48 protein-coding genes (1 of these 48 only partly in view) are annotated in these 54,091 nt (G+C 69.6%); 28 read left to right on the top strand and 20 right to left on the bottom strand.

What is annotated here, in order from left to right:
- Positions 1-154: 154 nt before the first annotated feature.
- From ACPW96_RS10175 to ACPW96_RS10165, 3 genes are all read right to left on the bottom strand, one after another.
- Positions 155-976, bottom strand: a complete 822-nt coding sequence (locus tag ACPW96_RS10175; RefSeq protein ID WP_425882944.1) for an alpha/beta fold hydrolase — start codon at positions 974-976, stop codon at positions 155-157.
- A 107-nt stretch (positions 977-1,083) separates the two neighbouring features.
- Positions 1,084-1,458: a GNAT family N-acetyltransferase gene (locus tag ACPW96_RS10170; RefSeq protein WP_425819996.1), complete on the bottom strand. Its 375-nt coding sequence runs from the start codon at positions 1,456-1,458 to the stop codon at positions 1,084-1,086.
- 95 nt (positions 1,459-1,553) lie between these two features.
- Entirely contained in the window at positions 1,554-2,306 is a 753-nt protein-coding gene (locus tag ACPW96_RS10165; RefSeq protein ID WP_425819998.1) for an EI24 domain-containing protein, read from the bottom strand.
- A 237-nt stretch (positions 2,307-2,543) separates the two neighbouring features.
- Between ACPW96_RS10165 and ACPW96_RS10160 the strand changes: the two genes are divergently transcribed.
- Positions 2,544-5,138: an ATP-dependent Clp protease ATP-binding subunit gene (locus ACPW96_RS10160; RefSeq protein WP_425882943.1), complete on the top strand. Its 2,595-nt coding sequence runs from the start codon at positions 2,544-2,546 to the stop codon at positions 5,136-5,138.
- A 109-nt stretch (positions 5,139-5,247) separates the two neighbouring features.
- Here ACPW96_RS10160 and ACPW96_RS10155 read toward each other — a convergent pair whose 3' ends face one another.
- The 3 genes from ACPW96_RS10155 to ACPW96_RS10145 are packed head-to-tail and all read right to left on the bottom strand — an operon-like array spanning position 5,248 to position 6,841.
- The gene (locus ACPW96_RS10155; RefSeq protein ID WP_425820002.1) at positions 5,248-5,511 is read right to left on the bottom strand and encodes a DUF6510 family protein; all 264 of its coding nucleotides are present in this window, start codon (positions 5,509-5,511) and stop codon (positions 5,248-5,250) included.
- Positions 5,511-6,254 carry an FAD-binding oxidoreductase gene (locus ACPW96_RS10150; RefSeq protein WP_425882941.1) on the bottom strand — a complete coding sequence of 248 codons (744 nt, stop codon included), beginning with the start codon at positions 6,252-6,254 and terminating at the stop codon, positions 5,511-5,513. Before ACPW96_RS10150 ends, ACPW96_RS10155 begins: the two co-directional genes overlap by 1 nt.
- Complete coding sequence (locus ACPW96_RS10145; protein WP_425820006.1) at positions 6,251-6,841, bottom strand: molybdopterin-dependent oxidoreductase; 591 nt, start codon at positions 6,839-6,841, stop codon at positions 6,251-6,253. The genes ACPW96_RS10150 and ACPW96_RS10145 overlap by 4 nt, the downstream gene beginning before the upstream one ends.
- Before the next feature lie 138 nt (positions 6,842-6,979).
- On the opposite strand from ACPW96_RS10145, the gene ACPW96_RS10140 reads away from it, so the two are divergent.
- Complete coding sequence (locus ACPW96_RS10140) at positions 6,980-7,840, top strand: hypothetical protein (protein ID WP_425882940.1); 861 nt, start codon at positions 6,980-6,982, stop codon at positions 7,838-7,840.
- 17 nt (positions 7,841-7,857) lie between these two features.
- On the opposite strand, the gene ACPW96_RS10135 is transcribed toward ACPW96_RS10140, so the two are convergent.
- Positions 7,858-8,340 carry a heme-binding protein gene (locus ACPW96_RS10135; RefSeq protein WP_425882939.1) on the bottom strand — a complete coding sequence of 161 codons (483 nt, stop codon included), beginning with the start codon at positions 8,338-8,340 and terminating at the stop codon, positions 7,858-7,860.
- Positions 8,341-8,386: 46 nt separating this feature from the next.
- Between ACPW96_RS10135 and ACPW96_RS10130 the strand changes: the two genes are divergently transcribed.
- The 5 genes from ACPW96_RS10130 (at position 8,387) to ACPW96_RS10110 (ending at position 12,266) form a co-directional block, all read left to right on the top strand.
- Positions 8,387-8,824, top strand: a complete 438-nt coding sequence (locus tag ACPW96_RS10130) for a DoxX family protein (protein WP_425882937.1) — start codon at positions 8,387-8,389, stop codon at positions 8,822-8,824.
- A complete protein-coding gene (locus tag ACPW96_RS10125) occupies positions 8,814-9,419 on the top strand; it encodes an alpha/beta fold hydrolase (protein WP_425882936.1) in 606 nt (201 codons plus the stop codon). The genes ACPW96_RS10130 and ACPW96_RS10125 overlap by 11 nt, the downstream gene beginning before the upstream one ends.
- 92 nt (positions 9,420-9,511) lie before the next feature.
- Complete coding sequence (locus tag ACPW96_RS10120; protein WP_425882934.1) at positions 9,512-9,661, top strand: hypothetical protein; 150 nt, start codon at positions 9,512-9,514, stop codon at positions 9,659-9,661.
- A gap of 400 nt (positions 9,662-10,061) precedes the next feature.
- The gene (locus tag ACPW96_RS10115) at positions 10,062-10,748 is read left to right on the top strand and encodes an Ltp family lipoprotein (RefSeq protein WP_425882932.1); all 687 of its coding nucleotides are present in this window, start codon (positions 10,062-10,064) and stop codon (positions 10,746-10,748) included.
- Positions 10,749-10,904: 156 nt separating this feature from the next.
- Positions 10,905-12,266, top strand: a complete 1,362-nt coding sequence (locus ACPW96_RS10110) for a threonine/serine exporter family protein (RefSeq protein WP_425882930.1) — start codon at positions 10,905-10,907, stop codon at positions 12,264-12,266.
- Between the two features lie 221 nt (positions 12,267-12,487).
- On the opposite strand, the gene ACPW96_RS10105 is transcribed toward ACPW96_RS10110, so the two are convergent.
- Positions 12,488-13,078 carry a fasciclin domain-containing protein gene (locus ACPW96_RS10105; RefSeq protein WP_425882928.1) on the bottom strand — a complete coding sequence of 197 codons (591 nt, stop codon included), beginning with the start codon at positions 13,076-13,078 and terminating at the stop codon, positions 12,488-12,490.
- Positions 13,079-13,224: 146 nt separating this feature from the next.
- Between ACPW96_RS10105 and ACPW96_RS10100 the strand changes: the two genes are divergently transcribed.
- Positions 13,225-13,917, top strand: a complete 693-nt coding sequence (locus ACPW96_RS10100) for an NAD-dependent deacylase (RefSeq protein ID WP_425882926.1) — start codon at positions 13,225-13,227, stop codon at positions 13,915-13,917.
- A 15-nt stretch (positions 13,918-13,932) separates the two neighbouring features.
- On the opposite strand, the gene ACPW96_RS10095 is transcribed toward ACPW96_RS10100, so the two are convergent.
- The 5 genes from ACPW96_RS10095 to ACPW96_RS10075 form a co-directional block, all read right to left on the bottom strand.
- The gene (locus ACPW96_RS10095; protein ID WP_425882925.1) at positions 13,933-15,096 is read right to left on the bottom strand and encodes a class I SAM-dependent methyltransferase; all 1,164 of its coding nucleotides are present in this window, start codon (positions 15,094-15,096) and stop codon (positions 13,933-13,935) included.
- Between the two features lie 96 nt (positions 15,097-15,192).
- Positions 15,193-16,590: an MFS transporter gene (locus tag ACPW96_RS10090; RefSeq protein WP_425820026.1), complete on the bottom strand. Its 1,398-nt coding sequence runs from the start codon at positions 16,588-16,590 to the stop codon at positions 15,193-15,195.
- Between the two features lie 113 nt (positions 16,591-16,703).
- Positions 16,704-18,032 carry an NYN domain-containing protein gene (locus ACPW96_RS10085; RefSeq protein WP_425882923.1) on the bottom strand — a complete coding sequence of 443 codons (1,329 nt, stop codon included), beginning with the start codon at positions 18,030-18,032 and terminating at the stop codon, positions 16,704-16,706.
- A 51-nt stretch (positions 18,033-18,083) separates the two neighbouring features.
- Complete coding sequence (locus ACPW96_RS10080) at positions 18,084-19,067, bottom strand: Gfo/Idh/MocA family protein (protein ID WP_425882922.1); 984 nt, start codon at positions 19,065-19,067, stop codon at positions 18,084-18,086.
- Between the two features lie 18 nt (positions 19,068-19,085).
- Positions 19,086-19,598 (bottom strand): hypothetical protein, encoded by a 513-nt coding sequence (locus ACPW96_RS10075; RefSeq protein WP_425820030.1) that lies wholly within the window; start codon positions 19,596-19,598, stop codon positions 19,086-19,088.
- A 148-nt stretch (positions 19,599-19,746) separates the two neighbouring features.
- On the opposite strand from ACPW96_RS10075, the gene ACPW96_RS10070 reads away from it, so the two are divergent.
- The 7 genes from ACPW96_RS10070 (at position 19,747) to mmsB (ending at position 29,030) form a co-directional block, all read left to right on the top strand.
- On the top strand, positions 19,747-20,787 hold the full coding sequence (locus ACPW96_RS10070) for a LacI family DNA-binding transcriptional regulator (RefSeq protein ID WP_425882921.1): 1,041 nt from the start codon (positions 19,747-19,749) through the stop codon (positions 20,785-20,787).
- 236 nt (positions 20,788-21,023) lie between these two features.
- Entirely contained in the window at positions 21,024-21,731 is a 708-nt protein-coding gene (locus tag ACPW96_RS10065) for an L-ribulose-5-phosphate 4-epimerase (RefSeq protein WP_425820032.1), read from the top strand.
- On the top strand, positions 21,728-23,371 hold the full coding sequence (locus ACPW96_RS10060; protein ID WP_425882919.1) for a xylulokinase: 1,644 nt from the start codon (positions 21,728-21,730) through the stop codon (positions 23,369-23,371). Before ACPW96_RS10065 ends, ACPW96_RS10060 begins: the two co-directional genes overlap by 4 nt.
- A gap of 34 nt (positions 23,372-23,405) precedes the next feature.
- Positions 23,406-24,917: an L-arabinose isomerase gene (gene araA / locus ACPW96_RS10055; protein ID WP_425882918.1), complete on the top strand. Its 1,512-nt coding sequence runs from the start codon at positions 23,406-23,408 to the stop codon at positions 24,915-24,917.
- 66 nt (positions 24,918-24,983) lie between these two features.
- The gene (chvE, locus tag ACPW96_RS10050) at positions 24,984-26,114 is read left to right on the top strand and encodes a multiple monosaccharide ABC transporter substrate-binding protein (protein ID WP_425882917.1); all 1,131 of its coding nucleotides are present in this window, start codon (positions 24,984-24,986) and stop codon (positions 26,112-26,114) included.
- A gap of 136 nt (positions 26,115-26,250) precedes the next feature.
- Entirely contained in the window at positions 26,251-27,780 is a 1,530-nt protein-coding gene (mmsA, locus tag ACPW96_RS10045) for a multiple monosaccharide ABC transporter ATP-binding protein (RefSeq protein WP_425820040.1), read from the top strand.
- A 20-nt stretch (positions 27,781-27,800) separates the two neighbouring features.
- Complete coding sequence (gene mmsB, locus ACPW96_RS10040; protein WP_425882916.1) at positions 27,801-29,030, top strand: multiple monosaccharide ABC transporter permease; 1,230 nt, start codon at positions 27,801-27,803, stop codon at positions 29,028-29,030.
- 254 nt (positions 29,031-29,284) lie between these two features.
- On the opposite strand, the gene ACPW96_RS10035 is transcribed toward mmsB, so the two are convergent.
- The 3 genes from ACPW96_RS10035 to hrpA all read right to left on the bottom strand — a co-directional run bounded on the left by ACPW96_RS10035 (position 29,285) and on the right by hrpA (position 35,707).
- Positions 29,285-30,604 carry an O-acetylhomoserine aminocarboxypropyltransferase/cysteine synthase family protein gene (locus ACPW96_RS10035; RefSeq protein ID WP_425882915.1) on the bottom strand — a complete coding sequence of 440 codons (1,320 nt, stop codon included), beginning with the start codon at positions 30,602-30,604 and terminating at the stop codon, positions 29,285-29,287.
- A 123-nt stretch (positions 30,605-30,727) separates the two neighbouring features.
- The gene (locus ACPW96_RS10030) at positions 30,728-31,669 is read right to left on the bottom strand and encodes a quinone oxidoreductase family protein (RefSeq protein ID WP_425882914.1); all 942 of its coding nucleotides are present in this window, start codon (positions 31,667-31,669) and stop codon (positions 30,728-30,730) included.
- 126 nt (positions 31,670-31,795) lie between these two features.
- The gene (hrpA, locus tag ACPW96_RS10025) at positions 31,796-35,707 is read right to left on the bottom strand and encodes an ATP-dependent RNA helicase HrpA (RefSeq protein WP_425882913.1); all 3,912 of its coding nucleotides are present in this window, start codon (positions 35,705-35,707) and stop codon (positions 31,796-31,798) included.
- Between the two features lie 54 nt (positions 35,708-35,761).
- Here hrpA and ACPW96_RS10020 point away from each other — a divergent pair, with 54 nt between their 5' ends.
- The 4 genes from ACPW96_RS10020 (at position 35,762) to ACPW96_RS10005 (ending at position 39,892) form a co-directional block, all read left to right on the top strand.
- Positions 35,762-36,598 carry an aldo/keto reductase gene (locus ACPW96_RS10020; RefSeq protein WP_425882912.1) on the top strand — a complete coding sequence of 279 codons (837 nt, stop codon included), beginning with the start codon at positions 35,762-35,764 and terminating at the stop codon, positions 36,596-36,598.
- 314 nt (positions 36,599-36,912) lie between these two features.
- Positions 36,913-37,230: an ArsR/SmtB family transcription factor gene (locus tag ACPW96_RS10015; protein ID WP_425882911.1), complete on the top strand. Its 318-nt coding sequence runs from the start codon at positions 36,913-36,915 to the stop codon at positions 37,228-37,230.
- A gap of 128 nt (positions 37,231-37,358) precedes the next feature.
- Complete coding sequence (locus ACPW96_RS10010) at positions 37,359-39,227, top strand: thioredoxin domain-containing protein (protein ID WP_425882910.1); 1,869 nt, start codon at positions 37,359-37,361, stop codon at positions 39,225-39,227.
- Positions 39,228-39,277: 50 nt separating this feature from the next.
- The gene (locus ACPW96_RS10005; protein WP_425882909.1) at positions 39,278-39,892 is read left to right on the top strand and encodes a MarR family transcriptional regulator; all 615 of its coding nucleotides are present in this window, start codon (positions 39,278-39,280) and stop codon (positions 39,890-39,892) included.
- On the opposite strand, the gene ACPW96_RS10000 is transcribed toward ACPW96_RS10005, so the two are convergent.
- A complete protein-coding gene (locus ACPW96_RS10000; protein ID WP_425820058.1) occupies positions 39,889-40,224 on the bottom strand; it encodes a hypothetical protein in 336 nt (111 codons plus the stop codon). The genes ACPW96_RS10005 and ACPW96_RS10000 overlap by 4 nt on opposite strands.
- Before the next feature lie 114 nt (positions 40,225-40,338).
- Positions 40,339-41,913, bottom strand: coding sequence for a dolichyl-phosphate-mannose--protein mannosyltransferase (locus tag ACPW96_RS09995; RefSeq protein WP_425882908.1), 1,575 nt, complete (start codon positions 41,911-41,913; stop codon positions 40,339-40,341).
- Between the two features lie 23 nt (positions 41,914-41,936).
- Here ACPW96_RS09995 and rsmI point away from each other — a divergent pair, with 23 nt between their 5' ends.
- The 3 genes from rsmI (at position 41,937) to ACPW96_RS09980 (ending at position 45,413) form a co-directional block, all read left to right on the top strand.
- Entirely contained in the window at positions 41,937-42,779 is an 843-nt protein-coding gene (gene rsmI, locus ACPW96_RS09990) for a 16S rRNA (cytidine(1402)-2'-O)-methyltransferase (protein ID WP_425882907.1), read from the top strand.
- An 81-nt stretch (positions 42,780-42,860) separates the two neighbouring features.
- The gene (gene metG, locus ACPW96_RS09985; protein WP_425882906.1) at positions 42,861-44,438 is read left to right on the top strand and encodes a methionine--tRNA ligase; all 1,578 of its coding nucleotides are present in this window, start codon (positions 42,861-42,863) and stop codon (positions 44,436-44,438) included.
- Between the two features lie 90 nt (positions 44,439-44,528).
- Positions 44,529-45,413: a TatD family hydrolase gene (locus tag ACPW96_RS09980; RefSeq protein WP_425882905.1), complete on the top strand. Its 885-nt coding sequence runs from the start codon at positions 44,529-44,531 to the stop codon at positions 45,411-45,413.
- 4 nt (positions 45,414-45,417) lie between these two features.
- On the opposite strand, the gene ACPW96_RS09975 is transcribed toward ACPW96_RS09980, so the two are convergent.
- Positions 45,418-46,863 carry a sugar porter family MFS transporter gene (locus ACPW96_RS09975; RefSeq protein ID WP_425820064.1) on the bottom strand — a complete coding sequence of 482 codons (1,446 nt, stop codon included), beginning with the start codon at positions 46,861-46,863 and terminating at the stop codon, positions 45,418-45,420.
- 208 nt (positions 46,864-47,071) lie between these two features.
- Here ACPW96_RS09975 and rsmA point away from each other — a divergent pair, with 208 nt between their 5' ends.
- Both rsmA and ACPW96_RS09965 read left to right on the top strand, forming a co-directional pair.
- Positions 47,072-47,947, top strand: a complete 876-nt coding sequence (gene rsmA / locus ACPW96_RS09970; protein WP_425882904.1) for a 16S rRNA (adenine(1518)-N(6)/adenine(1519)-N(6))-dimethyltransferase RsmA — start codon at positions 47,072-47,074, stop codon at positions 47,945-47,947.
- A 68-nt stretch (positions 47,948-48,015) separates the two neighbouring features.
- Positions 48,016-48,960 (top strand): phosphodiesterase, encoded by a 945-nt coding sequence (locus ACPW96_RS09965; RefSeq protein ID WP_425882903.1) that lies wholly within the window; start codon positions 48,016-48,018, stop codon positions 48,958-48,960.
- Here ACPW96_RS09965 and ACPW96_RS09960 read toward each other — a convergent pair.
- Entirely contained in the window at positions 48,905-50,632 is a 1,728-nt protein-coding gene (locus ACPW96_RS09960) for a stealth conserved region 3 domain-containing protein (RefSeq protein WP_425882902.1), read from the bottom strand. The two genes, ACPW96_RS09965 and ACPW96_RS09960, sit on opposite strands and share 56 nt — an antisense overlap.
- 63 nt (positions 50,633-50,695) lie before the next feature.
- Between ACPW96_RS09960 and mgrA the strand changes: the two genes are divergently transcribed.
- The 4 genes from mgrA to ACPW96_RS09940 form a co-directional block, all read left to right on the top strand.
- Positions 50,696-51,763 carry an L-glyceraldehyde 3-phosphate reductase gene (mgrA, locus tag ACPW96_RS09955; protein WP_425882901.1) on the top strand — a complete coding sequence of 356 codons (1,068 nt, stop codon included), beginning with the start codon at positions 50,696-50,698 and terminating at the stop codon, positions 51,761-51,763.
- 13 nt (positions 51,764-51,776) lie between these two features.
- Complete coding sequence (locus ACPW96_RS09950; RefSeq protein WP_425882900.1) at positions 51,777-52,709, top strand: 4-(cytidine 5'-diphospho)-2-C-methyl-D-erythritol kinase; 933 nt, start codon at positions 51,777-51,779, stop codon at positions 52,707-52,709.
- Positions 52,710-53,278: 569 nt separating this feature from the next.
- Positions 53,279-53,581 carry a DUF427 domain-containing protein gene (locus ACPW96_RS09945; RefSeq protein WP_425820068.1) on the top strand — a complete coding sequence of 101 codons (303 nt, stop codon included), beginning with the start codon at positions 53,279-53,281 and terminating at the stop codon, positions 53,579-53,581.
- A 31-nt stretch (positions 53,582-53,612) separates the two neighbouring features.
- Positions 53,613-54,091: the 5' portion of an ABC transporter ATP-binding protein gene (locus ACPW96_RS09940; protein WP_425820069.1), read on the top strand. Its footprint extends 343 nt past the window's final position; only the first 479 of its 822 coding nucleotides appear in the window; it begins with the start codon at positions 53,613-53,615; the stop codon falls past the right edge of the window.

Below are 54,091 nucleotides of genomic sequence, written 5' to 3'. Positions count from 1 at the left end.
GAGATGTCGCCGCATTCCTCCGCGCCCGTGCCCGTACGACCACGCTCGTCGACGCGGCGACGGCGGTCGTGGCGCGGGGGGCCGCCCGCCCCGGCGCGCCCGACCCCCCCCCCCCACCCGCCGGGGGGGCCCCCCCCCGACCCGACATCGATCGCTACTGGGCGATGAACGCGAGGATGTCCTTGTCGAGCTCGGCCTGGTAGTCGCCGTAGATCCCGTGCGGAGCACCCGCGTACACCTTGAGCGTTCCGTGCTTCACGAGCTCCGCCGACTTCAACGAGGCAGCAGCGATCGGAACGATCTGGTCGTCGTCGCCGTGCGCGAGGAGGATCGGGACGTCGAGGGCTTTGAGGTCCTCGGTGAAGTCCGTCTCGGAGAACGCCTTCACGCAGTCGTACGCCGCGGCGAGGTTCACGAGCATCCCCTGGCGCCAGAAGTCGTCGCGCGCCCCCTGGGAGACGTTCGCCCCTTCGCGGTTCGCGCCGAAGAACGGCACCGAGAGGTCCTGGTAGAACTGCGACCGGTCCTTCAGGACGCCGTCTCGGATGCCGTCGAACGCCTCGATCGGGGTGCCTTCGGGGTTGGCGTCCGACTTGACCATGATCGGCGGCACCGCGCCGGCCGTGATGACCTTCGCAACGCGGCCCGCCCCGTGCTGCGCGGCGTAGCGGACCACCTCGCCGCCCCCGGTGGAGTGGCCGATCAGCACGAGGTCGTGCAGGTCCAGCGCCTCGACCAGTTCTGCGAGGTCACGCGCGTAGGTGTCCATGTCGTTGCCGGTGTAGGTCTTCGACGAGCGACCATGGCCGCGCCGATCGTGGGCGATGGCGCGATATCCGGCGTCGGCGAGGAGCTTCAGCTCCACCTGCCACGCATCGGAGGAAAGGGGCCAGCCGTGGCTCAGCAGTACGGGCTGGCCGCTTCCCTGCTCGGTGTAGTAGATCTCGGTTCCGTCGGCGGTCGTGATGAAAGGCATTCGCTACTCTCTGTCAGCGGTCTGGATGAGTGGTTCCTCCACGCTACTGGCGGGCGCGCCGGTGTGGGCCGACCGCGGGCAGCCGGTCCACTCTCTTCACGGCTATGTCAGACGCCGTACTTCGGGAGTTCCTGCAGGGTCCACGTGTTGCCGTCCGGGTCGTCGAAGCTGACGAAGCGGCCCCATGCCTGCTCGTCGACCCCCTGGGCCTCCACACCCAGCGAGCGCAGGTGCTCCAGGGCCTCGTCGGCGTCGGGCACGACGACCTGGATGGTGTTCTGTCGCCCCGGTTCGAGGTCGTTTCCCATGCCGTAGCCGAACGCGATGGAGCACGCGGAGCCGGGGGGCGTCATCTGCACGAAGCGGAGGCCCTCGAAGGGCACCTGATCGTGGTCGGCGTGGAAGCCGATCTTCTCGTAGAAGTCCTTCGCGCGGTCGACATCGGTCACCGGCACGAAGATGAGCTCGATCTTCCAGTCCATGAGAGTTCCTTCCCGATTGAGCACCCGGGGTGGGCTGCCGTGCAGTCCACGTTACGGACGGGCGCCGACATCCGCAGCCCTCGCAGAACGGGCCCTCAGGCGGCAGGGGGAGTGATGGCGGGACGGCGTTCGATCAGCTCCCTGGCGAGCCCGGTCGACCCCGCGACCGCCGCAGGCATCGTCGCGACGGCGCCCAGCGGGACGAGGAAGCACAGCTGCGTCGCAACGCCGAACCCCAGCACACGGGCGCGGTTGCCGCGGCGCAGCGCGGCGCGTGCCCCGCGGTCGAGTCCGCGCGCCGCCAGCGCCCGCGACGACAGCTCGTCGGCCAGCAGCCAGCCGGTGAAGGCGACGCCGAAGACCGTGCCGAGCACGCCGCCGACGACAGGCACGAGCCCCAGCAGGCCCGCCACGACGGCGATTCCGGCGCCGCGCGCGACCAGTGAGAGCCCGTCGCCGACGGAGCGCCAGAAGCCGTAGTCCGCGTCGGGGACCGTCTGGCCGAGATCCCGTTCCACTGCGCGCCAGATGCGCTCGTAGAAGGGCTCCCCGACGAGAAGGGTCAGAGCGGTGAACGTCACGGCCACCATCACGAGCGCGGCACCGAACATCGCGGTGCCGATCGCCGTCCGGATGACATCACGCCAGAGCCCGGGCCACCCGTTCGCGAACGGGGTGATCGACTCGGTCACTCCGGGGAGGGCGAAGCCCCACGAAACCAGCCCGGCCACCAGCACGATCGCCACGATCGCTGCCGGGATGAGCCCGAGCGCCATCAGCCCTGGTCGCCGTCGCCAGTAGGCGAACCCTCGCAGCAGCGCTGCCACACCGCCGATGAACTCCCGCACGGATCCAGACTAGATCGGAGGCGCAGAATCACCGGCGCTCTGCCGCGACGGCCGTGGGTGGAGCCCGTCCTCATCGCGGTGGCGGTGGCCGCGATCTTCGTCGTGCTGCTGACCGTCGGGCCGCCGGGCGGAGGCGAATATCGTCCGGCAACCCGATTCCCGTGTACCGGGAATACCGCTCCCTCTCTGGCGTTAAAACTTGAGCAAGCAGCACTCAAGTTTGATCCAGGAGGCTTTGTGCCCGACAACTTCACGCCCAACAACGGCGAAAACAACGACGGCTCGAGCGCGTTCGACGAGTTCCTCGCGCGCTATCTGCAGGGCGAGCAGGCGCGCGCGTCACGCTCGATCGACCTCAGCCGCTTCCTCAGCGCGCGCACGCAGGGCATCCTGCAGAATGCCGGGCGCTTCGCGCTGGAGCGCGGCCAGCGCGAGCTCGACGCGCTGCACGTTCTGCGCGTCATGGTCGAGGAAGAGCCGGCCAGGGATGCCGTGACCAGGGTCGGGGCGGACCCCGAGGCGATTGCTCGCGCCGCCGAGGACCGGCTGCCCGCTCGCACCGCGCCTGCATCCGTCGACGCCGCGATGATCGCTCCGTCCGTCCAGCGCGCGCTGTTCCACGCCTACCAGGTCGCTCGTGCCGCGGGCTCGACCTACGTCGACCCGGAGCACCTCTTCTTCGCGCTGGTGATAGGACAGGACGCCCCGGCGGGGCAGGTGCTCGCTCGGGCCGGAGTCACCGCAGAGTCGCTCACGCAGGGGATGCGCGAGTCCGTGATGCCGGATGCCGGCTCGGCCGGCGCGCCCGCCCCCGCGCAGCAGGGTGCCGCGGCATCCGACACTCCGATGCTCGACCAGTTCGGCACCGACCTCACCGCGCTCGCCCGTGAGGGCCGGCTCGACCCGGTGATCGGGCGCGCCGACGAGATCGAGCAGACGATCGAGATCCTCAGCCGTCGCACCAAGAACAACCCGGTGCTCGTCGGCGAGGCAGGCGTCGGCAAGACGGCGATCGTGGAGGGCCTCGCCCGCGCGATCGTCGACGGCTCGGTTCCCGAGCAGCTGCGCGACAAGCGCGTCGTCTCGCTCGACCTGCCGGGCATGCTGGCAGGCACGCGCTACCGCGGCGACTTCGAGGAGCGCCTGACGAAGACCATGGACGAGATCGCCGCCCACCGCGGTGAGCTGATCGTGTTCATCGACGAGGTGCACACGGTCGTGGGCGCCGGTGGCGCGGGTGATGGCGGCATGGACGCCGGCAACATCCTCAAGCCCCGCCTCGCTCGCGGCGAGCTGCACCTGGTCGGCGCGACGACGCTCAAGGAGTACCGCGTCGTGGAGAAGGACCCCGCCTTGGAGCGCCGCTTCCAGCCCGTCCGGGTGGGGGAGCCCTCGATCGAGGACGCCGTGCGCATCCTGCACGGCCTGCGCTCCGCGTACGAGGAGCACCACGGCGTCGGGTACACCGACGACGCTCTCCGCGCCGCGGTCGAGCTCTCCGATCGCTACCTCCCCGACCGCGTGCTGCCCGACAAGGCCATCGACCTGATCGACCAGGCCGGTGCGCGGCTGCGGCTGCGGCTCGGCGTGCGAGTGGATGTCGACGACCTCCTGCAGCAGCTCGCGGGCCTCGAGGCCGACAAGAACGCCGCGGTCTCCGCCGAGCACTACGAGGAGGCTTCGCGCATCCGCGATGACATCGCGGCGGTTCAGCGCAAGCTCGAGGAGGCCACGGCCACCCGGAGCGCCGTGGCCGACGCCTTGATCGACGAGGCGCAGATCGCCGCGGTCATCTCGCGTGCCACCGGCATCCCCGTGAACCGGCTCACCGAGGGTGAGCGGGAGCGTCTCGCGGTGCTCGAGCAGGAGCTGCACGACCGCGTCATCGGTCAGGACGACGCCGTGACGGCCGTCGCGAAGGCCGTGCGCCGCAACCGCACGGGCATGAGCGACGCCGACCGCCCGGTCGGCAGCTTCCTCTTCCTGGGGCCTACCGGTGTCGGCAAGACGGAGCTCGCCAAGGCGCTCGCAAGCTCGCTGTTCGCCGATGACCCTTCGACAGGCTCAGGGACCGCCGTGCTGCGCTTCGACATGAGCGAGTACGGCGAGCGGCACACCGTGTCGCGGCTCGTCGGTGCCCCTCCGGGATACGTCGGCTACGACGAGGCCGGGCAGCTCACCGAGCGCGTGCGCCGCAACCCGTACTCGATCGTGCTGTTCGACGAGATCGAGAAGGCGCACCCCGATGTGTTCAACCTGCTGCTGCAGGTGCTGGATGACGGACGCCTGACCGACGGCCAGGGTCGCACCGTAGACTTCCGCAACACGGTCGTCATCATGACCTCGAACATCGGCAGCGAATTCCTGGCGTCGCGCGCGGGCGCCATCGGCTTCCTCGCCGACGGCGGGGGGTCCACCGGCTTCGGCTCCGAGAAGGACCTGCGCGACCGGGTGATGGGCAAGCTGCGTGAGGCCATGCGGCCCGAGTTCCTGAACCGCATCGACGAGATCGTGTTGTTCCGCAAGCTCGACAAGCCGCAGGTGCGAGAGATCGTCCGGCTGCTGCTCGGCGCGACATCGGCCCGGCTCGCCGGCCGGGAGGTCGACCTCGAGGTCACCGAGGCGGCGGTGGACTGGCTCGCCGAGCACGGCTACGAGCCCGAGTACGGTGCCCGTCCGCTGCGTCGCCTCATCCAGCGCGAGGTCGATGACCGCATCGCCGAGGCGTTCGTCGACGGGTCGCTCGTCGACGGGGGAGCGGTGAGCGTGGATGCCGCCGGCGACGAGATCGTCGTGCGTGCCTCCCGGCCGCAGCTCGCGCAGGCGGCGTAGCCGGCATCACGCGAGGTTCCGGATCCGAGAATCGGTCCGGCGTCCGAAGATCTGCGCGTCGCGCGGAGTCTCGGACGCCGGACCGATTCTCGGTGCGCGGCGCGGGGGGTCAGCGCGGTGGCGGAAGCTCCAGCGCTGTGACCCCCGTCATCCCGAACCAGACGCGGCCGCCGTCGCCCTCGACGAAGACCGCGAGCACGCTGTCACAGGAGCTGCACCGGGCCACCATGCCCATCCCGGTCGTGTAGACATCGCAGCGGCCGATCGCACCGTTCGCACCGCAGCCGTTGCAGCGCGCGTCGGCGGCCGTGGCATCCCACCCGAGCACATCGGCGAGGCGGCCGGCCAGTACGTTGCCGTCGAGCTTGGTCATCACGAACCTCCGAACCGCTCGGTGCGCACGTCGGCCGGCGCATGCCCGGCCTCGATCAACCACGATGCCACCGCTTCGACGAACGCGGTAGGGCCGCACACGTAGACACGCGGGCGGGATGCCGCGGGCACCGTCGCGGCATCCAGGGTGCTTCGCGTGACCCGGCCCGCGGGTGCCGCCCAGCCGTCCGGCGTGCGGCGCGTGTACACGAAGTCGAGTTGCAGCGTCCCCTGCGCGAGCCCTGCAAGCTCGTCCCGGAAGAACACGTCGTCCGGCGTTCGCACCGAGTACAGCAGGCGGAACTCCGTCGCATCCCCGGCGGCGGCATGCGCCGCGGCCATGGCGTACAGCGGCACGACGCCCGATCCGCCGGCGATGAGCTGCACCGGTCGGAGAGCGTCCCCGTCGAGGGGCGGTCGCCACACGAAGAATGCCCCCAGCGGTCCGTGCAGCTCGAGCTGGTCGCCCGCACGCAGGTCATGCGCGAGGAACGGCGACACCTCGCCGTCGGGCAGTTCGTCGACCGCCAGCACGACGCGCGTGCCCTCACCCGCCGAGGCGATCGAGTACGAGCGCGTCGCCTGGTAGCCGTCCGGCGCGGTGAGGCGGACGTCGAGGTGCGAGCCGGCATCGTTGCCTGGCCACGTCGGCACGTCGAGCACGATGCGGCGCGCGCTCGCGGTCTCCGGCCGCGATTCGACGACCACTGCGGTGTGCCAGGATGCGGGGCGCTTGCCTCTCACCAATACCGCTCCTCCTGCCACGGATCGCCGTGCAGGTGGTAGCCGTTCTGCTCCCAGAATCCGGGGTCGTCGCTCGGCATCGTCACGAGCCCGCGGATCCACTTGGCGCTCTTCCAGAAGTAGAGGTGCGGCACGAGCAGCCGCGCGGGGCCGCCGTGCTCGGGGTCGAGCGGCTCGCCGTCCGCCTCGAACGCGATCCAGCTCTTCCCGTCGAGCAGATCGTCGAGCGGAACGTTGGTCGTGTAGCCGCCATAGGAATGCGCCATCACATAGTCGTGGCTGGTCTCCACGTCCTCGAAGATCTTGTCGAGCGGCACGCCCCGCCAAGGCATCTCCAGCTTCGACCAGTGCGTGACGCAGTGGATGTCGGTGGTGATGTCCTCGATGCCGAGGGCACGCAGTTCATCCCAGGTCCAGCGGTGCGCGCCGTTCTCGGTCTGCACCGTGAACTCCCAGTCCTCGGTCTCGACCTGCGGTGTCGGACCCGCCGAGAGCACCGGCCAGTCCGAGACGAGCGTCTGACCTGGCGGCAGTCGCGGATCGCGGTCGCCCCGCCGGCCGGAGAATCCTCGAGTGATGAATGACATGGCACCCCTTTCTCTGACGCTCACACTAGTGACCCGGCGCGCCGGGCGGCGCGCTCGCGGCAAGCCGGTCGCCGTCGGCATCCACTCATAAGGTGAAAGCAGGGCACAGAAGGCCCGACAGCGCCGGAAGGGCCGCGGATGCAGATAGCCAGCACGTCGACGCAGCGCACCTATCGCTACCTCAGACTGTCGATCGTGGGTGCGGTGGTGCTGCTGTTCGTCGCGCTCGCCATCACGATCGTCCACTTCGGCCCCATGCTCTCCGTCAGCGCTGCGATCTACACACCGGCACGCAACATCTTCGTCGGTTCCATCTTCGCCGTCGCACTCGCGCTCCTCGCCCTGTCCGGACGCAGCCTCTCGCAGGCTCTGCTGGATTACGCCGCCATCGCAGGCGCGCTGATCGCGACCGTTCCGGCTCCTCTCGAGCCGGGTCAGCTTCCGCCGTCGGAGGCCGACCTCGCGGGGGTGCAGGTGGGCCTTCTCTCCTTGCTCATCGTGGGCATGGCTGCGCTTGTCGCCATCGTCGCCGTGGCGGTGGTGCAGCACACCCTGACGCCGACCATCGGATTGGGCATCGCCGTCGCCGCGGTGATCATCGTGGCGGTCGCCGTCTGGTGGCTGGTGTCGCCGATCTCGTTCCTCGCCTGGGCGCACATCGTGGCGGCGTTCACCTTCTTCGTGCTGATCGCGGCGGTGTCGGGGCTCGCCGCATGGACGGTCGACGAGACGAGCAATGACGCCGCCGCGGCGACCCGGGCGATGTACCGCGTGCTGTATTCCGCGATCGCGATCGGCATCCTCGTCGCATTGGCGTTCCTGGTGGTCGTCATCGTGCTCGAGACGCAGGGGATCGATCTGGTCGAGGCGACCGGGCTGCCGCTGATCTTCATCGGCGAGGCGGCGGCTCTGCTTCTGTTCGCCGCGTTCTGGCTCATCCAGACCGTCGAGCTGTGGGACGAGCCGGATCCTCGGCTGCGGGTGGCGCCGGGGGAGTGAGGCCCGTCACCCGTCGGTCAGTGGCGATCGGCTGCTCGCTCGAGGAAGCGGCGCACCGTTTCGGCGGATGCCGCATGGTCCGCGACATCCGGTTCGCCGGACATCGTGATCGTTCCTACGAGCCGGCCGCCTTCGAAGATCGGGATGGCGCCACCGTGCGCCCGCAGCAGGTCGTGGTCGACATCCGTGCGGTCCTCGAACGGGGTGCCGTCGGACTCGTGGCGTCGGCGGACGAGCAGGGAAGGCTCACCGAAGCGCTCCGCGACCGCGGCCTTTCCCCCGAGCCAGGGGTCGTTGCCGGAGTCCGTCGTCCCGAGCTTCGCGACGAACACATCCGCGCCGTGCAGCACGACGCGGACCGCGAGGTTCGCGCCGAGCTCACGGATCACCTCGACACCGATGAGCCCGAGGTCGACGGCGTCTTCGCGACCGAACACGTCGACGTCGAATCGCGGCTCCGCCTCGAGATCGGCGATCGTGAACACGGGAAGCTGTGTCATGCGGGTTCTCCTCGAAGCTCGGGTCGAGCCTAGTAGCGTCGAACGCATGACACGGCGCCCACCGACGACGACAGTCCCTGCGGCGCGGCCGTGGGCGGTGGCGCGCGGGATCGCGCTGTGGGCGCTCGGCGGGTTGCTCGGCGTCGCGGGCGCAACTCACCTGACGTGGGGGCGGCGCGGGTATCGCATCGTGGTTCCGGACTGGGCGACCGCGCTCACGAGGCTGGACAAGGACGCGATCGTGGTCGGCTCCGGAGTTGTCGAGCTGATGCTGGCCGGCGCGCTGGTGGCGCTGCCGCGGGAGCGGACGCGGATCGGGTGGCTCGTCGCCGCGTTCTTCGTCGCGGTGTTCCCGGGCAACTTCCACCAGTGGCAGACGGGCCGCTCGGCGCCGCTGCTGCGCACCGACAGGGCGCGCTTCGTTCGCCTGCTGCTGCAGCCGGTGCTCGTCGCGTGGGCGATCTGGGGCACCCGTGGCCGCTGAATCGAACCTGACATGTCGATCGTTCGGTGCGCCGGGCGCGCCCCGACTCGTCGTGCTCATCGGGGTCGGCATCTCGATGGCCGTCGACCCTCTGCCTGCGGTGACGGCCGGCCGCGACATCCGCGTGCTCGCTGTAGGGGTCGACGGGGCGGCCATCGATGAGCCGGGCGCGCACGGCGGCGAGACACCGGCGGAGTCGACGGCGGCCACGCTCGCCGATCGGATCCGTGAAGAGCTGGACGACGCCGTCGCCACCGCGGGCCTCGTGGCGTACCGAGCGGCCGGAGATGTGGCGCTGCGAGTCACCGCGCTGCTCGGCGACTCGATCGATCGGCTCGTGCTCGTCGCGGTGCCTGCCCCGGCTGCGCCGCTCGACCAGCAGGAGCTCGGGCGGACGATCGAGCCGATCATCGCGAAGACCCTCATCATGAACGGCCAGCGCGATCCGGATGCCGCCGCGGCGGACGCGCGTTGGTACAAGGAGCACATCCGGTCGGCGCGCGTCGAGATGATCCCGGGCCACGGGCAGCTCGCTCTTCCGGATGTCTGGGACCGCGCGCTCTCCCACGCGGCTCCCGGGACGAAGGGCAGGTAGCCGGTGCGGGAGCTCGATGTGCGTCTCGCGGACGGTTCGGTGCTGCACGCGTTTGACGTGCCGGTCGCTCACCCGCCGCGCTTGGCGCTCGCGTGGCACCACGGCTCGCGCAGACCGGTGCGCCGCTCGCCCCCGTGATCGAGGCGGCCGCCGAACGACTGCGCGAGCTCGAACTCCGCCGTCTCCTCGAAGGCGGCCCGCGCCGCTCATCCATTGAAGGCCGAGCGGATGGCGCCGAGTGAAGCCATTCCGGCGAACCAGTCGAACTCGGTGGACTACGCGGTGCCCGACGTTCTGGACTGGCTGCTGCGGCAGGCCCGAGTGCGGTCGGAACCGCTCCGCTGTGCGGCGCGCCCGGCGCTTTCCCAGGCTGACCTGGCTCTCCTCACAGCCTTACCAACATCTCCTCCCAGCGAACGAACGCTGCCGTCCGGTAACTTCGGAGTTGCATGCAGGCGCGCCTGGGCCGGCCGATGAGGGCAAGGCGACAGGACCGCCCCATTCCAGGAGGGCACTCAGACGCGGGGCTCGCGTCGGGCACGACTCCGACCTGGAGCATGCTTCACACCGCCGATCAGAGGCCCGATTCGTCGCGCTCATGCCACGGCGGGCACCGAGCCGACACATCCATCAAGGAGAGCCATGGGCAGTACTCAGGACCGCCACCCGATCGGCCACCACCCGCCCGCAGCAGGGTGGTATCCGGATGCGCAGGTCGCCGGCCAGATCCGCTACTTCGACGGCCGGTCGTGGACCCAGCACACGGCCCCGGCGATCCGCAGTCTGGATGTCGCGAACGCCGCAGCCGCGCCCAAGACGAAGCGCCAGACCGGCCTCTGGATCATGCTCGGCGTCACCGCCGCGCTCGTCGCGCTGGTCTTCGCCCTGAGGGTTGCGAACCTCGGATCCAACGATGGCGCGGCCGGCGACACGGCCGCCCAAGCGCCGGTCGCCGAGGCGCCGGCTGTCGTTGAGGAACAGGCTGCAGAGTCCGCCGACGAGTCCCCTGCAGAACCGGAAGCGCCTGCCGCATCCGGCCTCACCCTGGCGCAGCAGAACGCCGTCGAGCGCGCGCGGGGTTACCTCGACATGATGGGCTTCTCACGCTCGGACCTCATCGGCCAGTTGGAGTATGAGGGCTTCACCGTGGAGGACGCCACGTTGGCGGTCGATCGCCTTGCACCGGACTGGAACGCCGAGGCAGTGGAGGCGGCGCGAGGTTTCCTCGACGTTTCCTCGTTCACCCGCGACACACTGCTCGACGCGCTGCTGTACAGGGGGTTCAGCCAATCCGAGGCCGAGGCCGGACTCGCAGCCGTCGGCTACTAGGCACTGGCCCGGTGTTCGCACCAGATTGACCGTGGCAGCGCGGGCATGGTTCAGCCGGGTGGCGGATCACGAGCGCCCACGAGCCCGGAGGTCGGAATCCCCTCTCCGCACGTGTGAGAATTCAGTCGGCCCTCGACAGACAGGCAAGTCCCCCCAATGATCTCGACCTTCATCGCGATCGCCGTGCTGCTCGCGAGCGCGGTGCTCCTGATCGCCCTCCGGCCCCGCGCGGAGCGCGACATCGCGATCAGCGCTCGCGCGGCCCGGATCACGGGTTCCATGCCGGTCGCCTCGACCGATGCGCCCGACGCGGCGGCCGCCCTTGCCGCAGCCGAGGCGGTGGGCGGCTCGATGATCCAGGCGGGGTATTCGGTCGAGACGGTGCAGGACGTGCTCCGCGACATCGCCCGCGTCAACAACCTCCCCGAGAGCGAGGTGCTCGTGTTCCCGAACGCGCTCCTCGTCTCCGCGCGGGGGCAGGGACAGCACCGCACGGGCGCGGTCGCCGGCGCCGACGGGCAGTTGCTGCTCTCGCAGATCGACGAGGTGCAGCGAACCGTGGATGCCGCCCGGACGGGCGTGCTCGACCCTGCTTCGACGGTGAAGCGCATCGAGCGCATCCGTGACATGCCGCCCACCTATGGACGTGTCGTCCGCGTGATCGGCTACGCGTTCCTGAGCGGCGCGCTCTCCGTGCTGCTGGGTGCATCGTGGACCGGCGTGTCCCTCTCCGCCGCTCTCGGGCTGATCACCGGAGCCGCGCTCCTCCTCAGCGAGCGCGTTCCGCGGCGCTATGGCGCACTGATTACCGTCGGGATCGCCTTCGTCGTGGCCGTGGTCGTGTTCTCTCTTCTGCGGGCGGGATGGGGCTCCGGCATCCTCGCCGCACTGCTGGCTCCACTCGTGGTCCTGCTGCCCGGCGCGCTGCTCACCACCGCCGTGCTCGAATTGTCGATGGGGCACATGATCTCCGGGGCGGGCAGAGCGGCCGCCGGGGCCATGCAGCTGGTGCTGCTCAGCGCAGGCATCGTGACGGCGGGTGCGCTGGTCGGCGTGCCGGACTTCGACTTCGCCCGGCACCCGGATCTGCTGGGACCGGTGGCGCCGTGGATCGCCGTCGCCGTCTTCGGCATCTCCATCTCGGTCCACCGGTGCGCGCCGCGGCGAGCCATTCCCTGGATCCTGCTGGTGCTCTACATCGCGTACGCGGCCCAGGTGCTCGGAGACGTCTTCCTGGGCGGCGTTGTCTCAGCCTTCGTGGGCGCTCTGTGCGTGACGCCGGTGACCGCCCTCGTAGCGCGGCAGCCGTCCGGGCCTGCGGCCCTCGTCAGCTTCACCCCCGCCTTCTCGCTGCTCGTGCCGGGTGCGATCGGGCTTGTGGGGGTGGCCGACGTGCTGGGAGGCGACCGGGCGGCGGCCGCATCCCTCGTCGCGACCCTCTCGACGATGGTCGCCATCGCCCTCGGCGTTCTGGCCGGCTCGAGCCTGTCGAATCGGATGCGCCGGCCGGCGCTCTGACCCGCCATCGCCTAATCGGATGCGCCGGCCGGCGCTCTGACCCGCCATCGCCAGATCGCACGCGCCGCGCCCGCTCCCAGCAGAACCGTCACCGCGCTTTGGTGTGGTGCCAGGACCGCGCGACGCAGGATGGGAGGCGATGATTCGACGTGCGACGTCCAGACATCCGGGCACGAAAAAGGGTGCGACGGCCGGTCGGCCGCCGCACCCTCGGCGAGGGGTTACGGAGCGACCGGAACGAGCACCCGGTCGATCGTGTGGATGACGCCGTTCGACGCCTGGATGTTGATCGCGCGCAGTACGAGCACAGGATTGCGCAGGTCGGCGTTCTGATCGCGCAGGACGGGGCCGAGCGGCCTGATCACGAGACCGTTCGCCATGACGATCGTCCGCGACGTCAGCACGTCGAGCGGCCCGAGCTTCTTGTCCGCCACCACGTGGTACAGCAGGATATTGCTGATCTGCGGGATGCTGAAAGTTCCGACGATGGCGGCGAGCGCATCCGCTTCGCTTGCCGGCACCGTGCCGGTCAGATCGCCTACGAGCCGCAGGAACGCCCGGTCGTTGGGGGCGAAGACGGTGAACTGGCGGCTGGCATCGGCGAGCACGGGCGCGAGATCGGTCGCGATCAGAGCCTGCACCAGGATGTCGTAGTCGCCCAGGTTGTTGTCAGGCGTTCCACCACCCGATGCCGCGACGGCGACCTCGACGATGTTCTGTGGAGGCGCTGCGGCGCCCGTCGCGTTCGCGGGAACGGCAGATCCCAGCACGAGCGCCGCAGCGGCGACCGCAGCGGCAATGGTCTTCTTCATGGTCGTAACTCCCTTGTTTCGTACGGATACGCGGGACGGGTCCGGGGATGAAGGTCTCCGGCAGGTCCCAGTGAGTTCTTCCGTGCCGGGGCGGCATTCGGATGCACCAAGACGGAAATGATTCGCGAGGAGGGCAGAATTGCTCCATGCGCATCGTGGTGCTCACCGGCGCCGGCATCTCCGCGGAGAGCGGGGTGCCCACCTTCCGCGGACCGGACGGGCTGTGGGAGGGCCACCGCGTCGAGGATGTGGCGACCCCGGAGGCGTTCGAGCGCGATCCCGAGACGGTGCACGCCTTCTACGACGCCCGGCGGGCTGCCCTGGCATCCGTCTCGCCGAACGCGGCCCATCGCGCGCTCGCCCGCCTCGAGGGTGGAATCGGCGACGAGCTGCTCGTCGTCACGCAGAACGTCGACGATCTGCACGAACGCGCCGGCACCCGCAGCCTCGTGCACATGCACGGCGAGCTGCGCAAGGCGCTGTGCGGCGCGTGCGGCGCGCGGGTGCCCTGGAACGGCACGCTGGCCGACGAGCCGCCGTGCCCGGCCTGCGGGGCGCGGATGCTGCGACCGGATGTCGTCTGGTTCGGCGAGATGCCGTACGAGCTGGAGCGCATCGAGCAGGCCGTCATCTCGTGCGACATGTTCGTCGCCATCGGGACATCCGGCGAGGTTTACCCCGCCGCCGGTTACGTCGCCCTCGCGGCGGCGTTCGGGGCCCATACGGTCGAGCTCAACCTCGCGCCGTCCGAGGGGGTCGTGCCGTTCGACGAGGTCCGGGCGGGCCTTGCCACCGAGGTCGTCCCCGCCTGGGTGGATGAGGTGCTCGCGCACCGCTGAGCGGGGCTCCCACCGTCAGGGGCGAGTCGACACCGTCACGGTGAACTTCGCGTTGCGGGCCACCTGCCGCGTCGGTCCGACCAGGCGCTCGAGCGCCGGCCGATAGCGCTGCGGCGAGTTCCATACGGCCCACAGCTGGCCGCCCGGTGCCAGAACGCGCCCGGCCTCCGCGAAGAGGGGCTCGGCCACGCCGCCCGGCACAGCGGCGCCCGCGTGGAACGGCGGGTTCAGCGCCACGAATGACGCGGTCGCGTCCGGGCGCGCCTCCAGACCGAGGTCGCGCACGACATGCACCCGGTCCCCGACGCCGTTCGCCTTCGCGGTCGCTTCGGCGGACGCGACGGCGGAGGCCGACTGGTCGCTCGCCACGATGCGGCGTTCCGGATGTCGCAGGGCGAGCCACGTCGCGATCACTCCGGTGCCGCACGCGAAGTCGATGATGTCGCCGCTCGGCGGCGGCGCGGCGTCGAGAAGCTGCTCGAGCAGGAACCGGGTGCCGATGTCCACTCCGGCGCCGGCGAACGCTCCACCGAACGCGCATACCACGAGTTCGTCATCCAGTCCCGGCACGGCATGCGGCAGCACTCGCGGCCTCAGCGCCGGCGCGGGCTCCCGGGCACCGGGCTCCCGCCCATCGAGCGGCTCTCGTGCGGTCAGCACGCGAGCCTTCTGCCGCGCGTGGGACACGTCGAGCCGGGCGAAGGAGCGCAGCAGAACCTCGTTCATCGCCGTGCTCATGTGCTTGAGCATCCCGCCGGCGTAGACGATGACGTCGCGGTCGGCGTGCGCGGCGACGAGCGCCGAGACGTCGTCGAGCGCGTCGAGGGCGCGGGGGAGTCGGAGCAGTACCACGCGCGCTCCCGCCACCAGTTCCGGCCCGAGCGGCAGCGAGCGGAACACGTTCTCGACGCCGAATTGAGAGGCGTTGGCCGCGAGCGCGCGCTCGCCCGAGAGCGGATCCTGATGCACCCGGATGCCGGTGGCCCCGTCATCCGCCGCCCCCAGAGTGAGCGCGCCATAGCCGTCGCCGATGACCACGACCGTGCCTGCCGGTGCCGCACGCCTCGCCTCCGAGGATTCGTCGAGCAGCAGTCGGTCGGCCGCATCTGAGGCCCGCAGCTCCCGTGCATCGACGTCCGGCCAGCGGCGGAGGGCGTCGAGCGAGAACGGGCGGGGCACCTGCCCATTCTCGCGCAGGGTGCCGGCGGGGTCCGCACGCACGAAAGCCCGCGCCGACCGAGGTCGACGCGGGCTCCCGTGTGCCGTGATGCGCGACTAAGAGCTGACGGACTGGCGGGCGGCCGCTGCCCGGTCGTCGCTGAGGCGCTCCTCGTCGATGCGATCGAGGTCGTGCAAGGACGAGCCCTTCGTCTCACGCAGCGACAGCACCGCAACGAGGCTGACCGCCGCCGCGAGCGCCAGGTAGATCGCCACCGGCACCCAGGTGCCGTACTCGCGCAGCAGCCAGGTGGCGATGATGGGCGCGAGCGAGCCCGCGATGATCGAGGTGACCTGGTAGCCCAGCGAGACGCCCGAGTACCGCATCCGCGTCGGGAACATCTCGCTCATGATCGCCGGCTGCGGCGCGTACATGAAGGCGTGGATGAAGAGGCCGAGGCAGATCGCGAGCAGGATGACGACGGGGCTCTTGGTGTCGAACATCGGGAACGCGAAGAACCCCCACGTGGCGGCCAGGAGCACGCCGATAAGGTAGACCGGCTTGCGGCCGACGCGGTCGGTGAGCCCGCCGATCAGCGGGATCACGATCATGTGCACGATGTGCGCGATGACCATGTAGCCCAGGATCTCAGAGGTGTTCACTTCGTTGAAGACGAGATACGTGATCGAGAAGGTCACCACGAGGTAGTACATGATGTTCTCCGCGAACCGGAGCCCCATCGCCGTGAACACACCACGCGGGTAGCGCCGGAGCACCTCCCAGACGCCGTATCGCACGTGCTTCTGCTCCTCGACCTGCTTCTGCACCTCGAGGAAGATCGGGGCGTCCGTCACACGCGTGCGGATGTAGTATCCGACGGCGACGATCACCGCGGACAGCCAGAAGCCGATGCGCCATCCCCACGAGAGGAACTGCTCCTCGGTGAGGGTGCGGCTGAGGACCAGCAGCACGACGGTCGCCAGGAGGTTGCCGATCGGCACCGCGGCTTGTGGGAACGACGACCAGAAGCCGCGCGACTTGTCGGGGGAGTGCTCCGCGACGAGCAGCACCGCCCCGCCCCACTCCCCGCCGACGGCGAAGCCCTGCGCGAAGCGGAGCGTCACCAGGAGGGCCGGTGCCAGGTATCCGACCTGGGCGTAGGTCGGCAGGCATCCCATCAGGAAGGTCGCCACGCCCACCAGGATGATCGCGATTTGGAGCAGCTTCTTGCGCCCGTACTTGTCGCCGAAGTGTCCGAAGACGATGCCGCCGAGCGGCCGCGCGACGAAGCCGACGGCATACGTCACGAAGGCGGCGATGATCGGCGTCAGTGGGTCTTCCGACGGCGGGAACATGATCTTGTTGAAGACCAGCGTCGCGGCGGTGGCGTAGAGGAAGAACTCGTACCACTCGACGACGGTGCCGGCCATCGACGCCGTGACGACGCGCCGAAGACTCGATTGCTTCACATCGGGCGTGGTGCTGCTGCCTCGGGGCGATGTGGCTGAAGCCATGCGCTTGTTACCTCCTTGTAGGGCGCGAGACGGCACAGAGGTGCCGGACTCCACGTTACCTGAGAGAGGATTCAGGTCTCAAGGCGGTTATCGAATCGAGATGCTCGGCGGCGCTACTCGCGGAGCCGGACGAGCAGCACGTGACCGGTCTCCTCGAGCTCGGCGATCGCCTCGCGTTCCTTGAGGAAGTCGGAGAACGACCGGAAGCCCAGCGCCTTCTCGCTGAAGGAGGGGTCCATGCGCCGCATGTGGGTCTTGACCGCCGAGCTGTGCAGCCACTCGGTGTCGTCCTTGTCATGGCCGAGCCGCAGGGCGCGCTCGAGCAGGCGGGTGGCGACCTCCTGCGGATCCTCGACAGGCTCCTCCGGCGCTGCCTCGACCTGCGGGGCGAGCGCCGCGACGGTCTGCGAGGAAGCGCGACGGTTGGTGCGTTTGGGCGGCGACGCCGGACCGAGCGCCTCGATGAGCGAGGCCTCGATGTCGGCGGGTGCCGGCGCGAGCGGCGGCGCTTCAGGGTCGAGCTTGGGGGCGGAGTCGACGGCCGCGGGCTCCGAAGTGCCGGCGGGCGCGGCGTCCGCCGTGGGCGTCTTCGTGGAGACCCGGCGACCGCCCGCGCGACGCTTCGCGGGCGCCGCCTCCACGGGCTCGGCCGCCGCGTTCTCCGCCGCGGCCGGGAGCGCGGCATCACCGTCGGCAACACCGGCATCGGATGCCGGGGCCTCCGCAGCCGCGGCCTCGGCGGCCGCCGCAGCCGCGGCACCCTTCGACCTCGATGATCTCGCCTTCGCGGCGGGCTCCTTCGCTCCGGATTCCTTGGGCGCCGACTCCTTCGGCGTTGCACGGGCGGCCGGCTCCTTGACGGGCGGACGCTGCACGCGAGGAACGCCGGGCAGTGAGTCGTAGGCCTCGAACTCGTCGCACGCCGCGGCGAGGGACTTGGCGGTGGATCCCGCCACCCCGATGCCGACGACGTACCGCCCGAGGCGCTTGCAGCGCTGGGCAAGGGGCACATAGTCCGAATCGCCGGCGACGATGACGACGTGCGTGAGGTCGGGCAGGCGGAACATGTCCTCGACGGCGTCCACGGCGAGACGGATGTCGGCGCCGTTCTTCGCGTACGCGGCAGCCGGAAAGAGCTGCACGAGGTCGACGGCGCGGGCGACGAGCTGGCTGCGGTAGACGGCGTTGACGGGGGAGGACCAGTCCGCGTAGGCGCGCGTCAGCACGAGCGTGCCGAAGGACGCCGCGTAGTCGATGATCGCGCCGACGTCGATGGTCGCACGAGAGAGGCGGTCGGCGATCTCCGGGTCGTTCGGCGTCTCGAGGATCCGCTGGCGGTCACGCCCATAGGAGTTGCGGCCGTGGACACGGTCGTACCAGGAAATGACGATGTTGTCGAAGTCGAGGTAGACGGCCACGCGGGCGTTCTGCGAGTCGGGCATTACTCCAGTGTGACAGGCGGTGCTGCCGGGGGAGGCGCTGACGGGCCGCGGTCAGCGACCGCCCGGGTACACCAGACCGATCTGCCGGCGGATCTCGTCGAGGGTGCCCATGATGGCGACGGTCTCATCGATCGGCAGGATGTCGCCCGCGAAGTTCCCCTCGGCCACCAGTCGCTCGGCGGCCAAGGCCTGGTACTGCATCCCTCGGCTCTCGACATCCGATTCATACGACTCGAGCACCGTGCCGTCGGGTGCCACGACGCGGAAGGACGTCGGGCTGTACCAGACGGAGTCGATATCGATGCGTGCATCGGTGCCGAGCACCGTGGCCGTGTTCGGACCGCGGGTCACCGATGAGGAGAGCGTGGTCGCCAGAGCGCCGCGGTCGTACGTGAAGATCGTCGCGACCTCGTAGTCCACTCCCGTCGGCCTGAGCCGCGCCGACGCCTGCACGGTGGTCGGGGCGCCGAGCACATCCCAGGTGAAGGAGATCGGGTAGATGCCGAGGTCGAGCAGAGCGCCGCCACCGAGCTCGATGGCGTTGAGGCGATGCGAGGGATCATCGGTGACCTTCTGGGTGTGATCGGCGATCACGGCGCGCACCTCGCCCAGCACGCCGGAGGCGAGGATCTCGCGGATGCGCCCCATGTGCGGCAGGTAGCGGGTCCACATCGCCTCCATGGCGAGCAGCCCCTTGGTGGCGGCGAGGTCGCGGATCTGCGCGGCCTCGGTGGCATTGAGCGTGAACGGCTTCTCGACCAACACGTGCGTGTCGTTCTCGAGCGCGAGCATCGCGTTCTCGGCGTGCATCGGGTGCGGCGTGGAGACGTACACGATGTCGACGTCGGGGTCGGTTACCAGAGCCTCGTACGAGGGGTAGGCGCGCGGGATGTCGAATTCGGCCGCGAACGCGTCGGCCCCCTCCTGCGAGCGGGAGCCGACGGCGATCAGGTCGATGCCGGCAGCTCGCAGGTCGCGCGCGAAAGCATGGGCGATGCCGCCCGTGGCCAGGATGCCCCAGCGAAGTCCACTCATCGTCGAAGCGTAGCGGGGTCAGGCGACCGGTCGTGGCGCCTCGTCCGAGACGCCGCAGATGAACGCGAGGATGCGCAGCGCCGTGTCCTGCAGCACGGGCCCGTGACCGAAGGACCAGTCCGCGTCGACCGCACGCAGAGTGTGCCCGGAGAGGACGGCTCGGATCTCCAGGGGCGCGGCGCCCGTCCGGTAGAGCACCACCGCGCCGATGGTCCTGGGGTCCACCTTCGCGGCGACGCCGATGTCCCTCGCCAGCTCGAGCTGTGCGGTGACGGCACGGGAGAGGGCGCGCACCGGGCGCCGCTTTCCCTCCCGCACGCGGTGCGCGAGTTCCCGGAGATCGCCGGTAGGGGCTTCGGCCGCAAGGCCGGCGCGCTCGGCGAAGTCGCGCCCCAGGTCCCGGTCGCCGAGGAGCATGGTCTCGGTCGCCTCGATCACGTCCGCCAGTGCCGCCCGCCGGTCCGATGTGACGCCTGATTCGTCGCCGATGGCGCGTTGCGACAGCGGGAAGAAGCGACCGAGGTCGGACATGTCCTGAGTTTATGCCGAGGCGGCCATGTGACGCGATGTGACAGCCGCATCCGCGCCCCACGCGAGCTTCGGAACGATGTGACGTCACATTGCCGGATGGCCGACATGCGGCGTTTGTGACCATAATGGGCTCGAACGGGATGTGACCGTGCACACGGACGTGGAGGCCGACATGAGCGACGCCGGGCGCGGGCGACCCCCCAGCATCCGGGACGTGGCGCGCCTCGCGGGCGTCTCGCACCAGACGGTGTCCCGCGTGCTGAACGACCACCCCAGCATCCGCGCCGCGACGCGGGAGCGCGTGCTCGAGGTCATGCAGGATCTGCAGTACACGCCGAATCGCGCCGCGCGGGCCCTCGTGACCAGCCGGTCCCAGACGATCGGGGTGCTGTCTGCCTCGTCGGCCCAGTACGGGCCCGCATCCAGCATCGCGGCCATCGAATCGGCCGCCCGGGACCAGGGCTACTGGGTCACCGCCGCCAACATCGACGCATCCGACCCTGGTTCGATCGGCGCGGCGCTCGCGCACCTGACCGCCCAGTCGATCGACGGGCTCGTGATCATCGCGCCGCAGGTGCGCGTGTTCCGCGCGATCGCCGCCATGCACATCGACGTTCCCTACGTGACCCTGCAATCGACGGAGCTCGACGAATCACGCGCGCTCTCGGTGGACCAGATCGCAGGCGCCCGCGCGGCCACGCGTCACCTGATCTCGCTCGGGCACCGCTCGATCTATCACCTCGCCGGACCTCAGGACTGGATCGAGGCCGAGGCGCGGATGCGCGGATTCCTCGAGGAGATGAGTGCCAACGACGTCCCCACGACGGCGCCGATCCTGGGCGACTGGACGGCGGAGTTCGGCTACTACGCCGGTCGCGAGCTGCTCAGCGTGCGCGACTTCACGGCGATCTTCTCATCGAACGATCAGATGGCCCTGGGGCTGATCCATGCCATCCGCGAGGAGGGGCTCGACGTGCCGCGCGACATCAGCATCGTCGGATTCGATGACATCCCGGAGGCGGCCCACTACTGGCCGCCGCTGACGACGGTCCGCCAGGACTGGACCGAGCTCGGGCGCCGGTGCGTCGCGCTGCTGCTCGGCGGCGCCGCGGGGGCGTCGGTGGGTGCGCGGCAGACGATCGTGCCGGAGCTGATCGTGCGCCGGTCGACCGCCCGCGTCGGCCTCTGAAACGGGGCCGTTACGAATCCGAGACACGCGCCGCTTGACACCCGGCCCTGCAGTCCGAGTACCATGACCCAATGTGAACGGTCACATGGGCGGCGTTCCGCCCGACCGATGCACAGCAGGAGCCACCGGCCCATGAAGGAGTGATCCGTGCCCGTTCGCAACGACGCGCAGCAAGCTTGTCCCGCACCCGGGTGCGGGCATCCGCTCGCCACGGCCCTGGTCATCGGGCGCGCCTCGTGAGCTCGTACGGACCGAAGATCGAGGTCGCCATCGCGCGCGTCCGCGCCGACGTCGCCGCGCTGCACTCCGAACTGGTGCGCTACGGGCTGATCGTCTGGACCGGCGGCAACGTCTCCGGCCGCATCCCGGGAGCCGACCTGTTCGTCATCAAGCCCTCAGGCGTGTCGTACGACGATCTGGCCCCCGAGAACATGATCCTGTGCGACCTCGACGGCAACGTCGTGCCCGGTACGCCCGGGAGCGAGCGATCGCCGTCGAGCGATACGGCTGCGCACGCCTACGTGTACCGGAACATGCCCGACGTCGGGGGAGTGGTGCACACCCACTCGACCTTCGCGGTGGCCTGGGCGGCTCGGGGCGAGGAGATCCCGTGCGTGATCACGGCGATGGCCGACGAGTTCGGCGGCCCGATCCCGGTGGGCCCCTTCGCGATCATCGGCGACGACTCGATCGGGCGCGGCATCGTCGAGACCCTCACGGGGCATCGCTCGCGGGCGGTGCTGATGCAGAATCACGGCCCCTTCACGATCGGCACATCGCCGAAGGATGCGGTCAAGGCGGCGGTCATGGTCGAAGACGTGGCACGAACCGTCCACTACGCCCGTGAGGCGGGGCCTCTGATCTCGATTCCGCAGGACGCGATCGACAGCCTGTACGACCGCTACCAGAACGTCTACGGACAGAGCGCGGACGAGCGCCGATGAGCGCCACGATCAGTCCGGACGCGACTCCTCCCGACGCGGCCGCCGAGCGCGAAGCGGTGCGCGATGCCATCCTCGCGGGGCGCACGTCGCTCGGCATCGAGTTCGGCTCGACCCGTATCAAGGCGTGCCTGATCCTCGAGGACCGACCCACCGGCGTGCTCGCCGTTGGAAGCCACGAGTGGGAGAACGAGTTCGTCGACCGGATCTGGACGTATTCGCTCGATGCCGTGTGGACCGGCCTGCAACGCGCGTACGCCGATCTCGTCGCCGACGTGGCGGAGCGCTACGGCGTGCGTCCCGACACGTTCGGCGCCATCGGGGTGTCGGCGATGATGCACGGCTACCTCGCGTTCGACGCCGACGGGGAGGCCCTCGTGCCGTTCCGCACGTGGCGCAACACGACCACCGCGACGGCGGCGACCGAGCTGACCGACCTGTTCGGCGCCAACATCCCGCTCCGCTGGTCGATCGCGCACCTGCACCAGGCGATCCTCGACGAGGAGCCGCACGTCCCGCGGGTGCGGTTCTTCACCACGCTCGCCGGCTACGTGCACTGGCGCCTCACGGGACGCAGGGTGATCGGCGTCGGCGACGCGTCGGGGATGTTCCCGATCGACGCCGCGACGAACGACTACGACGCCGGGCTGCTCGGCCGGTTCGACGACCTCGTCGGGGAACGACTGCCCGTCGACGGCGTCCGCGAGCTGCTGCCCGAGGTGCTCGTCGCGGGGCAGCGCGCCGGAGAGCTGACGCCGGAGGGGGCCGCCCTGCTCGACGCCTCCGCAAGCCTCCGCCCCGGCATCCCGCTCTGCCCACCGGAGGGCGACGCCGGCACGGGAATGGTGGCGACCAACTCGGTCGCACCGCGCACGGGCAACGTCAGCGCGGGCACCAGCATCTTCGCCATGGTGGTGCTCGAGCGACCCCTGCAGCGCGTGCATCACGAGCTCGACGTGGTCACGACTCCCGCCGGCGATCCTGTCGCGATGGTGCACTGCAACAACGGTGCCAGCGAGCTGGCGGCCTGGACCGGCCTGTTCGGACGGTTCGCCGCGGCCGCAGGAACCCCCGTCGAAGCGGACGACGTCTTCGAGGTGCTGTTCCGCGAGGCGCTCGACGGCGAGGCGGATGCCGGCGGCCTGCTCGCCTACAACCACCTCTCCGGTGAGCCGATCGCTGCGCTGGCCGAAGGACGGCCTCTGTTCGTCCGCACGCCGGAGAGCCGCCTGACCCTCGCCAATTTCATGCGCGCGCAGCTCTACGGCGTCTTCGGCACTCTGAGCCTCGGCATGAGAGTGCTCGACGAGGAGGGGGTGGCCATCGACCGGATGTTCGCCCACGGAGGCATGTTCCGCACCGCGGGCGTCGCCCAGCGATTCCTGGCCGGTGCACTCGACGCGCCCGTCGCCGTCGCCGAGACGGCGTCGGAAGGCGGCGCGTGGGGCATCGCCGTGCTGGCCTCGTACCTGTCGTCTTCTGCCGACCTCGACCTCGGCGCCTACCTCGATACGCGCGTCTTCGGCGAGGCGGAGTTCGAGACCGTCCGGCCGAGCGCCGAAGACGTCGCGGGGTTCGCCGCCTATCTCACCCGTTACCGCGCCGGACTCGCGGTGGAAGCCGCTGCCGTCCAGGCGCTGTGAAGCACCCGTCCGTGACACCACGAAGGAATCTCTGATGACCCGCACTCCGCTGAACACGACCCTCGACCCGTACGAGGTCTGGTTCGTCACCGGCAGCCAGAACCTCTATGGCGAAGAGACCCTGCGCCAGGTGGCGGAGCAGTCCAAGGCGGTCGCAGACGGACTGGCCGGCCTGCCGGTCAAGGTGATCTGGAAGCCCGTCCTCAAGGACTCCGACAGCATCCGCAGGCTCGCGCTCGAGGTGAACGCACGCGACGACGTTCTCGGCGTCATCGCATGGATGCACACCTTCAGCCCCGCGAAGATGTGGATCGCGGGACTGGATGCGCTGCAGAAGCCGCTCCTGCACCTGCACACGCAGGCGAATGTCGAGCTGCCGTGGGCCGAGATCGACTTCGACTTCATGAACCTCAACCAGGCGGCGCACGGCGACCGCGAGTTCGGCTACATCCAGACCCGGCTCGGCGTCGCGCGCAAGACGGTCGTCGGGCACGTGTCGAATCCGGATGTCGTGGCTCAGGTCGAGACCTGGCAGCGCGCCGCGGCCGGGTGGGCCGCGTCGCGGTCGCTCAAGCTCGCCCGCTTCGGCGACAACATGCGCTACGTCGCCGTCACCGAGGGTGACAAGACCGAGGCCGAGCTGCGGTTCGGGGTGCAGGTCAACACGTGGGGCGTCAATGAGCTCGCCGACGCGGTGGCCGCGGCATCCGATGCCGAGGTGGACGCGCTGATCGATGAGTATCTCGTGGCCTACGACGTGGTTGCGGAGCTGCTACCGGGCGGAGCACGCCACCAGTCGCTGCGCGACGGCGCCGCCATCGAAGTCGGCCTGCGCTCGTTCCTCGAGGAGGGCGGCTTCGGTGCCTTCACCACGAGCTTCGAAGACCTCGGTGCGCTCAAGCAGCTCCCCGGTCTGGCCGTGCAGCGCCTCATGGCCGAGGGCTACGGCTTCGGTGCGGAGGGCGACTGGAAGACCGCGATCCTGGTGCGCGTCGCCAACGTCATGGGCGCCGGCCTACCCGGCGGCGCGAGCCTGATGGAGGACTACACCTACGACCTCGTGCCGGGCAGCGAGCGCATCCTCGGCGCGCACATGCTGGAGGTCTCGCCATCGCTCACGACGGCCAAGCCGACGCTCGAGATCCACGCCCTCGGCATCGGCGGCAAGGAGGACCCCGTGCGACTGGTGTTCACCGCCGACCCCGGCCCAGCCGTCGTCGTGGCGATGAGCGACATGCGCGACCGCTTCCGGCTCGTCGCGAACGTCGTCGAGAACGTCGAGGCTCCCGACCTGCCCAAGCTTCCGGTCGGACGCGCCGTCTGGAAGCCGCAGCCGGACTTCGCCACCAGCGCCGCCGCATGGCTCACCGCGGGAGCCGCACACCACACGGTCATGACCACGTCCGTCGGCATCGACGTCTTCCGCGACTACGCCGAGATCGCCAAGACCGAGCTCGTCGTCATCGACGACAGCACCACCCTCAGAGACTTCCAGCGGGAACTCCGCTGGAACCAGGCCTACTACCGGCTCGCCCAAGGGCTCTAGCCGACCAGGCCGAAACCCGAACATCGCTACCAAGACGACGATGTCCGTTACACGAAAGGAAACACAGTGAAAGCCAAGAAGACACTGCTCGCGGTGGTTGCCGCGGGTGCGCTGTTCCTGTCCGCCTGCTCCGGCGGCGGAGCCTCCGGCGGCGACGCCGGTGGCGATGGTGGCGGAGACGGCGGCCTGATCGGCGTCGCGATGCCCACCAAGAGCTCCGAGCGCTGGATCCAGGACGGCAACGCCGTCAAGGAGCAGCTGGAGGAGCAGGGCTACACCGTCGACCTGCAGTACGCAGAGGACGACATCCCCACCCAGGTCTCGCAGGTCGAGAACATGATCACCAAGGGCGCCGAGGCGCTGATCATCGCAGCGATCGACGGAACCACGCTCTCCCAGGTGCTCGACGATGCGGCTGCCGCCGACATCCCCGTCATCGCCTATGACCGACTGATCCGCGACTCGGAGAACGTCAACTACTACGCCTCGTTCGACAACTTCCTGGTCGGCCAGCAGCAGGCGTGGTCGGTGCTGAACGGCCTCGGCCTCGCCGAGCTCGACGGAACGGCCATCGAGGGCGCGCCTGCGGGGCCGTTCAACATCGAGCTCTTCGCGGGTTCGCTTGATGACAACAACGCGTTCTTCTTCTTCAACGGCGCGATGGACGTGCTCCAGCCGCTGATCGATGACGGAACGCTCGTCGTCAAGTCGGGTCAGACCGACATCGAGCAGGTCGCCACACTGCGCTGGGACGGTGAGACCGCACAGAGCCGCATGGAGGACATCCTGACGGCGAACTACTCCGACGGCACCACCGTCAACGCGGTTCTCTCGCCGTACGACGGCATCTCGCGCGGCATCATCTCCGCGCTCACCGATGCCGGCTACAGCGTCGGCGAGGGGTGGCCGGTCATCTCCGGTCAGGACGCCGAGATCGACTCGGTCAAGGCCATCAACTCCGGCGAGCAGTTCGCCACCATCTTCAAGGACACGCGCGAGCTCGCCGCGGTGGCCGTGGACATGGCGGTTGCGCTGCTGAACGGCGAGGAGCCCGAGGTCAACAACACCGAGGACTACGACAACGGCGTGAAGGTCGTGCCGTCGTTCCTGCTCGACCCGGTGATCGTGGTCAAGGACAACATCACATCGGTCCTGGTCGACAGCGGCTACTGGACGCAGGAAGAGATCGACGGCTAAACACCGGTCGTCACCGACAGGGTCGGGCTGAGGGAAGGCCGCGTGTCGCGGCCGTGCAGGGAGTACGCTCCCCACACGACGCGACACGTGGCACCCGCCGCCCGACCCCGTCACCCGCACTGAAGCAGGAGGCACCATGACCGAGCACATCCTCGAGATGCGCGGCATCACCAAGACGTTCCCCGGCGTCAAGGCACTCTCGAACGTGAGTCTGGGGGTGGAGCGGGGCGAGGTCCACGCGATCTGCGGCGAGAACGGCGCAGGAAAGTCGACGCTCATGAAGGTCCTGTCGGGCGTGTACCCGCACGGCACGTACGAGGGTGACATCGTCTTCGAGGACGAGGTCGTCGAGTTCAAGAACCTCACCGACAGCGAGGCGAAGGGCATCGTCATCATCCATCAGGAGCTGGCGCTCAGCCCGCACCTGTCCATCGCCGAGAACATCTTCCTCAACAACGAGCAGAAGGGGCGAGGCGGCCTGATCGACTGGAACAAGACGAACTTCGAAGCCGGCAAGCTGCTGGCGCGCGTCGGTCTGCGGGAGAACCCCACGACGAAGATCCAGAACATCGGAGTCGGGAAGCAGCAGCTCGTCGAGATCGCCAAGGCACTCTCGAAGCGCGTCAAGCTCCTCATCCTCGATGAGCCCACCGCCGCGCTGAACGACGAGGACTCCGATCATCTGCTCGATCTGATCCTGCACCTCAAGGGCCAGGGGATCACGTCGATCATCATCAGCCACAAGCTCAACGAGATCAAGAAGGTCGCCGACTCCGTCACGGTCATCCGCGACGGCAAGACGATCGAGACGATCCCGAAGTCCGAGGTCACCGAGGACCGGATCATCCGCGACATGGTGGGGCGCGATCTCGAGCACCGGTACCCCGACCACACGCCCGACATCGGCGAGGAGCTGCTCCGTGTCGAGGACTGGACGGCGTACCACCCTCAGGATTCGACGCGGGTGATGGTCGACAACGTCTCGATCCATGTGCGGGCGGGTGAGATCGTCGGCATCGCCGGGCTGATGGGGGCCGGCCGCACGGAGTTCGCCATGAGCCTGTTCGGGCGCAGCTACGGATCCAAGATCTCGGGCAAGGTCTTCCTGCGCGGCAAGGAGATCAAGACGCGCACGGTCTCGGAGGCGATCGACAACGGCCTCGCCTACGCGACGGAGGATCGCAAGACCTTCGGACTGAACCTCATCGAGGACATCAAGCGCAACATCTCGATGGCTTCGCTGAAGAAGCTTGAATCCGGCGGGCTCGTCAACGACAACGAAGAGTTCAAGGTCGCCAACGAGTACCGCAAGGAGCTGAACATCAAGGCACCGAGCGTGCTCGTGAAGACCGGGAAGCTTTCGGGCGGCAACCAGCAGAAGGTCGTGCTGTCGAAGTGGATCTACTCGGACCCCGAGGTGCTCATCCTGGATGAGCCCACGCGCGGCATCGACGTCGGTGCCAAGTACGAGATCTACGGGATCATCAACCGGCTGGCGGCCTCCGGCAAGGGGATCATCGTGATCTCCTCCGAGCTGCCCGAGCTGCTCGGCATATCGGACCGCGTCTACGCGATCTCCGAGGGGCGCATCACGGGCGAGCTTCCCGTGGAGGAGGCCACACCCGAGGCCGTTCTCAAGCTGATGACAATGGAGAAGCCCCGCTGAGCGGCGGCACGAGGAGCAACATGACCAATACAACCGAATCCACCGCCGTCGGATCCAACATCAATCCGACCGAGAACAAGTTCACGAACTGGCTCAGCCATGTGCTGGCCGACCTCGGCAAGAACGGCATCTTCATCGCCCTGATCGTGGTGGTGCTGCTGTTCTCCGTGCTGACCAACGGCATCCTGCTGCGCCCGCAGAACATCTCGAACCTGGTCGTGCAGAACGGCTACATCCTGGTGCTCGCGATCGGCATGGTGATGGTCATCATCGCCGGCCACATCGACCTCTCGGTCGGCTCCGTCGCCGCCTTCGTCGGAGCGTGCTCCGGCGTCTTCGCGGTCAACTGGGGACTGCCGTGGTGGCTCGCGGTGGTGCTCTCGCTGGCCATCGGCGCACTGGTCGGCGCGTGGCAGGGCTTCTGGGTCGCCTATGTCGGCATCCCGGCCTTCATCGTGACCCTCGCGGGCATGCTCATCTTCCGAGGGCTCGCCCTCGTGGTGCTGGGCAATGCGAACATCGGCTCTTTCCCGACGGAGTACCGGGGACTGGGGAACGGGTTCATCACGGGCTGGTTCGGCGAGACGGATCCCGATCTGTTCACGCTGGCCGTCGGGGCCGCGGCGATCATCCTGCTGGTCGTGCAGCAGCTGAGGACTCGCGCCGGCCGAGCCAAGTACGGCCAGGAGGTCGAGCCGCTCACCTGGTTCGTCATCAAGCTCGTGCTCGTCGCGGTGGCCATCGGGTTCCTCACGTTCGCGCTCGCGAACTACAAGGGCATTCCCGTCACGCTGATCATCCTGGCGGTGCTCGTGCTCGTCTACGGCATCGTGATGAACCGCACCGTCTTCGGGCGTCATATCTACGCCATCGGCGGCAACCGGCACGCGGCCGAGCTGTCCGGCGTGAAGACGCGTCGCGTGGACTTCTGGCTGTTCGTGAACATGGGCTTCCTGGCGGCCCTCGCCGGCCTCATGTTCACCGCGCGGCTGAACCTCGCCGGCCCCAAGGCCGGAACCGGCTTCGAGCTGGAGGCCATCTCGGCGGCCTTCATCGGTGGAGCGGCGGTGCAGGGCGGCGTCGGCACCATCGGCGGCGCGATCATCGGTGGTCTGATCATCGGTGTGCTGAACAACGGAATGTCGATCATGGGCATCGGCATCGAGTGGCAGCAGGCCGTGAAGGGTCTGGTATTGCTGCTCGCGGTCGCGTTCGACGTCTACAACAAGCGCCGCTCGGGCGGTCGCTGACCGTTCAGGCCGGCGCGGCGACGTCGCAGGCGAAAGATGGGCCGAGGGGGTTCCCCCTCGGCCCTTCTTGCTGTGCGGATCCCGCTGGTTAGGTTCGCGCTCCTCCGCCGGAGCGCAGTCGCGAGAGCGCGTCGACGGTCGCGGCGAGGATGAGCACGGCACCGGTGACGAGCAGGTTGACGCCGGCCGGCAGGTTGAGCAGCGCCATAACCATCCGGTAAGCACTTACAGTGCTGTAAGTGTTAGGACGAGCCTCATGTGATCGCGGTAAGCGCTCGCCCCAGATCGGCCACGATGTCGTCCGCATCCTCCAGCCCGACGGAGAGCCGGACGGTGGTGGAGGTGATCCCCGCATCCGCCAGCTGCGACTCGGTCATATGGCTGTGCGTCATGGACGAGGGGTGCGCGACGAGGCTGCGGGCATCGCCGATGTTCGCCACCAGGCGCACGATCCGCAGCTGCGCGATGAAGGCCTCGACACGGGTGAAGTCCTCGTCGGCGTCGCCTGTCGCATGCAGATCGAAGGCGAAGACGGATGACGCGCCACGGGGCAGGTAGGCCTGGCCGAGGTTGTGCCAGGGGCTCGCCGGAAGTCCCGGGTGATGCACGCGCCCGACGCCCGGATGCTCGTCCAGAAAGCGGGCGACGGTGAGCGCCGTCGCGCTATGGCGGGACATCCGCAGATCGAGGGTCTCTATCCCCTGCAGCAGCTGGAAGGCGTTGAAGGCGGATAGCGAAGGACCCAGGTCGTGGACGTACTTGGTCTTGACGAGGGCGATGTAGGGCGAGCCGGTGGCGCCGAAGCGATCGATGAGACTGCCGCCGGGTACCCGCGCGTACTCGGCGGTCAGTTGAGGCCACCGTTCGCGATCGGCGGAGAAGTCGAAGGTGCCCAGGTCGACGACGGCCCCGCCGAGCGAGGTTCCGTGGCCTCCGAGGAACTTGGTCGCCGAATGCACGGAGATGTCGGCGCCGAACTCCTTCGGCCTCTGCAGGTAGGGTGTCGCCACGGTGTTGTCGATGACGAGGGGGACCCCCGCGGCGTGCGCGATGTCGGCGACCGCGCGAACGTCGAGCACCTGGGCGAGCGGATTCGTCACGGATTCGGCGAAGAGGGCACGCGTCTCCGGGCGGATGGCGTCCCGCCACGCCCGCTCGTCATCCTGGTCGACGAAGGTGACGGCGATTCCCCAGTCGACGAAGGTGTCCTGCAGCAGGTCGATCGTGCCGCCGTAGAGCTGCTTGGCGGCGACGATGTGCTGACCCTGCTTGGCCAGTGCCAGCAGCGCGAGGGCGACGGCGGCCTGACCCGATGCGACGCCCGCCGCGGCGATGCCGTCCTCGAGCGCCGCGACGCGCTCCTCGAACACGAGCACCGTCGGATTCGCGGCGCGGCTGTAGATGTTCCCGTCCCGTCGGAGGGCGAAGAGGTCTCGAGCGTCGCGCAGCGACGCGAACTCGAAGGCGTTCGACTGGTAGATCGGCGGCACGGCGGTGTTCTGCGCGATCCCGGGGGTGAAACCCGCCTGGACCTGCGCCGTGGCGAACGCGCGGACGGCGGGGTTCTCGGGCATTCGTCCATTGTCCGGGCCGCGCGCCCCCGCGCCGTGTCCGTGTTTCGAACTGTTGCGCGCCGCCCGTTGGCGCCGGCGCCCCGGACGGGGGCACGATGGGCGGCGAGGGTGAGGGCGTGAGGGTCAGGGAGTGAGGGTGACCTTGCCGTCGGCACCCGCCTCCACGGCGCGGTGCGCCTCGGCGGCGTCGGTAAGGGCGAAGCTCGGCCCCAGTTCGACGGAGAACGCGCCCGCGGCCATCAGCGCGAGGGACACCGGCATCGCCTCGGCCCGCCACGCGAGCTGCTGAGGGGTCAGCGGGGTCGGGTTGCCGCCGGAGAAGGCCCGGATGCCCCAGCCGGCGGCATCCCGCCCGCGCACGACCGTCGCGATGCGGGGGCGGTCATGCAGCAGCTCGAGCGAGGCCTCGATGGCCTCGTCGGTGCCGGCCGCGTCGAGGATCACCGTGACCCCTTGCGGCGCCGCTTCGCGAACGCGGTCGGCGAGGCCGTTGCCGTACGGCACCGGCGTGGCGCCGACGGAGCGCACCCGGTCGGCTCGGCGGTCGCTCGTCGTCGCGATCACCGTCGCACCCCACAGCACCGCGTACTGGATCGCCGCCTGGCCGACCGAACCCGATCCGGCGTGCAGAAGCAGCGTGTCGCCTGCGCCGACTCCGAGCGATCGCAAGGTCTGGTAGGCGGTGCCGACGGGGATGCCGAGCGCGGCGCCCTCCGCGGCCGACACGGTCTCCGGCCGGGGGTAGGTCTTCGACGCGTCGACGACGACATCCGTGGCGTAGGCGCCGTTCGCGCCGAAGAACGCCACGGCATCGCCCGGACGGAAGCCGTCGACGCCATCGCCGACCGCCGTCACGATCCCCGCGCCGTCGGCCCCGACCCGCCGGGGTTCTTCGATCGGGCCCGATGCCCGCAGCCCCTTGCGGATCTTCCACTCGATCGGGTTGACGCCGGCGGCCTCGACCCGCACAGCCAGCTGCCCAGCCGCCGGTCGGGGATCGGGCACCTCGGTGAAGGACAGGACCTCCGGTCCGCCGAACTCGGTGTACGTGATCGCGTGTGCCATGTCTCAAGGCTAACCGCGGAGCGGACCGGCGCTGACACCGCGGGGCGCCCCGGCGCTGACCCCGCGGGGCGCCCCGGCGCTACTCCCACAGAGCGCCCCGGCGCTACTCCCCAGAGTGCCTCGGCGCTACTCCCCGCGGAGCGCCTTCGTGATGCGCTGCAGAGACACGGCCTCGGCGGTGCCGAGTCGTTGCGCGAAGAGGCTCACGCGGTACTCCTCGAGCAGCCAGCGGGTACGGAGGAGAGCCGGCGCCGCGTCGACGGGCAGCGGGATCACACCGCCGGCTTCGGCAAAGGCGGCGGCAGCCCGCTCGAACTCCGTCATCCATGCACGGTCGCGACCCGGATTGTCCGAGAGACCCTGCAGGCGCACGAGGGCACCCTCCAGGTAGCGGGGCAGCTGCGCGAGCCGCGCGACGCCGGTCTCGGACACGAAGCCCGGGAAGATCAGCCCCGACAGCTGCCCTCGCACGTCGCCCAGGGCACTGAGCAGAGCCATCGAGGTGCCGACCTTCAGCGCCCTCTCGACATCCCGGGCCTTCGTCAGCACCTTCGCGACGAGCGACACGCAGGCGAAGAGCTCGTCGACGATCCCGGCCGAAACGGCGTCGCGAACCCGTGCGAAGTCGTCCGGGTTCCTCACGATGCCCGTGGGAGCCACCCGGGCGATGATGGCATCCGCGACGGCAACCCGGCAGTCCTCGATCAGGACGCGGGCGGAGGGGTACGGGGACGTCGCCAGTGCGAGCTTCTCGGCCGAGGTCAGGTGCTCCTGCACGTACGCGGTCGGCGAGGCGACGGCCAGCAGCACCAGCCGCCGCACACCGGCGCGGGTGACACGCGCCGCGGCATCCGGCGTGGACTCCACCCGAAGCGCGACGCTCGTGCCCTCGTCGACGAGCGCGGGATAGCCGCGCACGACGCCTCCGGCGACCCTCGTGTCGACGATCTCGGGCAGTTCGCCGATGTCCCATGTCGTGATGCCTGCGCGCTCGGCGGGAGGGCGCGCGGCGGCGACACGGTCGGCCCCGGATGCCGGGGCCGACCGCTCGCCGGACGCGGCGCGTTCGATCGACGAGGCGACGGAATCGCGGGCGCGCGCGGAGAGACGGTCCTGCAGCACCGGAAGATCGCGGTCGTTGCCCACGGCGCGTCCCCTCCCGTCCACGGCGCGGAACGAGGGAAGCAGGTGCCCGGGCACGCGCTCGAGCTCGAAGTCGGACGCCGAGACCTTCTGATTCGCCACACGCTGCACGAGCCGGGCGAGGGCCTCGGTGAGCGTCTGCGGGGGGAGTCCCTCATGGTCTTCGGGGCCCTGCCCGGCGAGCTCTTCGGAGAATCTCGCCGCCCAGTCCGCGGCCGGCACGACGTGGCGCCGGATGGGCTTCGGCAGCGCCCGGAGCAGCCCTGTGATCAGCTCGTCCCGCATCCCCGGCACCTGCCAGTCGAAGCCGTCGGGGCGAAGCCCCGCCAGCAGCGGCAGCGGCACGACGACGGTCACGCCGTCATCCGGGGCCCCCGGCTCGAATCGGTAGGCGAGCTGCAGGGTCTGATCGCCCTGGCGCCAGCGCGTCGGGAAGTCGCGTGCGTCGGCGCGTGCATCGTCAGCGACCAGGTCGGCCTCGCGCATCGTGAGCAGCTTGGGCGTCTTCGGCTCGGCATCCCGCCACCACCGCTCGAAGGAGCGCACGTCGAACACATCGGCGGGGATCCGTGCGTGGTAGAAGTCGAACACCGCCTCGTCGCCCACCAGGATGTCGCGGCGGCGCTCGCGCTCCTCGACCTTCTCGAGCCGTCGCCGCAGTTCATGATTCGCCCGCACGAAGGCCGTCAGGTTCGCCGGGAGGCGCGAGAGCTCCCAGTCACCCTCGACCAGGGCATGGCGCAGGAACAGCTCGCGGGCGCCCGCCCGGTCGATGCGCGCGAACTGGATGCGGCGGCGGGGGACGAGCTCGACCCCGAACAGCGTGACCTTCTCGAACGCGACGGCGGCCCCGGCGTCCTTGGACCAGTGCGGCTCGCTCACCTGGGTCTTCGCGAGGTCGCCCGCGAGCGCGTCGGCCCACGCCGGATCGATGGCCGCGACGGTGCGTGCATACAGCCGCGAGGTCTCCACGAGTTCGCCGGCCATGACCGCGTGCGGCTTCGTCTTCTTGAGCCCCGATCCGGGGAAGATCGCGAACCGCACGCCGCGGGCGCCGATGTACTCCGCGCGGTCGCGGCTGCCGCGCGCGGCGGGCCCCCGATTGGCACCGGTCGCCGCGCTCGCCGCGGCACGCTCATCCAGCAGTCCGATGTGCGAGAGGAGGCCCGCGAGGATCGCCTTGTGCACGGCGTCGGGGTCGGTCGTGCTTCCAGAGGCCGTGGAGGGCCCCTTCTGCTTCGGGGCGAGGGAGCGCACCTGCCGGTGGACGTCGAACCACTCGCGCACGCGGACGTAGTTGAGGTGCTCGCTGCGGCAGAGCCGCCGGAAGGCGCTCGAGCCGAGTTCGGCCTGCTTCTCCTGCAGGTGGTTCCAGAGGTTGAGCAGCGTCAGGAAGTCACTCGTGGGATCGGCGAACCGCGCGTGCAGCCGGTCGGCCTCCTCCCGTCGCTCCTCGGGGCGCTCGCGCACGTCCTGAATCGACATCCCGGCGACGATCGGGAGCACGTCGTGCAGGGTGCCGTTGGCCCCGGACTCCAGGATCATCCGCGCGAAGCGCGGATCCATCGGGAGGCGGGCGAGCTCCCGGCCGATGTTCGTGAGGCGGGGGCCGTTGCCCTTCCCTGAGCCTGTCGAAGGGGTCGACACGGCGCCGAGTTCCGTCAGCAGGTCGAACGCGGCCTTGACGCCGCGGGAGTCGGGGGGCGTGAGGAAGGGGAACTCCGTGATGTCGCCGAAGCCCAAGGCGAGCATCTGCAGGATGACGGACGCGAGGCTGGTCCGCAGGATCTCGGGTTCGGTGAACTCGGGGCGGCGGTCGAAGTCCTCCTCGGAGTACAAGCGGATCGCGATGCCGTCGCTGGTGCGGCCGGCGCGCCCGGAGCGCTGCTGCGCCGACGCCTGCGAGATCGGCTCGATGGGCAGCTGCTGCACCTTCGAGCGGTTGCTGTAGCGCGAGATGCGTGCGGTGCCGGTGTCGATGACGTACCGGATGCCGGGCACGGTCAGGCTCGTCTCCGCGACATTCGTCGCGAGCACGACGCGCCGCCTGACTCCCGCGACCTTGGAGGGTTCGAAGACCCGGTGCTGTTCGGCCGCACTGAGGCGCCCGTAGAGGGGGAGCACCTCGGTGGGTGCGGCATCCTTGGCGTACGCGCCGCGCACCGCGTCCGCGGCATCCCGGATCTCGGCCTCGCCGGGGAGGAAGACGAGCACGTCGCCCTTGGACTCGCGATCAAGCTCCTGCAGCGCCGCGACGATGGCGTCGACATCGTCGGCGTCGGCGTCCTCGGGGCCCCGGTAGCGGATCTCGACCGGGTAGGTGCGACCGGACACCTCGATGATCGGCGCGTCCTCGCCTTTCGGTGCCGCGAAGTGCCGGGCGAATGCCTCCGGGTCGATCGTGGCCGAGGTGATGACCACTTTCAGGTCCGGCCGCTGGGGGAGGATTCGGCGCAGATACCCGAGCAGGAAGTCGACGTTGAGCGATCGCTCGTGGGCCTCGTCGATGATGATCGTGTCGTAGCGACGCAGCAGGCGGTCCCGGTGGATCTCGTTGAGAAGGATGCCGTCGGTCATGAGCGTGACGCGCGTGTCGTCGGTGACCTTGTCGGTGAAGCGCACCTTGTATCCGACGAGGCCCCCCAAGCGCACGTCGAGTTCGTCGGAGATGCGCTCGGCGATCGTCCGGGCGGCGAGGCGACGGGGCTGGGTGTGCGCGATGCGCTCGCGGCCCAGCTCGAGGCAGATCTTCGGCAGCTGGGTCGTCTTGCCGGAACCCGTCGCGCCGGCGACGATCACAACCTGGTGATCGCGGATGGCGCGCGCGATGTCCTCCCGCCGGGCGCTGACGGGCAGCTCCGGCGGATAGGTGATCAGGGGTGCGAGCGCGGGCATAGCCTTCCATCGTATGGCTCGAGATGGCTCCGAGCGCCGTCATAGGGTTGTCGTATGACGATTCCCACGCTCGCGATGAACTCCGGCTACGACATCCCGCAAGTCGGCTACGGCGTCTTCAAGGTCCCCGCGCACGATACGGAGCGGGCCGTATCCGAGGCGCTCGCGCTCGGCTACCGCCACATCGACACCGCCGCCGTCTACGGCAACGAAGAAGGGGTCGGCGCGGCGGTCCGCGCCAGCGGCATCCCGCGCGACGAGCTCTTCATCACGACGAAGCTCTGGAACGATCGCCACGAAGGCGACCAGCCCCGCGCGGCGATCGGCGAGAGCCTGGACAAGCTCGGTCTCGACCACGTCGACCTCTACCTCGTGCACTGGCCGACACCCGCCCGGAACAACTACGTGGAGGCCTGGCAGGGGCTCATCGCGCTCCGCGACGAGGGGCTGACCCGTACGATCGGCGTCTCCAACTTCCTCGTGCCGCACCTGGAGCGCATCGTGGCGGAGACGGGGGAGACGCCCGCGGTCGACCAGATCGAACTGCACCCGACGTATCAGCAGCGCGAGGTCGTCGCGTGGGCCGCGGATCACGGCGTGCTGATCGAGGCGTGGGGTCCGCTCGGGCAGGGCAAGTACGACCTCGGCGCCATCCCGGCGGTGCGGGGCGCAGCGGACGCGCACCGCAAGTCGCCCGCCCAGGTCGTGCTGCGCTGGCACATCCAGAAGGGCAACATCGTGTTCCCGAAGTCGGTGCGGGTGGAGCGCCTGCGCGAGAACATGGACATCTTCGACTTCGAGCTCTCGGATGACGAGGTCACGGCGATCGACGCGCTCGATCCGGGCGACGGCTCCGGTCGAGTGAGCGCGCATCCGGACGAGGTGAACTGAACCCGCTTCTTCCGCGCTGAGCGCGGCTCTTCGGGGGTTTCGGCTCGGGCGAACCTGGGAGCCGGGGTTTCGATGTTCTCTCTGCGGCTACTCAAGTCTGCGCGAACCTCGGCGCAGACTTGAGCAGCGAAATCGTCGACAACGGCGCCGCCGTTCACAGGTTCAGGTCCGCCTCTACTCTGTGAGGAACCTGCCTTGATGCACCGGTCGACATCGAGATCGCCCCTTCCTGCACGGGAGCGCCCTCAGATCGCGATTCCGAACCCGACGCCGGGGCAGACCCAGCGAGGCACCGGCCGCCGTACCTTCGTGCGATGCATCCCTTTGAGGTCATGGCGGAGCCCATCCGCCGCCGCATCGTCGAGATCCTCGCCGTCGGCGAGCATCCGTCCTCGATCATCGTCGACGTCATCCGGTTCGAGTTCAGCGTGACCTCGGCGGCCGTGTCCCACCACCTGCGGGTCCTGCACAATACCGGCTGGGTCGACGTGCGGCACGAGGAGACCCGCCGACTTCACGTCCTCGCCGAGGACGGCATCCTGAGCCTTCATCGCGACGTGAAGCGCCTGGCAAGCTCTGGAAGAACCGGCTCGGCTGGAACCTCCCCGGCGACCCGGCGAAGGCGGGGATGATGCGCCTCGAGCCTCGGCCGCCCAGACCGGAGAGCCGGCGCGGCCTGCGCGGAAAGCTGCCCGACGGTTTCACCCGCGCAACCCACAGGCGCCGCGACGCGCTGCGCGACGGCGCGTAGCCTTAGATCATGGCTTCGCGACTGGCGGACACCGTGAGCCCCTACCTGCGCGCCCACGCGGACAATCCCGTCGCGTGGTTTCCATGGGGCGCGGAGGCCTTCGCCGAAGCCGCCCGCCGGGACGTGCCGGTGCTCGTCTCGATCGGGTACTCGACGTGCCACTGGTGCCACGTGATGGCGCGGGAGTCCTTCGCCGATGCCGACACCGCGGCGGAGATCAATCGCGACTTCGTCGCGATCAAGGTCGATAGGGAGGAGCACCCGGAGGTCGACTCCGCCTACATGGCCGCAGCGAGCGCGTTCACCCAGAACCTGGGCTGGCCGCTCACCGTGTTCACGACCCCGGATGGTCGCCCCTTCTACGCCGGCACCTACTGGCCGCCCCAGCCGCACCCGCCGATGCCGTCGTTCCGGCAGGTGCTCGCCGCCGTCCACGAGGCATGGAGCGAGCGCCGCGCCGATGTGGAAGGAACCTCCGCGCAGCTGGCCGAGGCCCTGGCCTCCCTGGGCGTGTCCCGGCGGGGAGCCGATGCGCTGCCCTCATCGGATGACCTGGCGATCGCCGCGCGGCGTCTCGCGACCCTCGAAGACGTCGAGTTCGGGGGGTTCGGCACCGCAGGGTCGCGGCTGGACATCCCGAAGTTCCCCACGGTGCCCGCCCTGCGCTTCCTCCAGGCGCCCCTGATCGCAGAGATCGCGCCCGGGGCATCCGCCGTCGCGCTGCGCGCGCTCGATGCGATGATCGCCTCTCCGCTCCGCGACCCCGTCGACGGCGGGTTCTTCCGATATGCGACCCGCCGGGACTGGACCGTCCCGCACTTCGAGCGCATGCTGACCGACAACGCCGGGCTCATCGACGTCGCGCTCGACGCGGGCAAGGATGCCGTCGCGGCCGACATCGCACAGTTCCTGCTCGACACGCTGCAGCAGCCGTCAGGGGGTTTCGGGGCGGCGCAGGACTCGGAGTCCTGGATCGACGGAGAGCGCAGCGAGGGCGGCTACTACGCCCGGGATGCCGTGGACCGCGAGCCCCTCGAGCCACCGGCCGTCGACGGCAAGGTGATCACGGGCTGGAACGGACTGGCGATCGGCGCGCTGGCGCGAGCAGGGCTGCGCCTGGACGCCCCCGCCCTGCTCGACGGCGCCCGGCGCGCCGCGGATGCCGTGCTGGAGAGCAACGTCGCGCCCGACGGCCGGCTCATCCGCGCATCCCTCGACGAGATCCCCTCCCGCGCCCCGGCGACGATCGAGGACTACGGGCTGCTGGCCGACGGGCTGGCCGCGCTCGCCGCCGCCACGGGCGAGGTCGCTTACGCCGTGCGGGCGCGACAGCTCGTCGACGACATCGCGCCTCTCGTGCGGGCCGACGCGGGCGGTGAGGCCGTCGATGCCTCACGCGATCCTGTACTCGCCGCGCAAGGACTGCGCGCGCCCGCCGACGAGAGCGACGGAACCCACCCGTCCGGCCGCTCGGCGCTGGCCTCGGCGGCGCTCAGCCTCTGGCTCCTTGGCGCAGGGGAGTCGTACCGGGCGCTCGCCGAGACGCTCGTGCAGCAGGGGGCCGCGGCATCCATCGCCCAGCCCATGGCGCACGGGTCGCTGCTGCGGGTCGCGTGCTCTCTCGCGACGCCGCCGCGGCAGCTCGTCGTCGTCGGTGGGCCGTCGGACCCCCTCGTCGCCGCTGCGCGGCGCATGAGGACCGACGTCACGGCGATCGTTTCGGCTGCTGCGGCGTCGGCCTTCGCCCGGGCCGGGTTCGAGCTCTTCGAGGGCAAGGGGGCGGTCGGGGGAGTCGCTACGGCGTACGACTGCCGCTCGTTCGCCTGCCGCCTGCCGGTGACGGATGCCGCGCTGCTGGACGCGGCTGTGGAGAGCTGACGTGGGCGCGGTGACCGACACATAGGATGCTCGACGGGGAGCGGGGGAACATGGAACAGAACGCGGAGAGCAGCGGGTACTGGTACGGCGAGGATCACGACTCCCGCCGCCGGAGGGCCGTCATGCTGCTGCAGTCCTTCCGGCTCTACCGCGCCGCCGAGGCGGCGATGCGCCGGCGCACCCGCACCACGATGCACATGGGCGAGAACGATCTGCTCGCTCTGCGCTACCTGCTGAAGGCACAGCGCGAGGACCGGCTCGTCTCGCCGCACGAGCTGGCGCGCTATCTCGGGGTCTCCACCGCGTCGATGACGGCGATGGTCCACCGGCTCGAGGAGAGCGGCCACGTGCGACGAGAGCCGCACCGCAGCGACCGCCGCAGCGTGATCGTCGTGGCGACCCGGGAGACCGACGAAGAGGTGCGCCGCACGCTCGGCGAGATGCACACGCGCATGCTCGATGCCGTGATCGACATGTCGCCCGAGGAGTCGAGCACTGTGATCGAGTGCCTGACGCGCCTGCAGGCGGCACTGGATGCCGTACAGCCGGCGGATGCCCCGGACCCGGCCGATGCCCCGGACCCGGCGGATGCCGTACGTCAAGCGGATGCCTCGAACCCGGCCGATGCCGCACCGGCGGCACGGCGCGCACCGCGCTCGACTTAGAAGCCGGCCACCACTCCGAAGGTGACGGCGAAGAGGATGCTCGCGGCGCCGGTGGCTGTGGCGGCGGCGAAGGCCACCCGGTCGAAGTGATCCCGCGAACCGCGGCGCACGACCATCCGTCGCTCGGACGCGAGCGCGGCCTTGGCCAGTGCGAGTTCATCGAAGCGGCCGAGGGGTTCGCCGTGCGCATTGACCGGTACGAATCCGTCGCGGACGCGGTCGATGCATCCGACGTACGAGCCATCGAGGTAGCCGACGGTCAGGTCGGAGCCGGACCGCACCCAGTGGATCCTGCGGGCGCGAGGGAGTCGATCGATCGACGGTGCGGTCATGTGAGCCTCCGGGTTCGGCTGACTGGTGCGCACTCTCAGCATGCGTCGCGCAGGAAATGCGCCCTGACCCCTTGACTATCGGGTTCGGGTGTGCAGAGCCGGCTCGACTTCTCGCTAGATCCAGCCGTTCCCCCAGGCGTGGAGGCGCCAGAAGTCGTAGGGCACCTCCATCCCCGTCCACAGCGGATAGAAGAACGCGGAGACCAGCACGGCCACGGCGAGGAAGACGACCACGACGCCCTGTCCGGACGCCCGGCGGTACACCGACGCGCCTGTTGGTCCCGCCACCTCTCGCAGCGCGAACATCAGCGCGAGCAGCATGAACGGCAGGATGGCGATCGTATAGAACTGGAAGATCGTGCGGTCCGGGTAGAGCAGCCATGGCACGTAAGTGATCGCGACGCCGGTGAGCACTGCGGCGTATCGCCAGTCGCGCGTGCGGACGAACCGGTACACGACGAAGAGCACCGCCGCCACGGCGGCGTACCAGATCAGGGGGTTCGGAACGCTCCATACGACCTGCACGCAGCCGCTGGAGGCGGCGCAGGCTCCCTCGCCGGCCGGTTCGCTGTGCCAGTACATCGCGGTCGGCCGCAGGAGCAGTGGCCACTGCCACGCCGGGCTCGCATACGCGTGCTCGGTCCTCAGGCCGACATGGAAGTTGTAGATCGCCTCGTGATACTTCCACAGGGATACCAAGGGGTTCGCGTCCACGGTGCGGTCGTAGCCGCCCGCCGTCACCAGCCACCCGGTCCACGAGGCAACGTACACGAGCGCCGCGACCGGAACGAGCAGCAGGAAGGTGACGGGCCCCTGGCGCAGAACGGCGTCCCACGGCCAATACGCCACGCCGGCCCGCCGGCGGGCCAGCGCGTCGGTCACGACGAGATAGATGCCAAGTCCCGCGAGTGCGTACAGCCCGGACCACTTGACGGCCGTGGCCGCGCCCAGCGCGACGCCGGCCGCCACGATCCAGGGGCGGTTCCAGAGCACCGGCCCCCAGCGGAGCTCTCGCAGGGAATCGTCATCCGACAAGCGGGTCAGCTCCTGGACGGACGCCTGAGACCGCTCGTGGTCGATCAGCACGAACCAGAACGCCACGAGCACGAACGCCATCAGCGACGTGTCGAGCAGGGTCACCCGGCTGAGCACGATGGCGAGCCCGTCGATCGCCATCAGAAAGGCGGCGATCCCGGCGAAGACGATGGATCCGCTCAGGCGCTTCGCCACCAGGTACAGCACCAGCACAGCCGCCGTGCCCACGAGCGCGGTGGCGATGCGCCACCCCCACCCGGAGCCGGGGCCGAATGCCATCAACCCGAGGGCGATGATCCATTTGCCGAGCGGCGGGTGGACCACGAAGCTGCCGTCGGTCGTGTACGCATCCGTGTCGCCGGCGAGGAAGCTCTCGTCGGCCTTGTCGGGCCAGGATGCCTCGTGACCCAGGCTGAGGAGCGTCCACGCGTCTTTGACGTAGTACGTCTCGTCGAAGACGAGGGCGTGAGGATGCCCGAGGTTCCAGATCCGCAGCACCCCGGCCAGGAGGGTGATCAGCGCGGGCACGAGCCAGCGCAGCAGCCGCCGCCTTCTCGGGTCGCCCAGCAGGGAGTCGCGCCACCGCTCCCACGCCGTCTCGCGCTCCTCCGGCAGGAGCGGCTCCGGCAGCTCCATCTCAGCGGTGGACGTCACGGGGTCAAGCCTAAGCTGGGGCCGTGATCATCCTCGCGGCGACGCCCATCGGCAACCTCGGTGACGCCTCGCCCCGCCTGGTGGCGGCACTCGAGGCCGCGGAGGTCATCGCGGCCGAGGACACGCGCACCACGCAGCGGCTGCTCTCGGGCCTGGGTGTGGTCAACCGTCCCCGTATGATCGCGCTGCACGATCACAACGAGAAGCAGAAGGCGGGGGAGCTCGCCGAGCTCGCCGAGACCACGGATGTCGTGGTGCTCAGCGACGCCGGCATGCCGACCGTCAGCGACCCTGGTTTCGGGGTCGTCGCGGCCGCCGCCGAGCGAGGCGTCGCCGTCACCGTCATCCCCGGTCCTAGCGCGGTGATCACGGCGCTCGCCGTGTCCGGCCTGCCCACCGATCGGTTCACGTTCGAAGGATTCCTGCCCCGCAAGCCCGCGGAGCGCCGGTTGACGCTCCGCGCGCTCGCGCGCGAGCCCCGCACGATGGTCTTCTTCGAATCGCCGGCCCGGCTCGCGGCATCGCTCGCCGACATGGCGGCGGCGCTCGGCGCCGACCGCCGCGTCGCCGTCTGCCGGGAACTCACGAAGTTCTACGAGGAGGTGCGGCGGGGCAGCGCGGCCGAGCTCGTGGCCTGGGCGGAGGGTGGCGTGAAGGGTGAGATCTGCATCGTGGTCGAGGGTGCCGTGGCCGTGCAGGTCGACTTCCCCGACGCCGTCACGCACGTGCGAGAGCTCGTCGCCGGCGGCGCGCGACTGAAGGATGCCTCCACCGAGGTCGCGAAGCAGACGGGCCACCCGAGCCGCGAGCTCTACCAGGCGGCCCTCGCCCCGACCCCACCGATCCGCGACCGCACCGGTCCCTGAGCCTGTCGAAGGGTCGCCGCAGGAACTGTGACGCTGTCACACGTCGGAGGCCCCGCATCCGCCCGCCGTAGACTCGAAGGTATGCCCAACGGCGAATCCTTCTACATCACGACGCCGATCTACTACCCGAGCGACGTCCCCCACATCGGCCACGGCTACACCACCGTGGCCGTCGACACGCTTGCCCGCTGGCACCGCCAGGCGGGCGATGACACCTGGATGCTGACGGGGACCGACGAGCACGGCCAGAAGATGATCCGGGCCGCGGCCGCCAACGGCGCCACGCCGCAGGAGTGGGTGGACCGGCTGGTGGCCGACTCGTGGCATCCGGTGCTGAAGACCCTCAACATCGCGAACGACGACTTCATCCGCACGACGCAGCCGCGCCACGAGGAGCGCGTGCGCGCATTCGTCCAGGCGATCTATGACCGCGGCTACATCTACGCCGGGGAATATGAGGCGCTGTACTGCGTCGGCTGCGAGGAGTTCAAGCCCGAAAGCGAGATCGTCGACGGCACTGGACCCTTCGAGGGCCTCAAGGTGTGCGCCATCCACTCGAAGCCGCTCGAGCTGCTGCAGGAGAAGAACTACTTCTTCAAGCTCAGCGAGTTCCAGGATCGCCTGCTCGAGCTCTACCGCGACCGGCCCGACTTCGTGCAGCCGGAGTCGGCCCGCAACGAGGTCGTCTCGTTCGTATCCCAGGGGCTCAAAGACCTCTCGATCTCGCGGTCGACGTTCGACTGGGGCATCACCGTCCCGTGGGACGAGTCGCACGTCATCTACGTCTGGATCGACGCCCTGCTCAATTACGCGACGGCGGTCGGCTACGGTTCCGATCCCGAGCAGTTCGAGCGGCGGTGGCCCGCCGTCCACGTCGTCGGCAAGGACATCCTGCGTTTTCACGCCGTGATCTGGCCCGCCATGCTGATGGCCGCCGGGCTCGAGGTGCCGCGCAGGGTGTTCGCCCACGGCTGGCTTCTCGTCGGCGGGGAGAAGATGTCGAAGTCGAAGCTCACGGGCATCGCCCCGTCCGAGATCACCGACGTCTTCGGCTCCGATGCCTACCGCTTCTACTTCCTCTCGGCCATCGCATTCGGGCAGGACGGCTCGTTCTCGTGGGAAGACCTCTCCGCGCGGTATCAGGCGGAGCTCGCGAACGGCTTCGGCAATCTCGCGTCGCGCACGGTGGCGATGATCGAGCGCTACTTCGAGGGGATTGTTCCTCCGGCGGGGCAGTTCACCGAGCGGGACCTGGAGATCCAGAAGATCATCGCGGATGCCGCTGCCGGGGCCGACGCCGCGATCGAGCGTTTCGCGATCCAGGACGCGATCGCGCAGATCTGGACGGTCGTCGATGCCCTGAACGGCTACATCACCGAGAACGAGCCGTGGGCGCTGGCGAAGGACGACAGCCAGCGGGAACGACTCGGCACCGTGCTGTACACCTGCGCCGACGGCCTGCGTGCGCTCGCCGTGCTGCTGTCGCCGGTGATGCCGGTCGCCACCGAGAAGCTCTGGATCGCCCTCGGTGCCGCTGAGTCGCTCGGCCGGCTCCAGCAGCAGCCGATTCGAGAGGCCGGCGGTTGGGGGCTGCTCCGCCCCGGCACGAGCGTGAACGGCCTCGCGCCGCTGTTCCCGCGTGTCGAAACCACGAACTGACCTTGGTTGCCGAAGGGACGCAACACGCCGCATGGAGCGCGGAATGGCCGCAGTTTGCGTCCCTTCGCGCAAGGTGGATGGGGAGAACACGTGAGTGATCCGAGCCAGTACGTCCGCGAGCGCTCCAAGGAGGGGCGCAAGGAACTGCGCTACCCCGCCGCACCGGTGCCTCTCGCGGTGCCCGTGTACGACAATCACGCGCACCTCGAGATCGCCGACGGCGACGAGCCGCTGAGCCTGGGGGAGCAGCTGGACCGCGCCCTCGCGGTGGGTGTGCACGGCGTGGTGCAGGCGGGCGGCGACATCGGGTCCTCCCGCTGGTCGGCGGATGCCGCTGCATCCCACCCTCGCGTGCTCGCCGCCGTCGCCATCCATCCCAACGAGGCGCCCGCGTACGCCGAGGCGGGCGAGCTCGGGGACGCGATCGCCGTGATCGACGAGCTCGCCGCGCAGCCGCGCGTGCGCGCGATCGGCGAGACGGGCCTGGACTTCTTCCGCACCGGCGAAGAGGGTCTTCCGGCTCAGTTCGAGAGCTTCGAGGCGCACATCGCGCTGGCCAAGAAGCACGCTCTGGCGATGCAGATCCACGACCGCGACGCGCATGACGCCGTACTCGAGACCCTCACCCGCGTCGGCGCGCCCGAGCGCACCGTGTTCCACTGCTTCAGCGGCGATGCGGCGATGGCGCTCACCTGCGCGGAGGAGGGGTACTACCTCTCCTTCGCCGGCAACGTGACGTTCAAGAACGCGCAGAATCTTCGCGATGCGCTCAAAGTCACCTCGCGGGAGCGCATCCTGGTGGAGACGGACGCGCCGTTCCTCACGCCAGAGCCGACACGGGGGCGCCCGAACGCCCCGTATCTGATCCCGCACACGGTGCGCTTTCTGGCGCGCGAACTCGATGTCGAGCTCGACGAGCTCTGCGCCCAGCTGACGGCGAACACGCTCGCCGTCTACGGCGCCTTCGAGGATTGAGCCGCTACGTGACGACCGGGTCCTGTTCGGACATGGACTCCAGGGTGCGCCCCTTCGTCTCCTTCACGAACCTGATCACGAAGAAGATCGCGACGAAGGCGAAGAAGGTGTACACGCCGTAGGCGACGCCGAGCCCGAGTGCCGCCAGCGACGGGAACGTCGTCGAGATGATGAAGTTCGCGACCCACTGGGCCGCGGCGGCGACCGAGAGGGCGACCGCGCGGATGCGGTTGCTGAACATCTCGCCGAGCAGCACCCACACGACCGGACCCCACGAGGCACCGAAGAAGACGACGTAGAGGTTCGCCGCGATGAGCGCTATCGGCCCCGCGGCGCCCTGAAGGTCGGGTTGCATCACGCCACCCCCGACGTCGACGAGCGGAGCGGTGGCGAAGATGAAGCACAGCGTTCCGAGGCAGATGAACTGCCCGATCGCTCCGATGAAGAGGAGGGGCCGGCGGCCCACCTTGTCGATCAGCAGGATCGCGATGACGGTCGTGACGATGTTCGTCACCGACGTGATGACCGTGATCGTCAGTGAGTCGGACTCGGTGAAGCCGACGGCCTGCCACAGCACGCTCGAGTAGTAGAAGATCACGTTGATGCCGGTGAACTGCTGCAGCACCGACAGCCCGATGCCGACCCAGACGATCGGCAGCAGGCCGAATTTCGGGCCCCGAAGGATTTTCACGCTGACGCGATCCGGCTTGCCCTCCACGGTCTTCAGGATGTCGGTCGTGGTCTTCTCGACGTTGCCGCCGACGTAGCGCGTCAGCACTTCCTTCGCCTTGAGCATGTTGCCCTTGGCGATCAGGAAGCGCGGCGACTCCGGGATCGTCAGGGCGAGCCCGCCGTAGATCACCGCCGGCACAAGGGCCGACAGGAACATCCAGCGCCACGCCTCCAGATTGAGCAGCCACGGTGCCGTCGCCGTGCCGGCCGCCGCGACGATGCCGGCATCCGTCAGCAGCGCGACGAAGATGCCGGTGACGATGGCGAGCTGCTGCAGGGAGCCGAGCCGCCCGCGGAACGCCGGCGGCGACACCTCGGCGATGTACGCGGGCGCGATCACCGATGCGGCGCCGATGCCCAGACCGCCGACGATGCGCCAGATCGTCAGATCCCAGATGCTGAAGGCGAGACCCGAGCCGATCGAGCTGATGATGAACAGCGCCGAGGCGATCAGCATGACGCGGATGCGTCCATAGCGATCGGCGATGCGTCCCGCGTACCACGCGCCGACGGCGCAGCCGAGCAGGGCGGAGGCCACCGCGAAGCCGAGCAGCACGGGCCCCGCGTCGAACTGTTCGCCGATGGCGGAGACCGCGCCGTTGATGACGGCGGTGTCGTAGCCGAAGAGGAACCCTCCGAGTGCGGCGGTGGCAGAGACCAGGATCACACGCCCGATGGGGACCGTGACCTCCGAAGACGGTGCCGGTGACGATGTCATGCGGTCCTCCTTATCGCGAAACGCAGGAGTTGCGTGTGCGGCACATACTTCCCACGGGCCACGAGCATGTCAACCCACTCGAGCATCGCCGCGGCGCCGCGGGCAGGGCAGGCGGGGTCACGGGGGACCGCCTCCGATACGATGAACCGGGCCGTCCGGAGGCGGCCGATCGCGCGCCTGGCCGCGCAGCAACAGGGATCGAGGGCTGATGGCGGTGACCCTGCTCGGCGCGTCGGAGATCCGACGCCTCGCGGCGCTCCTCGATGTCACCCCGACCAAGAAGCTCGGGCAGAACTTCGTCGTCGACGCGAACACCGTGCGGCGCATCGTCCAGGTCGCGGGCGTTCTCCCCGGCGAGAGCGTCGTCGAGGTGGGACCGGGACTGGGCTCGCTGACCCTCGCGATCCTCGAGACCGGGGCATCCGTCACCGCCGTCGAGATCGACCACCGCCTCGCCGAGCGCCTGCCCCGCACCGCTGCGGCGCACGGCGTAGCACCGGACGCGCTGAGGGTGCTGGATGCCGACGCCCTGCGCGTGACCGAGCTGCCGGGCGAGCCGACGGTGCTGGTGGCGAACCTTCCCTACAACGTCTCGGTGCCGGTGCTCCTGCACTTCCTCGAGCACTTCCCGTCGCTGCAGCGCGGAGTCGTCATGGTGCAGGCGGAGGTGGGGGAGCGGCTGGCCGCTTCGCCCGGGTCCAAGACGTACGGGGCGCCCAGCATAAAGGCAGCCTGGTACGGCCAGTGGCGGTTGGCCGGCAACGTCTCGCGTCAGGTCTTCTGGCCCGTGCCGAACGTCGACAGCGTGCTCGTCGCGTTCGAGCGGGCCGCCGCTCCGCTCGGATCCGAGAAGGAGCGGAGGCGCACGTTCGCGATCGTGGATGCCGCGTTCCAGCAGCGTCGCAAGATGCTGAGGCAGGCGCTGGCGGGTGTGCTGGGCGGCAGCGCCGCCGAGGCATCCGCGGTTCTCGAGGCGGCGGGGATCGCACCGACGGCGCGCGGGGAGGAGCTCGGCGCGCGGGAGTTCCTCGCCATCGCGCAGGAACTGCCGGATGCTGCCGGGCCCGCCGTTCCCGGCCTCTGACGGCGTCGATCAGCGAATTCGCGGCCTGTTCACCCCGTGTTCCCGAAACATGCCGGTAACATTTCGGCGTGACCTTGCGCCAGGCAGAGCACCCGCGACCCGACCGCGTGCTGCTGCACATCAGCGACACGCACCTGCGAGACGCCGGTGGACGACTGTACGACCGCGTCGATTCGGAGGCCTATCTTCGTCGCACGATCGCGGGCATCGACGCGTCCGGGGTGCGGCCGCACGCCCTCGTCTTCACCGGTGACCTTGCCGATCTCGGAGAGGCGGCCGCTTACGACGCCCTGCGCGCACTCGTCGAGCCCCTCGCCGAACGCCTGGGGGCTCGTCTGTTCTGGGTGATGGGAAACCACGACGACCGCGCCGCTTTCCGCCGTGCGCTGCTGAACGAGCCGGCGATCGACGAGGCCTACGCCCCCATCGACCGCATCGACGAGATGGATGGTCTCCGCATCATCACCCTCGACACGAGCGTGCCCGGGTCCCACCACGGCGAACTGAGCGATGCACAGCTCGCCTGGCTCGGGCAACAGCTCGCGGTGCCGGCCCCCTACGGCACCATCCTGGCGATGCACCACCCGCCGGTGCCGTGCGTGCTCGACCTGGCCGCCACCGTCGAGCTGCGCGACCAGTCACGCCTCGCCGCCGTGCTTCGGGGCACCGACGTGCGCACGATCCTCGCCGGGCACCTGCACTACTCGACGTTCGCCACCTTCGCGGGGATCCCCGTCTCGGTCGCGTCGGCCACGTGCTACACACAGGACCTGACCGTGCCGCAGGGCGGCACGCGAGGGCGCGACGGCGCGCAGGCCTACAACCTGGTGCACGTCTACGACGACACGATCGTCCACTCCGTCGTGCCGGTGGACGTAGCGGGCGAGCTCGACTTCGTGGATGCCGCGGAGACGCGGCGCCGCCTCGACCAGGCCGGCATCAGCATCCTGCCCTCGCTCAGCTCCGCGCTGCGGAGCGACCCGCCGACGGCGCCCATCCCGGTGCTGCACTGAGGCGACCGGGCGCCGTATCGGCCACGACGCCGGTGAGCTCGGCTGCTTCGAGCTCCCACGGAGCGCGGATCGGGTAGTACCGCTCGAGCGTCGCCCGGAGCACGGGCACCCGCACCTCTTCGGGGATCTCCGGCGTGCTGCCGTCGTTGAGGCAGAACATGTCGACGTTCCGGCGCTCGAGCAGCTTCTCCATCTGTCCGAGCGACTCGCGCAGCGTGGTCTGGATGTACTGCACCCGGGGCTGTGTCGTCGGCAGCGCGCGGCCGGTCAGGAGGGCGTAGTAGTGGTAGAGGCTGTTGGTCACCGAGATGTCGGTCGCAGAGCGGAAGCGCGACGCGGCGGTGCGGACGTAGTCATCCGCGAACTCCCGTTCGAGCTCGGCGGCGACGCTCCGGCGCATCGGCGCCGCGCAGTGCTGCAGGTCGCGCGTGATGATGCGACCGAACCGTTGCCGTAGCAGGTTCCTGTTCACGCGGAGACCGTTGTCGTGGCCGCTGCGGTGCAGCCGCGCCGGGCCGACGCCGATGCGGACGGGCGCCTCGACGAAGGTGCTGAGCCCGCCGGAGGTGAAGAAGAGCTCGGGAGTCACCGGCCGGCCGAAGAACATGTCGTCGTTGGAGTAGAGGAAGTGCTCCGCGAGCCCGTCGATGCGGTGCAGCTGGCTCTCCACGGCGTGCGAGTTGTGCGTGGGAAGCACGGTGGGGTCGGCGAAGAACTCCTCGCTGCGCACGACCGTCACCTTCGGATGATCCGCCAGCCACGCCGGCCGCTCCGAGTCCGTGGCGATGAAGATGCGCCGCACCCAGGGCGCGTACATGTGCACGCTGCGCAGGGCGTAGCGGAGCTCATCGACATGGCGATAACGCGTGTCCCCGTCATCCCCCTCGCCGACGACGTACTCCTGCATCTGAAGCGCGCGCTGGCGCTGGAACTCACTGGAGGAGCCGTCGACCCACGAGAACACCATGTCGATGTCGTCGGTCACCTCGCGCGGGTGGCGGTCGAACATGCCCTCCAGGGCGCGCCAGGTGCGCCCGTACCGCTCGACCGTCGTGAATGCGAGATCCTGGGTCGCGATGATCCGCCGGGTCAGGGCATTGGCGCGCGGTGCCTCGACCGTCTTGCCGCCGAACCGCCAGAATTCGAGCCGAACGCCGAACTCGGCGCCGTAGCGCAGGGATCCGTTGCGGCTCACCCGGGGCCGGAAGAGCGTCACCGCCGAGACCACGGGGTCGGGGGCGGCCATCTCGAAGAGCGGCTCGGGCCCGGTCTGGCGCACCTTCGCGTAGAACGGCTCGGTCGCCGCGGATGCCGCGAGCGCGTCGATCGCGAGCGCCCGGAGCGCCCCGTCCACCACGATCACGGGACGCAGCCGCTCATCGCGGACGAGCGTCAGGGCGACCCCGGCGCGCTCGAGCACATCCGCCACGAATTCCAGATCCGCCTGCATCGCGTTCTCGGGGGTGACATCGTCGTGCACGAGGCGCAGGAAGCCGTCCTCGAGGATGACGTCGTCCCGTGACATCAGGGCGGCCCAGGGGTGCGTCGTGGCCGGCAGTGCCGAGAGCTCTGTCAATGCGACCTCTTTCCGTGCGCGCGTGTTCGTCACCGTCATCGCGTCTTCGATGAGGTCGAGCCCCGGGCGGGCGAGTGCCCGAGGAGAAGCGAGCAATACTCGACTCTACGCCGCGACCGTTTCCGGCACGTTTCCGCGCACGGGCAATAGGCTCGAAGAGTGACCGACGCCCCGCGCTTCCGCCCCGATGTCTCCGAACTCCACCGCCCTTACACCGCCGCTGCCGATCGCTACGCGTCGACCGCATACCGACAGGTAGGCTCCTCGGGGCTCTACCTTCCGCCCATCTCCCTCGGGCTGTGGTGGAACTTCGGCGACAACATCCCGTTCGACCGCCAGCGCTCCGTGCTCAGGCACGCGTTCGATGTGGGCATCACCCACTTCGACCTCGCGAACAACTACGGACCCCCGTACGGGTCTGCCGAGACGAACTTCGGCCGCATGATGCGCGAGGACTTCGCCCCGTACCGCGACGAGCTGATCCTCTCGTCGAAGGCCGGATACGACATGTGGCCGGGACCGTACGGCGACCTCGGATCGCGCAAGTACATCCTCGCGAGCGCGGAGCAGTCGCTGAAGCGCATGAGCGTCGACTACGTCGACATCTTCTACTCGCACCGCGTCGACCCGGTCACGCCCATCGAGGAGACCGTCGGCGCCCTCGACACCCTGGTGCGGCAAGGCAAGGCCCTGTACGTGGGCATCTCCTCGTACAGCGCGGAGCGGACGGCTGTCGCTGCGGCGGTGGCCCGATCGCTCGGCACGCCCCTCGTCATTCATCAGCCGTCGTACTCGATCCTGAACCGCTGGGTGGAGGACGGGCTGACGGGGGTGCTGAAGCAGGAGGGCATGGGCGCGATCGCGTTCACCCCGCTCGCACAGGGCCTCTTGACCGGGAAGTACCTCGATGACGGCACCGCGGAGCGGGCGCAGAAGCGCGGGTCGATCGGAGGCGAGCGGCTCTCCGCGGGCGCGCTGTCGGCGCTGCGCGGACTCAACGTGATCGCACAGGAGCGTGGGCAGACCCTCGCGCAGATGGCGATCCAGTGGGTGCTGCGCGACCCGGTGGTCACGTCCGCCCTGATCGGCGCCTCTCGACCGGAGCAGCTCGACGAGAACGTCGCCGCCCTCAACGGACCGGCCTTCGACATGGCCGAGATCGAGCAGATCGACGCCCTCTCGGAGTCCATCGACGTCGACCTGTGGGCCGAGTCGGCGAACGCCTGAACCGGGGTCCGACGTGACGCTCAGAGCGGCCATGGAGGGTGTGCACGTGCGCGCGCCGGGGAAGATCAACGTCTTCCTCGAGGTGGGCGACGTGCAGGACGACGGCTACCACGAGGTCGCCACGGCCTATCAGGCGGTGTCGGTCTTCGAGGACGTCTTCGCGACCGAGGCCGAGGACTTCACGATCTCGGTGACGGGATCGGTGGATGTCTCGGGCGTTCCGCTGGATGACCGCAACCTGGCGCTCCGCGCCGCCCGGCTGCTGGCGAAGGAGTCCGGCCACACGGGCGGTGTGCACCTCGACGTGCGCAAGGGCGTGCCCGTGGCGGGCGGCATGGGGGGCGGGTCGGCGGATGCTGCGGCCGCGCTGGTCGCGTGCGACGCCCTGTGGGGGATCGAGGCATCGACGAGCCAGCTGCTGCAGCTCGCGGCGCAGCTGGGGGCCGACGTGCCCTTCTCGCTGATGGGCGGCACCGCCGTGGGGACGGGCCGGGGCGACCAGTTGAGCGCGGCGCTCGCGCGGGGTCGCTTCGACTGGGTGCTCGTCACGAGCGACGAGGGGATGTCGACGCCCGAGGTGTACGCCGGCCTCGACGCGCACCGAGCGAGAGTGGCCACCGACATCATGCCCGCTTCCCGCGCCCCGGTCGTCGCCTCGACGGTGCTGCAGGCGCTGCGCGCCGGCGACCCCGTGCTGCTCGCGGAGAGCCTGCGCAACGACCTTCAGGTGGCGACGCTGCAGCTGCGGCCGGCCCTCACCGACGTGCTCCTTCTCGGCGAGACCTCCGGCGCCCTGGCCGGACTCGTCTCAGGGTCGGGGCCCACGCTCGCGTTCCTCGCCGCGGACGAGGACGACGCGCTCGATCTTCGCATCACGCTGAGCGCCGCAGGATTCCATGCCCTCAATGTGCACGGTCCGGTGCCCGGCGCGCGCGTCGTGAACTGAGGACCCGGTCCGGCCTTCGGGCCGAGTGCTCGGGCGCAGGTCCGGGCGGCCTGATCGGTCCTGGTCACGGTCGCCGAGCCTGTCGAGGCGTCGACCCTTCGACAGGCTCAGGGACCGGACGCGCACAGAACCCTCCGAGTCGCCGAGCCTGTCGAGGCGTCGACCCGAGCCCCGCGGTCCGCCGGACGCCCCGCGGGCGGGCACTCGGGCGCAGTTCCGGTTGGGCAAGGCCCGCCGGACCCCCCGCGGGCGGGCACTCGGGCGTAGTTTCGGGCCGCGGCGGTCTGCCGGACACCCACCGGGCGGGCACTCGGGCGCAGTTTCGGGCCGCGGCGGTCTGCCGGACGCCCACACACCCGTGAGCGGTGCCGGTTCTGCGCCCGGGTGCTCGGGAGTCGGCGGGGCACCGCGCGCGCGGTCGGCGCGCCCCGACGGCGGCTCGGCCCGATGGCCGTTTGTTACGCCGCGCGGTGCGGACGGGCGCCGTCTTCGCCCATCCCGGCCCGGTGTCCCCGGGGTCTTATACGCTCGAAGGCCAGGGCGCAGCCGCGGCTGCACGAGGAGGACTCATGAAGGCAGTACTCGGTGACACCGTGATCGCGGAGGCGGATGATGCGGATCTCATCCTCATCGAAGGCAACAAGTACTTCCCGCCCTCGAGCGTGAAGGAGGGCGTGCTGGTCGAGAGCCCCACCCCCTACACCTGCCCATGGAAGGGCGAGTGCCAGTACTACACGGTTCAGGTCGGCGGTCAGCAGCTGGCAGACCGGGCGTGGGCCTACCCGACGCCTTATCCGACCGCCATCGAACGGGTCGGCAAAGATTTCTCGGGGTACGTGGCGTTCTGGAAAGAAGTCGAGGTCGTCGCATAGTCGGCGACGGAGGCCAGGAGGGGACAGGTCGATGATCGAGTTCCGATCCGTCACGAAGGAGTTCCCCGACGGCACGCGCGCCGTCGAGGACTTCAGCCTCGTGCTGCCCTCGCGAAAGACGACGGTCTTCGTCGGCTCTTCCGGATGCGGCAAGACCACGCTGCTGCGCATGGTCAACCGGATGGTCGATCCGACCGGCGGAACCATCGAGATCGACGGAGAGGACGTGCTGGGACGCGACCCCGTCGCGCTGCGGCGCAGCATCGGCTACGTGATGCAGAACTCCGGTCTCATGCCCCACTTCACCGTGATCGACAACATTGCGACGGTCCCCGTGCTGAGCGGCGTTCCGAAGAAGAAGGCCCGCGAGCGGGCGATGGTGCTGCTCGACACCGTCGGCCTCGACCGGGCTTTCGCGACGCGGTATCCGAGCCAGCTCTCGGGCGGGCAGCAGCAGCGTGTGGGTGTGGCCCGTGGTCTCGCCGCCGACCCGAACATCCTGTTGATGGA

It is taken from the genome of Micromonospora sp. DT81.3 (assembly GCF_049847225.1).
Taxonomy (GTDB): domain Bacteria; phylum Actinomycetota; class Actinomycetes; order Actinomycetales; family Microbacteriaceae; genus Microbacterium.
This window is presented reverse-complemented; position numbering and strand designations above follow the sequence as displayed.

Bases quoted from the DNA above. Each gene is read 5' to 3' on its own strand.
- mmsB (WP_425882916.1), top strand. From the start codon at position 27,801: ATGACCAATACAACCGAATCCACCGCCGTCGGATCCAACATCAATCCG.
- ACPW96_RS10105 (WP_425882928.1), bottom strand. From the start codon at position 13,078: ATGAAGAAGACCATTGCCGCTGCGGTCGCCGCTGCGGCGCTCGTGCTG.
- ACPW96_RS10155 (WP_425820002.1), bottom strand. From the start codon at position 5,511: ATGACCAAGCTCGACGGCAACGTACTGGCCGGCCGCCTCGCCGATGTG.
- metG (WP_425882906.1), top strand. From the start codon at position 42,861: ATGCCCAACGGCGAATCCTTCTACATCACGACGCCGATCTACTACCCG.
- mmsA (WP_425820040.1), top strand. From the start codon at position 26,251: ATGACCGAGCACATCCTCGAGATGCGCGGCATCACCAAGACGTTCCCC.
- ACPW96_RS10000 (WP_425820058.1), bottom strand. From the start codon at position 40,224: ATGACCGCACCGTCGATCGATCGACTCCCTCGCGCCCGCAGGATCCAC.
- ACPW96_RS10035 (WP_425882915.1), bottom strand. From the start codon at position 30,604: ATGCCCGAGAACCCCGCCGTCCGCGCGTTCGCCACGGCGCAGGTCCAG.
- ACPW96_RS10175 (WP_425882944.1), bottom strand. From the start codon at position 976: ATGCCTTTCATCACGACCGCCGACGGAACCGAGATCTACTACACCGAG.
- ACPW96_RS09945 (WP_425820068.1), top strand. From the start codon at position 53,279: ATGAAGGCAGTACTCGGTGACACCGTGATCGCGGAGGCGGATGATGCG.
- ACPW96_RS10115 (WP_425882932.1), top strand. From the start codon at position 10,062: ATGGGCAGTACTCAGGACCGCCACCCGATCGGCCACCACCCGCCCGCA.
- ACPW96_RS10170 (WP_425819996.1), bottom strand. From the start codon at position 1,458: ATGGACTGGAAGATCGAGCTCATCTTCGTGCCGGTGACCGATGTCGAC.
- rsmA (WP_425882904.1), top strand. From the start codon at position 47,072: ATGGCGGTGACCCTGCTCGGCGCGTCGGAGATCCGACGCCTCGCGGCG.
- araA (WP_425882918.1), top strand. From the start codon at position 23,406: ATGACCCGCACTCCGCTGAACACGACCCTCGACCCGTACGAGGTCTGG.
- ACPW96_RS10075 (WP_425820030.1), bottom strand. From the start codon at position 19,598: ATGTCCGACCTCGGTCGCTTCTTCCCGCTGTCGCAACGCGCCATCGGC.
- ACPW96_RS10085 (WP_425882923.1), bottom strand. From the start codon at position 18,032: ATGCCCGACTCGCAGAACGCCCGCGTGGCCGTCTACCTCGACTTCGAC.
- hrpA (WP_425882913.1), bottom strand. From the start codon at position 35,707: ATGCCCGCGCTCGCACCCCTGATCACCTATCCGCCGGAGCTGCCCGTC.
- ACPW96_RS10100 (WP_425882926.1), top strand. From the start codon at position 13,225: ATGCGCATCGTGGTGCTCACCGGCGCCGGCATCTCCGCGGAGAGCGGG.
- ACPW96_RS10010 (WP_425882910.1), top strand. From the start codon at position 37,359: ATGGCTTCGCGACTGGCGGACACCGTGAGCCCCTACCTGCGCGCCCAC.
- ACPW96_RS10135 (WP_425882939.1), bottom strand. From the start codon at position 8,340: ATGACACAGCTTCCCGTGTTCACGATCGCCGATCTCGAGGCGGAGCCG.
- ACPW96_RS10005 (WP_425882909.1), top strand. From the start codon at position 39,278: ATGGAACAGAACGCGGAGAGCAGCGGGTACTGGTACGGCGAGGATCAC.
- ACPW96_RS10090 (WP_425820026.1), bottom strand. From the start codon at position 16,590: ATGGCTTCAGCCACATCGCCCCGAGGCAGCAGCACCACGCCCGATGTG.
- ACPW96_RS10130 (WP_425882937.1), top strand. From the start codon at position 8,387: ATGACACGGCGCCCACCGACGACGACAGTCCCTGCGGCGCGGCCGTGG.
- ACPW96_RS10020 (WP_425882912.1), top strand. From the start codon at position 35,762: ATGACGATTCCCACGCTCGCGATGAACTCCGGCTACGACATCCCGCAA.
- ACPW96_RS10145 (WP_425820006.1), bottom strand. From the start codon at position 6,841: ATGTCATTCATCACTCGAGGATTCTCCGGCCGGCGGGGCGACCGCGAT.
- ACPW96_RS10030 (WP_425882914.1), bottom strand. From the start codon at position 31,669: ATGGCACACGCGATCACGTACACCGAGTTCGGCGGACCGGAGGTCCTG.
- ACPW96_RS10080 (WP_425882922.1), bottom strand. From the start codon at position 19,067: ATGAGTGGACTTCGCTGGGGCATCCTGGCCACGGGCGGCATCGCCCAT.
- ACPW96_RS09975 (WP_425820064.1), bottom strand. From the start codon at position 46,863: ATGACATCGTCACCGGCACCGTCTTCGGAGGTCACGGTCCCCATCGGG.
- ACPW96_RS10060 (WP_425882919.1), top strand. From the start codon at position 21,728: ATGAGCGCCACGATCAGTCCGGACGCGACTCCTCCCGACGCGGCCGCC.
- ACPW96_RS10140 (WP_425882940.1), top strand. From the start codon at position 6,980: ATGCAGATAGCCAGCACGTCGACGCAGCGCACCTATCGCTACCTCAGA.
- ACPW96_RS10110 (WP_425882930.1), top strand. From the start codon at position 10,905: ATGATCTCGACCTTCATCGCGATCGCCGTGCTGCTCGCGAGCGCGGTG.
- ACPW96_RS10015 (WP_425882911.1), top strand. From the start codon at position 36,913: ATGCATCCCTTTGAGGTCATGGCGGAGCCCATCCGCCGCCGCATCGTC.